Raw genomic sequence first — 57,671 nt, forward strand, 5'->3', positions numbered from 1 at the left:
CATCGCTCCCACATCAGAGCCTTCTGGGCGTCGCTGTAGTAGATCCTTGGCCTGCGCTCCATCTGCAACACTCCTGCTGCCGGTAAGCAGTCTTCAGTGTGTTGCGTCGACCGGTTGAATCCAAGGCACAGATCGGGCACAGATCGGGGGTTCATGCGTGGGTTTTCGACATCGCGGGGCCGCGCAGCGGCTCAGTGCGTAGCCATTTCTCACCGAATCCCTAGGTAGCTGAAGCGATCGCCAGGCCGCTGAGCCTGAGGGAGCTTTTAGCGGCAGCAAGTCCTTCAGCGCGTGCTGGCTCAGCTTTGCTCCGCCCTCAGCATGCTACCTTTAGCGCCAGTCCCTTATGGGACGCCTATCTAAAACAGGCGGTGACTATGCCTCTAATGTTGCTGGACCCAGAACGCGGTGTGATGCTCGAGCTTCCGCTGGAAGCTGGTCTGCTGGAGTCGCTTCAGGAGCGACGCCCCCCCTCAATTGAGTAGCAAGCTGCTTTGGAGTCCAATCCCCAACGAGAAGGAGATTGGACGTGAAAAAGCGTTTCAGCGAAGAGCAGATCATCGGCTTCTTGCGTGAGGCCGAGGCCGGGCTGCCGGTCAAGGAGCTGTGCCGTCGGCACGGCTTCAGCGAGGCGTCGTACTACCTGTGGCGCAGCAAGTTCGGCGGCATGAATGTGTCGGAGGCCAAGCGCCTGAAGGAACTGGAGACCGAGAACGCGCGGTTGAAGAAGCTGTTGGCCGAGCAGGTCCTCGAGAACGAGGTGATCAAGGACGTGCTGCGAAAAAAATGGTGAGCGCACCCGCCCGACGCGAGCAGGTGCGCTACATGGCAAGAAAAGGACTCAGCGAGCGGCGCGCTCTGCGCGTGGTCGGCATGAGTGCCAGCGCACTGCGCTACACGCCTCGTCCGGACCGCAATGTAGAACTGCGGGCGCAGATCCAGGCCTTGGCGCATCGGCACAAGCGCTACGGGGTGGGCATGATCTACCTCAAGCTGCGGCAAGGCGGCCAGGTCGTGAACTACAAGCGCGTCGAGCGGCTGTATCAGCAGGCGAAACTGCAGGTGCGGCGGCGCAAGCGCAAGAAGGTGCCCCTGGGCGAACGGCAACCACTGATTCGTCCGGTTGCGGCCAACGAGGTGTGGTCGATGGACTTTATCTTCGATCGCACAGCCGACGGCCGTGTCATCAAGTGTCTGGTGATTGTGGATGACGCCAGCCACGAGGCGGTGGCAATCGAGGTCGAGCGTGCGATTTCGGGCCACGGCGTCAGCCGCGTGCTGGACCGCCTGGCACTCAGCCGTGGCCTGCCGAAGGTGATCCGGACCGATAACGGCAAGGAATTCTGCGGCAAGGCAATGGTGGCCTGGGCGCACGAACGTGGCGTGTCGCTGCGTCTGATCCAGCCGGGCAAGCCGAATCAGAACGCTTACGTTGAATCGTTCAACGGACGCCTGCGCGACGAATGCCTCAACGAACACTGGTTCCCGACACTGCTGCACGCGCGCACCGAGATCGAGCGCTGGCGGCGGGAGTACAACGAAGAGCGGCCGAAGAAATCGCTCGGCGGGCTAACGCCTGCCGCCTATGCCCAACAGCTGGCGGTGAAACCGCTACGATAAAGCCGGGCTCCAAACAGCTCCGCTACTGAAAGCGGGGGGACGTCGGGAGCAGTGTTCGAGAGCGGATCCGGTCAAGCTTCAGCGACTCGCCAATCGGGTTGCGCAGGCTGTCGGTCCGGTCGTTGACATGTACTTGGACTATGACTTGAGGCCACCGTCCCAGGCGCAGATCCAGTACGCGGTTGCCATTGCGCGACGAGAGGGGCTCGAGATCCCGGCCGACGTGCTGAAGAAAAAGGTTGCGATGGGCAAGTTCCTTGACCAGCACGCCAAAGGTGGTGCCCGAAGCGGTAAGTAAGCGCTTGCCTCTGCGCGCTGCTAGGATTGCTACCTATGTAGAAAAAGGCGGTCGCTTTCGGCTCGAAATCCGTCTTTTACAACAAAAACCTCTCTCAATGTATAAATGCGAGTTTCAATGATCAAGAAAAAGCCTTTAGATACAGGAACTTGCGATGGTTTCGCGTTGAGAGCGCTGCGATCTGTGGGTTCACAACCGTTCTAGAGGATACCTTTTAGTATCTGTTAACAAGGGCTCTTGGCGCATTTGCCAAGGGCCTTTTTTTGTTGTTAACGTTTTCCATCGGCTGCCGATTTCTCGGCTTACCGACTACCTTTCGGAAACGTCAACATGGCAGCTGGCTACAGGGTGAAAGTAGTTCGGTTCGAGTCTGGAGAGCGACTTCCGATGCTTCTGTGCAAGGAGTCGGGATCCCCCCTCTGGCATCCAAACCTATTTCTGGTGACCGAGCTTCGGGCAGCTGGGCTTGCCAAGAACACGCTCGAGCACGCGGCCAGGGCTGTGATGATTGCCCATCAAGTGTTTCGTCATCTCGGTATAGACATTCACGATCGAATCAATGAAGGTCGGCTCCTTACCCTTGGCGAGGTGGAGTCGCTCACCAAGCTGGCTGGATTGCGGCAAGATGAACTCGACGCTATGAGCCAGATGGATGAGTCAGCGCGAGCGGTGGTGTCTAGGGTCGTAACACTGGAGCAGGCCCGAATACGCCCCACGGTGAAAGCGCCGGCACAGGTAGGGGCCGACACGAAGGCAACCCGTATGGCATTCATTCGCGACTACATCTCCTGGCTAACAGCGGGTCGGCGCCTGAAGCTGGATGTGGGACATCCTCACAACCACAGCTTGCTCGAGGCCACTCAAACATTCGTCAGCCTTATCAATGCCAGAATGCCCAGCCGCCACTCCGCGCAGGCTAGCCGTCAGGGGGTAGACGCGGAGGTCCGTGCACGAATTCTCGAGGTCATTGATCCCGACAGTGCGGACAACCCCTGGAAGAACAGGCACGTCCGGGTTCGTAACCAACTGATCTTCCTCTGGCTACTCCTTCTGGGCGTTCGCAACGGCGAGCTGCTTGCTACCTACGCTAGTGACGTCAACATTCGGACCGGGGAGGTCACGATCGTTCGGCGGCCCGGCAACCCCGAAGAACCGCGAAAAAGCCCGCCGCTTGTCAAAACGCGAGGTCGCCTACTTGCACTGGGTCCTGATCTGGCGGAGCTGATCAAGAGTTACATAATGGGGGAGCGAGCAAAGATCAAAGGTGCGCGCCGCCATCCCTATCTCTTCGTGGCGACGGGAACAGGCCAACCGCTGTCAAAGCCGGCGCTCAACAAACTATTCAGGGAGCTGCGTAGCAAGGTCCCCGGTCTTCCTGATGACCTCTCCCCGCATGTCTTGAGGCACACCTGGAACGACGACTTCTCTGATCTCATGGATAGCCAAGGTGTGGCTGCAGAAGACGAAGAAAGGATGCGGACCCAGACGATGGGCTGGTCACCCAGGTCGAAGATGGCTTCGCACTACACGAAAAGGCATGTGCAGCGAAAAAGCAATGAGGCGTCGCTGGAGATGCAAGCCAAGTCATTTAGCCGCCCTGTGAGGAGGAGAAGGTGAAACATGACCCCTTATATCAGGAGGAATCTAGCGAGGCGCGTGCACTCACTGTATGGGTAGGTAGTTGCACTAAGTCGGGCATCGAGTTCGATCCAGGCGACGATATCTGGGCATACCGCGATGGTGTCAATAGCATTTATTTGGACTTCAATCAGCTGCCAAACGCTTCGCCAGTGCTGCGCAGTGGGGCCAAGTCCGTATTGACGTGGTATGCAGAGAATCGCTCTCCCGACCATCTAAAGAATATGTTTCAAAGGCTGCAGCACTTCCTGCGTGCTACGCCAAAGGATATTTCCAGCATCACAGCCGCAGATCTGCTGAACTACCGTGCAGGCCTCCATCAGTCGACGGAATGGTACTTGGGAGCCTTCGCGGGGTTTCTCCGCAAATGGCTCCAGCTGGGCTACCCAGGGGTCGGTGAAGACGTCGAGCTGCTTCTCAAACAATTGCGGCTCAAGGGCAATGACAAGGGTGTGTCTGTACTTACATGGGATCCACATGATGGTCCATTCACCCATGTCGAAGAAGAGGCGCTGCAATTGGCGCTCAATCAAGCATATGCAAAAGGGGATGTGTCTACAGCAGATTTCACCTTGGCGTGGCTTTTCATCCTATTGGGTCAGCGTAGCAAGCAGTACGCGTCCTTAAAGGTCTGCGATGTTAGGGTGGAAACAGATGCTGATGGGATGCTGAAGTATTCCATCCAGATGCCTAGCGCTAAGAAGGGTGCCAAGTTTTCGCGTGCTCAGTTCGTAGAACGCCCGCTTGTCGAGCAGTTTGGTGAGCATGTCAGTTCGTACGCTGAGAGCGTTCGCGCACGCTTCTGTTCGATCTTAGACGATGCAGGGCAAGCTCCTCTCTTTCCCTCTGTGCGCTCGAAGGGGGGTGCCCAAGGATTTGAATTCCATCGGACTGCCGTCATGATTGGCCGGACGATTACGACCGTTCTCGAAAGCCTGTCAGTGGTCTCCGAGCGCACGGGTAAGGCGATGAGCATAAGCGGTGTCCGGTTCAGGAGAACGATCGGCACGCGAGCTGGAGAAGAGGGGTACAGTCCTTTGGTCATCGCCCGACTTCTCGATCACACAGACACCCAGAATGTTGGCGTTTACTCAGCCAGTTCGCCTGCAATCATCGAGCGCATTGATCGTGCCATTGCTATGGAAATGGCTCCCTTGGCCCAGGCGTTCGCGGGAACGCTTGTGCAGGGGTTGGGCGAGAATACGTCGAGGCGCGTAATCGATCTGCGTATTGATCGAAGCGGTTCCCCTATGGGCGATTGTGGAACACACGGATTTTGCGGATTCAATGCTCCGATCGCCTGTTACACCTGCTCCAGCTTCGAGGCTTGGATGGACGGGCCACATGAGGCGGTACTACAGCACCTGCTTGACCAGCGTGAAAAGCAACTCAGGGATTCTGATAAGCGCATCGCTTCCATCAATGACCGAACTATCTTCGCAGTTGCGGCCGTGATAGAGGAGTGCCGCCAGGTTAAGGCGCGTCATTGCTCACTCTGTGGAGCTAAAACCTGTGGCTAAAGTAGTTCTTTTTCAGCCGCTTAGTGAGCTAAATGCCGAGCAGAATGTCTCTGCGTTTATTGCTCTGTGCCGGAATGAGTTGACCATCTTTGGTGCCGAGCTTGCCTTCGATGATATGGCATGGGAGATCGCGGATTCTGTCAGGATCAAAGCTAGGCGAGGCGCGTTTCGCGCGATTTTTAGCTCATGGGACTCAGTTAACGAGCGCGCACCACGCCCGATGCCCGAGCCCTTTGGTTCTTTCGCCAAGTCCTACCTTCGATATCAGCATGGGATGCGGCCAACGAAGTGTATAGGGTTTCGGCTCGCCTCCCTGCGAGCGTTGGCGGCTGTACTGGAAGATCAGGGGTCTTGTAACGTCGCTTCAGTCACTGCGGCGACCTTCAATAGAGCGGCTCTACTCATCCGGGCTAAGTTCAGCCCATCTGCGGGCTATCGAGTCGGTTCGCAATTGGAGATGCTTGCGTCGTTCATTGATGACAATCGCTTAGCGGCAGTCCCATTGCGCTGGTCCAATTCCATACCTCGCCCGACGGAGGCGAACGGCAGGGTAGGAGACGAGTTTGAGGCTGCCCGGCAGGCTAAGCTTCCCAGCCCCCGCTCGTTGGAATGCCTAGCACTGGCCTTTCGCGCAGCGAGTGAGCCTGCTGATCTGTTTGTGACGTCGGCGGCGGGGATCATGTGCTCGGCCCCGGATCGGGTGAATGAAGTTTTGCTGCTTAGAGCGGAGCCTGAGGTCATAACAGCTCGTCCCGATGCGTCGCCGGCATATGGGCTGCGGTTCTGGCCTTCCAAGGGTGCAGACCCCATGGTCAAGTGGGTTGTGCCATCTATGAGTTCGGTCGTGCGCGAGGCCGTGAGAAGACTCAATGATCTATCAGCAGAGGCGCGTCGCGTGGCGCGCTGGTACGAACGCAATCCCAAATCGATGTTCCTCCCACCACATCTCGAGCATTTTCGCGGCGGTGACTTGTCAATTGCAGAGCTCGGCGAGATCCTATTTGCAGAATCGGTGTCGCCCGCGAGCACTAGGGCGTGGTGTTTGGGTAATGGCGTGCCTGTCGAGAAGCGTCGCGGCAGAATAGTAGTCAAGTTCTCGGATGTTGAGGCTTCTGTCATCAGCTTCCTGCCCCGAGGGTTCCCATGGTTGGACGTCGATTCTGGTCTGCGGTACAGCGAAGCGCTTTGCGTAGTTCGGCGTAATGAGTTGCATCGGACTAAGCGGACGTTTCGTTGCGTCATCGAGGCGTCAGATCAGAACTTTATCTCTACCGGTCTTGGTGGTCGTACAGAGCACGGGTTCAAGTCCGTCTTCGATCATCTGGGCTACTTCGATTCAGACGGATCTCCAATCGTCATTCGTACTCACCAATTCAGACACTATCTGAATACCTTGGCTCAGGCCGGTGGCATGAGTGAACTCGACATCGCAAAGTGGTCGGGTCGGAGTGACATTCGTCAGAATGACTCATACAACCATGTCTCTGATCGCGATGTCCAGGCTCGGCTGGTGGGCTTACGTCGGGAAAGGCAGCGGGAGTCGGTGACTGAACTGGCGGCCGAACCGCTGCCGCAGGTCCGCGTTAGTCTAATTCCTCGAGACAAGTTCAAGGGAATGGGTATCCAAGCCGCGCACACAACCGATTTCGGAGTCTGCGTGCACGACTTCGTCATGTCTCCTTGCGCCCTGCACCGTGACTGTACGAATTGTAACGAGCAGGTGTGTATCAAGGGCGACGAAATCGGTGATGCAAATACCCGTGCCAAGCTTTCCGAAACCACTAGTCTGCTAGCTGAGGCAGAAGCTGCGGAGGCTGAAGGGATATATGGTGCGTCGCGTTGGGTTGAACACCAAAGGCTGACGCTAACAAGACTGTCGGAGCTTGTGGCAATTATGGACGATCCGCAAGTTCCATTAGGTGCGCTAATCCGCTTGACTCACATTCGTCCGGCCTCTCGGGTTCGGCAGGCAGTGGATGCCCGCCGGTTGTTGGATCAACGTGACGAAGAGCAGGTGACAATGAAATGGGCGATCGAAGTGCGAGGCACGGCTTCATGAGAAGAGCAAAAAATCTTAGTGATGAAGATATCGCTAGAATTGTCGGAATTCTTGATGGCTGGTCAGGTCGTTTGACTTGGCAATCTCTGCTGGACGCGGTGGAGCGGCACCTCTTTACGCGGTATACGCGGCAAGCGTTGCATAAGCACGCTCGGATTCAGCAAGCCTTCGAACAGCGTAAGGCGGGGTTAGCCGCAAAAGGTGGGCATCTGCGAAAGGTCGAGGATGTCCCTGAAATGCAGATTGCTATGGACCGAATTCTACGGCTGGAGGCGGAACTAGAACGCGTCTATCGCGAGAACAACTGCCTACTGGAGCAGTTCGTAAGGTGGTCGTACAACGCGAGCCTACGAGGCCTAGATGCTGAGTGCCTGAACTCTCCCTTGCCATCGGTGAGAGGGGCCGATTCTGGCGGTCGGCTACCTGGCAGTGTTGGGTCCTTTTCCTCCAAGAAGAGCTAACCTAGCCTCAACGAGTACCAATTACCCGATCCCATGCGAGGTTCCAGGTTTGGACCAGCCGCGGATGAACTGTTCTTGCTCATGCGTCTCGATTGCTCCGGGTCTGACCTGACGAACCATGTGCATGGCATGTTCTGCAGATTTAGCGGCTCCAGTGTCCAGTAGCAACAGGCAGGCTACGGTTCCCGCTCGTCCCAGGCCGCCCTTGCAGTGCACAATAGCTCGACCCCCACACAGTATTCTCTCGCAGAGTGCAGGCCCCACCTTTCGCCATTCATCAAGAAAGGCATCCGCTGGGCCTGCACCATCTACGATCGGTAGGCCAAACCATCGGAGACCTAGGGCTGCTGCTCGTTTGGGTAGTGCAGCGATCCTGAGTTCATCGAATTCCCATGGCTCAAGTAGGGACACTAGGTAGGTCGCCCCCCACTCACGAATTGCGCGCAGATCCAATTCTAAGTCTCGATTCCACGCGCCGGTCATAGCGGACTCTTGATACTTGCCAGGAGCGAACGTTATGCCTATTGCCCCGCCGCTAGTCCCGACGTTGAGCGTGGCAATATGCAGAGGGTGGGTATGGCTGGTTCTAAACACTCTCTAAACCTCATTGCGAGGAGTGAACAAGCAACGACCTATGCGCTGGTCGACGCTTGTGCTGTGGATTTCGAGTTGGTGTAACGATCCTCCTACACTATTCAAGTGGGCCGCGCTAACGCTAAAGATGATCTTCTTTTCGACTGGATTCAAGAAGTACCAGTAGGCTCGCGAGGGGCCGATAGCCGCATACCAGTAGGCTCACGCCGAGCCAGAAGCTGCGTACCAGTAGGCTCACGGAATAGACAGCGACCGGTTGCGCGCGCAAAGTACAAGCGGGTACTAAGGGCAGAGGTAGCATATGAAGCCGACCGTGCTGGCGTTGGATCTAGAAGGAACACTCATTTCCAATGCGATCAGTCAGATTCCAAGGCCTGGTCTCCACAGGTTCCTTTTAGACGTCCAATCGCAGTTCAATCAGTTGGTGATGTTCACTACCGTGCCGGAGGATCGCTTTCGCGTCATCGCTGAACTACTAGGCCGCGAAGGAAGTGCTCCTATCTGGTTTGCGAGTCTCAACTACGTTCAATGGGCGGGGAAGACCAAGGACCTGCGGCTCGTCGCGCCGCGCCTTGGGGAAGCGTTGCTACTCGATGATCATGGACCGTATGTCCATCCGGGACAGGAGTACTTATGGGTTCAGATTCCGCTTTTTGCATCCCCATATCCTCCAAGCGATGATGGGCTCTTGATTGCGTCTCGACGTTTAATTGAACGAGTCAACGCAGCAACAGCTCCGCCAGGGTCGCCACTTGATAAGCGGCGACCGCTGATGCGCGAGCCTATGGCGATTCCTCTCGGGGGCGGCGCTCAGTCCCTGACGCCAGTTCCTCAGATCCTGCTATGCGCTGCTGTGGAGCGGGAGGCGCTAGCCGCTCAATGGCTTAGTGCGGGCGAAGTCGCCGCCGGACTCGGCTTGCCGGTGAGCACCGGTAGTTGTCGCGTAGGTCAGTTGCGGCGCACCGGCTGCTTGCTAGGTGTCTACATCGCGAAACCCGTGTCCAGCTATCGCTACCCGACTTGGCAGTTCGACGCCAATGGCCGACCACCTGATCATCTTGCCGAAATCTTGATGACGTTGCGCGGTGATAGGAGGTTCGCGTGCGAGCCGGACGGGCTGCGTCGAACCACCGGTTGGGGCGAGGTCGAGTGGCTGCTGTCTCCCCACGCGCTGCTCGATGGTGCCGCTCCCGCGGAGGTCCTAGTCAGCGACTCGGCCAGTGTGCTGAAGGCAGCGCGTGCCGAGTTCTTGGCCGACGGCTGATCGTTCAGGTGAATTCACCGGCTCTCGTCACGGGGCTCTGAGAAGAAGCGACGCTACCTGCACGCCTAAGCTCAGCTCTGCAATCACCGGTTGCTGCGTGCTGCTAGTCCCGACCATGCATATAGCCTCGCAATTTGCATTCACTTGAGGATGCTCTGAACAGTTCGCCCGGACCTCTATTTCCACGAGTCGCGGCACCGAGCACCGCGGCGGGCGAGGAAACTGATACCTGAAAAGTGGTTTTGAGGTTCCTTTTCGGAACCTCCAGGCAGATTTATCCCTGGGCCGGCATCAGCTGCCGGCGTGCCATCCACAGATCACACAGGGCAAACAGGGTCAGCACCTGAGCGGCGTTCTTCACCAAGCCGCGATAGCGAACCTTGGTGTATCCGAACTGGCGCTTGATGACTCTGAAGGCGTGCTCGACCTTCGCCCGCAGGCTGGCTTTCCAGGTTTCCCAGCGCTCCTGGTAGCGCCGCTCCCTCGCGTTCTTGATTGTCTTCACTTTGCCGCGCTTCTTTGCAATCAGGAACGCGGCTTTACAGTCCTTCAGTTCGGGTCGCGAGTCTGCGCCTGTGTAGCCGCTGTCGCCGAGGATGCACGCCTCCTTGCCGTGTAGCCGCGCGTGGGTGACCGTTACGTGGCCGACGTTGGCCGCCGTGCACTTCGCATGGCGAGCCAGTCCGGAGAACTCATCGACCCCGATATGCGCCTTCATGCCGAAGTACCACTGGTTGCCTTTCCGGGTCTGATGCATCTCCGGATTGCGCGACTTGTCCGCGTTATTTGTTGAACTTGGCGCGTGAATGATGGTGGCGTCCACGATCGTTCCCGCACCCAGGCTCATGCCTTTGCGCTGCAAATGGGCGTTCACTGCGCTAAGCAGTTCTGACGCCAGCCCATGTGTCTCAAGCAGTCTGCGGAAGTTGAGGGTCGTGGTCTCATCAGGAACACGGGCCAAGCCGTTGATCCCGGCGAAACGGCGCACCACCGCCGTGTCATACAGTGCCTCCTCCATGGACGGATCGCTGAGCGCGTACCACTGTTGCAGGAAATGTACACGCAGCATTGTCGCCAAAGGATACGGCTGGCGGCCGCGACGACCCGTCTTCGGGTAGTCCGGCTCGATCAGTGCCAGCAGGCGCTTCCACGGCACGACCTGGTCCATCTCAGCAAGGAACCGCTCACGCCGGGTTTGCTTGCGCTGGCCCGGCCCTCCGCGTCACCGAACGTCAGTTGCATGATCGACCGTCACTCTTCATCTCATGGCTAGCGGCCGGCACTACCATGAAATCTTCCTCATATTTGTTCAGAGCATCCCTTATGCTTTACCTTACTGATGGAAGGACTTCAACGCATCTTGCGAGCGGGTATTCAACCCCTCATTGCACGGGCGGCCGGTTGTTGCTTTGAGGCAAGTTGCTCTCTCACTCGATGACATGAAGGTGAGATATCTTCCCGGATCAAAAACACAGATCAATCTGCCAGGAAAACCGCATCCGCACGGGCCTTCAGCTCCTTTGTCTTCCTTCGGTCGCGGCTCTCCAGATACTCACAAAGACGTGATCGAACGAACGGAAGCATTCTCAGCTTCTGGGAAGATTGATCAAGGATTGAGCCTTCACTTTCGAACCAGTCACGAACGTCCCTTGCTTCTTGCTCACTACCAAAGACCTGCTCCAGCGCTTCTACCTGCAGATCATCCATGTAGAGAACCTGGTGTAGCCAAGAGACCTCGCGCGGACTCATCCACATGACGACGCGTTGGTGTAGCTCCTTCAAGCTGGTAGAACTACGCCCGCCACTATCGAGCTCATCGATCAAAAGCGAAAGATGGTATGGAAGACCAGAGGACTCCAGCCAAGCGCGCTCCTTCTCCGCTGTATCGACAATGCCAAACTCCGCCAGAAGCTCGTCCACTTCAGCCTTCTCAAGGGGCTTGAGCACAATTGCGCGTCTAAGCTGCGCCTCGTAGTCCTTCCAGAGAGGGTTTGTGGCCTTGAGCTTGAACCTCGTTAGCACGATCAAAGTTGCATCGATGTCGCTGCTCTTGAGCTTGTTTAGGAATTTGGGGATCAGAAGTCCGCCGAGCTGCTTATGAAGCGCCTCATAGTCTTCCACAACGAAGAGCAACCGTTCCAACCGCTTGATCTTACCGTGCCCCGGCTTGAGCTTGCCTTCGTGCTCACCCAGCAGGATCGCCTTTAGATCTGCTACCAATGCATTCGCAAGGACCTCTTCAGGATCTTGCTTAGCAGCCTCACGGAGGGATGAGGCGGAACCGATACCGAGCCTTTCCCAGATACGGATGGATTCTGAAGACAAGGCCTTGATTTCACTCGCGGCCCCGGGGAGCTCGTCGGCGGCCTCCTTCACTGCCTCAGGGTCCACAAATTCTTTGACCTTCGGCACGAACATGCCGACACGCTGAACGATGGATGCACCTGACTTTATCAGCTTAGCAATTCCCTCGAGGTCTTCAGTGTTTACTCCGCGCTCCAAGAGTTCCTTGGTGATCTCACCCCTGATCTTAGAGACAGCCTCAATTGCTTCACGGGTCTTCGGGAAGTAGTAGCCTGATGGCTTCAACCCGATTCCCGGCCCAACTGCAGAGCGCACAAGCGAGCCAACCAGCTGATCAATGGCTGCGGCAGTGAACTCGCCAGTTGAGCCATCTATCCCCCGGTTAGCTCCTACCAACTCTATCCTCAGGAAACCCAGGCTATCCAAGTCAATGGATCGCATGGCCTTGGCAAACACGCTACTTTTGCCAATTCCACTGGGACCTTCAATGCTCTGAATCTTCAAGCCCTTGCTTGGCGATCCTGAAAGCAGATCCTCGAGCACCTGCGCTTCACGCTGACGGCCAACAAATCCTTCCATGTGAATCTCCTGATCATGCGTAGTTCAAGACGGAGTTACTTCCCTGGGCGCCCACTCAGGCGCAGCCTTGCAACACGCTATCGGCCGAGTTGGGGCTAACTTTACAGTCCGCAATGTGTCGGCATGCACATTCTTGAAGAATGGTTGTGGATCGAGCAATCAACCGTTCTCTTGTCGCTTTCGGCCAGTATTATCAGACATGGGCGTGGATGTGCGGCGACCTGGCCGAGGCCCGCAACATCGCCTGAGCACTTTCGATCACGGAGGACCGAACGATGAACCCGTACTTTCTTGACGACACTCTTCCTACACCCACACCTCGAGTTCTACTGGGGCATCTGGCGTCAATGGAGACCATCGGCCGCCGTCAGCTCAGATTGTCCTTTGACGCGATCCCATACAGATGGGCACTTCGCTCCTGGCGGCAGTACGGGGACGTTGAGCCTGAACCTGAGTACGTATCGCGGTTCTTTGAGGAGGTTCCGCTGTTTCACCTCGATGTCATTGTGCGCGGTTTCAATGAACGCGAACTCGTTGAGGTTGTAACCGACCTCGCGCCGCCCGACAGGCGTGCGGAGGGCACCATAGTGGGGCGGTGGATAGGCCTCATGTTCCGTCCCACACCCGCTGGCGACGCGATCAGCTATTCCAGCATTACTGACGCCGGAACCACGGGGTTCTTGGGGCTTGCCCACCTCCCCGAACCACCTCTGATTGAGCACCTCAACAGGTTGAGGCCTGAAGTCGCCCATGTGAATGCCGATCACTGGGCTCTCCGCGCTGTGCTTGACAGCATTCCGCGCCCCCACGCGATGGCCGTACTGGACGTGGGTCAAGCTTCTTCCAACGTGATGCTCGGTGAAACCGGGCGGCCTCTTCTCTACTTTGATGTTGGCCGGGCCATCGGGGCGAACGCGTGGACCACCCCCGCTGCGCTCAAGTTCTGCACCTGCCCAAACAACAAATCACCGGCGCCCGTTCTCATTTCGCATTGGCACGCGGATCACTACACCGCCACGTCATTGGACCCGGACCTGTTGAAGTGCACCTGGATTGTCCCCCACACCGTCAATCCTGCTCACATGGCGTTCCAGAACGGAATTCTAGTTGCCGGCTCCCAGGTGCTCCAGTTGCCCCCGGTCTTTGCCGATCTTAAGTTCGGCACGTCTGGGAGCTATACCCTTACGCAGTGCACCGGAACCGGGAACAATCTCAACAATCGCGGCAATGCCCTGATGGTGGATTGGAGGGGTTTAAACTGGTTGCTTCCCGGCGACGCCAGCTACAAGTACATCAGCTTGGTTAAGGATCGAGAATTCACCGCCGTGGTTGCTACTCATCATGGTGGCTTCTTTGCAGGCAATACTGTGCCCACAAGGGCACCGGGCTATGCCCGACTGGTGTATTCGTTCGGACACAACAACGTCTTTGGCACGGCGATGCACCCGCTCCCCGCCTCGGTTGCCAAGCATAAGACGCAATGGAACCACGGTAACTGGATCCCAGCACTTCCGCCCGGTCTGGTGTCGCCCGGCGTCGCTGGAGACGTTCGCGCCACAGCGGTGCACGGCGTCATGCTTTTCCCAGGTATTGCGCCGCCGACGCATTCTGGCGCGGTGGCGATTGGGTGGCAGGGGCCACCGGCCCTTGCAGGGTTAGCGGCACCATGCCCGACCTGCGGGAAGTCGTTCAATATTCAGCAGACCTGAGGGGCGCGACCGTTGTGCGTGTAAGCACCTTTTCGTCCAATGGTCATGCTTTAAGGCGCGCTGCGGATTCAATGGCGGTCGTCTTGCGAGCGACCCTATCGGACCCCCGTCCATGCCTTGTGCGGCGCGGTGTCGGCTCCATTCGGGTTTCCGATTTTGCTTAGAGGTGCTCTGAGCAGTTAACCCGGAGAGCTGTTTCTACGAGCCGCGACGGCGGGCAACGTCACCGAGGAGGTATTTTCTATCTGAGAGGTGGCTTTGGACGTGCCTTTTCGGCACCTCCGGACGGATTTACCCTTGGGCGGGCATCAATTCCCTGCGGGCCATCCACAGATTGGACAGGGCAAACAGGGTCAGCACCTGAGCGGTGTTCTTCGCCAAGCCGCGATAGCGGACCTTGGTGTACCCGAACTGGCGCTTGATGAGTCTGAAGGGGTGCTCACCTTCGCGCGTAGGCTGGCCTTCCAGGTTTCCCACCGCTCCTGGTAACGCCGCTCCCTTGCGTTCCTAATCGCCTTCACCTTGCCGCGCTTCTGTGCAATCAGGAAGGCGGCTTTGCAGTTCTTCAGCTCTGCTCGGGAGTCCGCACCGGTGTATCCGCTGTCGCCAAGGATGCACGTCTCCTTGCCGTGCAGAAGCGCATGTGTGACCGTTACGTCGCTGACGTTGGCCGCCGTGCATCTGAGTGGTGAACCAGTCCGGAGAACTCATCGACCCCGATATGCGCCTTCATGCCGAAATACCACTGGTTGCCTTTACGGGTCTGGTGCGTTTCCGGATCGCGCGCCTTGTCTGCGTTCTTGGTTGAACTTGGCGCATGAATGATGGTGGCGATCCACGATCGTTCCCGCACGCAGGCTCATGGCGTTGCGCTGCAGATGGGCGTTCACGGCGTTAAGCATTTCTGCCGCAAGTCCGTGTGCCTCAAGCAGTTTGCGGAAGTTGAGGATCGTGGTCTCATCAGGAATGCGCGCCAGGCCGCCAATGCCGGCGAAACGACGCATCACCGCCGTGTCATACAGCGCTTCCTCCATGGACGGATCGCTGAGTGCGTACCACTGCTGTAGAAAATGCACACGCAGCATTGTCGACAATGGTTACGGCTGGCTTCCGCGACTGCCCATCTGCGGGTAGTGCGGTTCAATCAGTGCCAGCAGGCGCTTCCACGGCACGACCTGGTCCATCTCGGCAAGGAACCGCTCACGCCGGGTCTGCTTGCGCTGCCCCGGGCCGTCCGCATCACCAAATGTCAGCTGCATGGTCGACCACCACTGTACATTTCATGGTCGACTAGCGTGCCGGCCAGCTGCCGGCACTACCATGCAACTTCCCTCATATTTGTTCAGAGCATCCTTAACTACCATTTTGGCCGATGGATATGGGGAGCGGTAGGGAGCAGGTTCACGGCCACTGGCCGCGTGAGGATATGAATAGATGCATTGTGTAGCGCGACTGCATCGCTTCGTCGGGAAGCTCAATCTTCTCCTGATAGCAAATTGAGCGGGCATATGCGATCTGCGCCTTAGTAGGCCTTTTGATGTCCCAGTCGAGCATCTCGGGTACCAATCTGGAGAACTCGGCAGCTAGGCGCTTGGACAGCAAACCGGCATCCGCGCCCTCTTGGATCTCTGCAATCTGGCGCCGCAGATCTTGTTCCGACTCTTGGCTCAGGGAAAGCTCCAAGGTGAACTCGGACTCAGCATCCACTAAAAAGAAGCTCATAGTCTTCCCTCGCCCAAGTTACGAAGAATGCACTGGCCTCTAGGAGGCCCAGGTCATCAAGATGCTACCGTAAGTACTGTAGACCAAAAGTACTACGGAATTAAAGCTTAGGGGGTGAGTACTCCCAAGCACCAGCTAGCCCTTGGCGCCGCCGTGAAGGCGAGACGAACGGCACTGGGATTTTCCCAGGAGGACTTCGCAGACAAACTGGGCATGCACCGGACGCAGCTTGGTCACATTGAGCAAGGAAAGAAGGACTGCCGGTTATCCACCGTGATCAGACTCGCAGATGCGCTCGGTCTATCAGCGTCGAGCCTGCTTCGAGGGGCGGATCTTTAGCGACTGGCAGTTCTTAGGTTGCGCGGCGCCCACTTTGGGCCTGGCTAGGCTCAGACTGTGACGCTGACAACGGCAATGTGGCCCAAAGCCCGTGTCCTCGACCTTGCGCAAAATGCGGCTGGGACGGGGGATACGGAGCTCGTCCGCGAATGATTTATCCACGGCGCGGCCTCAACTGCTCAAGCCACGCTCGGTCGATTGCTGGTATGCAGGTTGTCCCTCATCCGGACCTCCTGAGGCTTCGTTCAGCAGGCGCGGGAGGCAAGGCATGAACATGGCGGAACTCATCTGGCGTGTAGATGCTCTCCATGCGATCTGAGGTGCAGCTTGGCGACGCTGGGCGGATGCCACTTCCCCTTTGCCACGCGCTTTTGCACGAAAACACGATAGGCCTCGGGGGTGGGAGGAGACTTCCGCTAGTGTCTGCGTTGGTTACATGACCAGCACGCGGCAGCGATGTTGCCGGCCACGTCCCTACCGCCATCTTGCTGAGCCAACAGATGCTCGGCTGTGCAGCGGAGCGGAGTGGCGGTTCTGGCGCTGAGGCCGAACGGCTTTAATTCGTCGGGTGAAGTGTTCCACATCGGCAGGCTGCAATAGCAGCAGCGGCCCTTCTGAGCGTGGAAAGCGTCGGTTCTCAAGCGTTGGAGTTTGGGCATGCTTAGATCTCAAAAGACAGGAAAAACTATCCCGTCGTCGCGTGTGCGATCGGATCGGGAACCTGTTGCCTTGAGCTAAGCAGGCAATGCGCCGGCGGGAATCCCCGCGCGGCAAGCGAGTTATCGCGCGCCAGGGTGTTGGCTGTCAAGATGGCGCCATGACTATCCTTGACCAAAACATCGATCTGTTCGATACCTCGGTAAACATACATCCGGCCCGGGCCAGCGGGGAGGTGGCCGATGCCTGAGGGCGGCGCAGCACATGACGAGTTGTCGGTTTGGATGGAGGAGCCGCGCGTGCAGCGGGCACTGGAGTGGGCCGACCACGTGCGGCGTTGGAACGAGGAGAAACTCTACGGGCTGGTTCTGCATGGGCCGGAGCCAGACCACATGGCGGTCGTAGCTTTCGCGGTGGTTCACGAACACCAATCGTCAGTTATGCTCCTCGTCAAGCACGGGCTGTCGGGCTCTGCCACAGCGCTGATGCGGCCATCTTTTGAAGCGTTTGTGCGCGGGCTGTGGCTGCAATGGGCCGATGATCAGGAGTTGGCGCGGTTCCAGAAGGGCCATGACACTGCAGCCCCAGAGAAGATGATCCGCAGGGTGGTCCAGCGTTCCGGTGAAAAGCGCTAAGCGGATTTGTTGGATACCTGGGAGAAGTCGCAGAAGTCAATGCACGGCTACGTCCACCATGGCTACCAGTCCTTGATCCGTCGCTCCGGCGTAATCGAAACTTCTCCTGACGAGGTGGTGGATTTGTTGGGATTCAGCACGTCGATGGCTCTTCATGCTTCTCTCGAAACCGTCGAACTGGCCGGAAAGCGGGTCCCAGAGGAGGAAGTGGCTACCCGACCTCAGTGGGTTGCAGAGAAGCAATTGGAGATCTTCGCTATGCTGCGGTCGATGGGGCTGGTTCAGGTGTTGGGTGAGGCGGCGCCCGCTCCCCCGACCAAACTTGCCAATTGAGACTTGCCAATCGAGCAGGCGTGTTCCCGTGGTTGTCCGCAAATGGACACTAGATGGGTAGAAAATTAGGGCTTTCTACGGGCAAGGTCCATGTCGTCCCGTGGCGGGAAATGGAGGGCTGGCTGCCCGGGAGTCGCCCAGCTTGCCAGCGAAGCTATGCCCACTTAGGATCTAGTTCTACTGGATTGAAAGCCTTAGATGCGACGCTTTGTGGGTAGGGGCGTGCCCCCCCCCAGGTCGACCAGGGGGTATTTGCGGCGGAGTTGCCGTTCCATATGGAAATTCGGGGAAAAAGATGGATCTGTTTACAAAGAACGGCAAGCCTCTGCAGGTGAATGGGGAATTTGTTTACAGCCGCTCGGGCGCAGTTATAGGTCGCATCAAAGGCGAGCGTGTTTTTGGCCCCGATGGAAAGTATGTGGGCTCTATTGTTAAAGATCGCCTGATTTACCGATCTACTCAAAGCGCAGCAATCAGTTCGCCGTTCTCCAAGGCGCGCTGTGCTGGCACTGCCAGGGTGAACAGGGTGGGTTCGGCCGCTTGGGGCGATGAGCCGACCATTCCCGACTAAGGGTGCTGTTCATGCGCTTGCCGTTCAACGGGAGGTTCTCGCGGACGACGCTCAGGAATGGGATGGGGTTTCAGAACGATGGGCATCCGCTCTAGTTCCGACGCAACAGCGATTAAGCGAGATTCGGGGGATCTATCGAGGGCGGGTCGATGCCGCTTTGGGTCGGAAGCAGGCGTCTTCCCGGTTGCCAATCTCTTGCAGGTTCCGGGTCTTCAGCCGAACAGAAATGTCGCTATCAACGACAGCCAACCAAATCATCTTCGCTGCTATTGGTGACATGAGAGCGTCTTCCCTGGCGTCTTAAACATCTGCCTAATAGCGGCACATCGCTAACTTCCAGTCAAAAGGTGCCTCAATGCCAGACCCAGCTCCAGTCATTCCGGTCTCCGGAGGCATCACACTTCGATTTCTAGAGTTGTGCCAGTTCCGCCGCCTCGGCAAGGTTCAACTGGACGTCAACAAGAAGACCACTATTCTGGTCGGAGCGAACAACAGCGGGAAGACCTCGGTACTCACCGCTCTCCGTCACTTCCTCGCGGAAAGTTCGTCCTTTGGCTCTTTTGACATCAGCCTCTCGCAATGGCCAACACTGCGAGCTCTTGGAAAAGCATGGGAAGCCCTAGCGGAAGACCCCTTAACCGTGCAAGGTGAAGAGGAGCAGTGGAAGCAGCAGCTTCAGGCTCTTCTCTCGACCATGCCAACGCTGGACCTTTGGTTCGATGCCGAGGCGGGCATGTACCACTACGTCGCACCGTTCCTTTCCAAGTTCAGCTGGAAGGGCGGTGCAGTCGGTATCCGGCTTCGCTTGGAACCGGCGTCAACCGTTGAAGAGCTAAAGCAACTCGCCTGGATATACCGCACGGCGCGCGGGCCCGTGAAGGAAATGGGCGCTGACTCGTTGGCTTGGCCCATAGACCTTTTGGACTTTTGGCTCCGTGAACCTTCGAAACTCGGCCAGGTTCGTGCATACAAACTCGATGCAGAGAACAACCCGATAACCGGCTTCAAGACCTACGCCAGCCAGGCGCTTGCTGAAAATGCCAGCCGCATTGATCGGAAGCATCTGTCCAAGGTCATCCGAGTCGACTTTGTTGCCGCTCAGCGTGGGCTGGGCAGTGAAGAGGCTGAGTCGCGATCCGCATCCGGACCGCATCGAGTTGGCATGTTCTCCAACCAACTCCTCAAATTTGCCCGTCAGCACTTGAACGTCGCCAGTACAGGGCATGGTCACCGCGCAGACCTCGTCAAAGCGGTGGCAGAGGCGCAAAGAGACCTTGACAAAAAGATTCACGAAGCCATCGCCGATTCGGTTGAGGAAGTGAAGCAGCTTGGTTATCCGGGTCTGCATGATCCCCAGGAAATTCGTTTTCGCACGCGTATCCAGACGGCTGACCTACTAGACCATGGAACTGCGGTGCAGTACAGCATGCAGAAGGAGTCGCTTGAAGAACTCCTCCCTGAACACTCCATCGGACTCGGCTACCAGAACCTCCAGTCCCTCAGTTATCAGTTGGTGTCATTCAAAGCCGCCAGGCTAAAGCCCGATAAAGGATCTCCTGCGCCTGTTCACCTTGTGATGATTGAAGAGCCTGAGGCGCACCTTCATGTCCAAGTGCAGCGTATCTTTCCCGACAAGGCACACAAGCTCATAAGCCCGACGGGAGCAGACGCCTCAGCGCTCAAGAGCCAGTTGCTGATCAGCACCCACTCGAGCCATCTCGCGCACGCTGAGGACTTTGACCGCCTCCGGTATGTACGCCGCGTTGCAAAGAGCGCGGCAAGCCCAATGCCAACCACCGAAGTAGTCAATCTCGGGCAGGTCTTTGGTGATGACAAGAAGACACGTCAGTTCGCAGAGCGATACTTCCGTGTCCAACACACCGACCTGCTATTCGCCAATGCGGCCATCTTCGTGGAAGGCGTTGCTGAGCGTATGCTCATCCCTCTTTTCATGGAGCGAGATTTCAAGGAGCTGAACGGTCGATATGTATCCTATCTTGATATAGGAGGGAGTCATGCCCACCGACTCAAGCCACTCGTCGAGAAGCTGCGGATTCCTACTGTCATCATCACCGACGTCGACCCCTGCGAGGAACAGGATGGCAAACCCAAGAAGAACGGCGAGCCAACCAAGAGGCTGGTCGCGGTCGCAAACACCGGTCAAGCCGGTCTCCACTGCGGCAATCCGACGCTTCGTGGGTGGCACCCAAGGCTTCAGATGCTCGATGATTTGAAGAATCCGACCGACGCTCAGTTGGTATGGGGTGAGGCCGCAGCGGGTCTCGTGCGATTCGCTTGGCAGCTGCCAGTTGCTGAAGCGAACGGTAGCTGGCCCAGCTCCTTTGAAGATTCCCTCGTTCTTACAAACATGCCTTGGTTCAAGGGGCTCATGGAAGGCAAAGCCGGTGATGATGGCGTTGAGGTTGAGCCACCGACTGGCGCGCTTGGATCTGTGGCAAGAGCCGCGGCCGAAGCTGGAAGCGTTGCAGAGATGATCAAGGCACTCCATACGGTAATGCATGGCTCGCTAAACAAGGGCGAGTTTGCTGCAAGCATCTTCGAGCAGCTTTCTTCTGATGAACCGGTTGTCTGCCCGAAGTACATCGCCGATGCCCTGGCCTGGTTACAGGCGCAGCTTGAGCCCAGCAAGGAACCGGTGACATGAGCGCGCTCGCCGCCCCTGGTAACAACGAGCGCGATGATGGGGTTGTCGAGGAGATCTGCGGCTATCTCACTGAGGAGCCGCCTCGCAGCTACTTCCTCTTTGCCGGCGCGGGGTCCGGAAAGACGCGCACATTGGTCGAGGTACTGCGTCGAATGACCGGCGTTGTGGAGCACGAAAAAGGGGGGCGACTCGCTAGACGACTGCAGATCTATGGCCGCTCGATACGCGTGGTCACATACACAAAGAACGCGGTCGCCGTCATCAAAGGGCGCCTTGGAGACAACGACCTGGTGGATGTCTCCACAATCCACGCGTTCTGTTGGGAACTCATTAGCGGATTCAACGACGACATCCGAGAAGCCCTAGTCGCCATCAAGCAAGCTCAGCTCGAAAGGGAAACTGCAGAGGCAGTTGCCAAGCCTAGGGGGATCACTGCAGCGAAGCAGCGGGACTTGGATGAGATAGAAGCAGACATCGAGGCATTTCGGCTGACAGATGTGTTCATCTACAACCCGGACCGCGAGACGCATGGTGCCGGCGCGCTCGCCCACAAACACGTGCTGGACGCGACGGCGTGGCTGCTGCAGCACAAATCTACGCTGCAGACCATTTTGAAGGACCGCCACCCCATCATTCTTATCGATGAGTCTCAAGACACCATGAAGGGTATCTTGGACGCCTTGATGAGCTTCGCGGAGCCAAGGAGTTTCGGCCTCACCCTAGGACTGCTTGGCGACCATCGGCAGCGCATATACACGGATGGTCACTCGGACCTTCCGAGCCTAGTTCCAGCGAGCTGGGCGACGCCCGAGCTGCAAATGAATCATCGCAGTCAACGTCGAATCGTCACGCTCATCAACAGAATATGGGAGGCAGAGATTGATGGCAGAACGCAGCCTACCAACGGCGTCGAGCAGCATCCGCGAACTGAGAAGGCCGGCGGAGTGGTCCGACTCTTTGTCGGCGACACATCGCTCTCACCGGAGGAAAAGGTTGCAAGCGAACGGTGGTGCGCAGATCAGATGCGGCAAGCCAGCGGTTCCGATGCCTGGAGCCAAGGTCACTATCAGCTGCTCGCTCTAGAGCACAAGCTCGTTGCAACTCGCGGCGCGTTCCTCGACGCGTACAGTGCAATGGTTCTGATCGACCCAAATTCGGCCGCGCCTACGGGCAGCGGCGAGAACAAGGGGCCCACTGCTGTGCAGGTGCTTTTGAATGAGCTCGCGCAGTTGGAGGCCTGTGTTGGCCCCGATGGTGCCATAGACGAGCTCAAGGCCACCGAAGTCCTTCGCTGCTTCGGTCGTCTCGAGAACATGCCAGAACAAGCGGCCGAGCGCGCTAGGCGTTCCGACGAGATGCTTCGAGGCATTTCCGCCTTTGCTACTGCCTGTCAGAGTCCTGGCGCCACTGTTGAACAAGTTCTCACCCCGATACTGGGCGCGAACCTGTTCGAGGTCGATCATCGACTTCTAGATGCCTTTTCCGACAAGTCTCCTGCTCCACCTGCTCCGGCCAGGGGGGAGGAGGAGTCCAAGAAGGACCGCATACGTCGGGGGTGGTGTGCGCTGTTCGGCACTCCTTGGAGTCAGTTGCAGAAGTATCGCACCTACCTCGCCGGAAATTCGGTGCTTGCCACCCACCAGGTGGTCAAAGGCTCAGAGTTTCCTCACGTTATGGTTGTGATGGACGATAAGCTGGCTGGCGGCAATCAAATTTCATACGACAAGATTTTTGGAGGCGTCCAGCTCAGTAAATCGGACTGGGATAATGTTGGGAAAGGAAAGGAAACGACCATCGATCGCACCTTGCGCCTCCTATATGTCACCTGCAGTCGGGCTAAGGAGTCGTTGGCCCTCGTGCTATGGTCCTCTGCCCCTTCAGTCGCGCTGAACAGAGTAACGGCAAGCGATTGGTTCTCGGAAGGTGAATTTTTAGCGATTCCGTGGCCCATCACAAAGTCGCATTAGTGAAATAAGAACTGCAAACTACTTTTAAGATTAAGTTATAGGGAAGCGCGTTCGGTGATCAAGGGCTCAAAAGTTCCATCAATCTCAGAACTCTACCTCGCATTTCGTCAGGCGAAGTCTGCGCTCTTCTTTGAGAAGCGCGGGGTTGGCCTTGTCGAGCTCGCGGCCTACGAACAGAGTCTGCCTGACAACCTAAAATCGCTTCAGGCAAAGCTATCCAATGGTAAGTGGTTCGATGAACTTGAGGTTGGCGAAGTGTGGATAGTGCCGAAGCGCTTTCATGCCAGTCCAGACGGATCTGATGGGCTCATACGCATCGGGGCAAGTCGTGAGGATGGCGCGGCTAAACCGATTGAGGTTCAGCTGCGAATAACGCCACATCCGGACTTTGCAATCGCCGAAGTTCTCTATTTGTGGCGGTTTGGTGGCCTTCTGGATTCTCTCCTCTCAAGTGATGTATTGGGCTACAGGCTAGATCTTCGTCAGGGGGTGGTTGTTCCCCATCGCCGCTGGCTGTTTGAATACTGGCCGAAACGTTATCAGCAATTCCGTTCAGCTCCGCTCAGTGCGGCAAAATTCAATCTTGAGCTTGGTGATCAGACGCTAATAGTTAGCGGTGATCTTGCGAATTTCTATGAGACCATCGATCCCTCTTTCATGTTGGATAGCTCGCTAATTGCGGAGCTGGTGAGTGCTGGGGCAGACGAATCTCTCATAGATGACTATCGACATGCTACGGCGTCGCTACTTGGTGCGTACGCTAAGTTCTATAAGGTGGCGTCAGCGCGTGCAGCGACGCCCATACGCATAGGGGTTCCGATAGGGGCGTTGACGAGCAGGCTGATAGCTAACCTCGCTCTTGCACCACTCGATAGTTATGTCGCATCTCGCCCTGGTGTAATTTGCTACAAGAGATATGTGGATGATTTGGTAATCGTTGCCGATGCGGATGGTGAGCGAGATTTGGCCGATACGATTCGGCGGTTTCTTCCGCTCAATTCGAACGTCGAGCCGAGCGGTACCGGTTTTTTTAGACTGGATTCGGAAGCGCTTAATCGTCGGGGTTCGGAGTTCGAGCTTCAGGAAAGAAAGGTTCGTGCGCACCACTTGGCGGGTGTTCCTGGTGCGGACTTCGTAGACGCTGTCGCGTCAGATTTTGCTAAGGCATTGAGCGAGCGGCGCGCCTTTGTAGATTCATCTACGTTGGTGGGGGACGGTGTTAGCCACCTCATTCGTGCGGGCAACGTGGAAGGCTCCCCCTTGCGAGTTCTCCGGGAGGCTGACCGCGCTCGGCTCGAACGTTTTGCGTTATCCACGAGTCTCCGTTCGCTTGAGCGTGTATCAAGTCTTATCGATCACAAAGAAGCTCGGGATCTCGTAAGAACAAGCCTAGAGCGAGTAGGGCGGGTGCTTGATGCTGAGGATAACTGGGTAAACGACCTAGACGTGACCTTGCGACTTCTGAAGCTCGCAATCTGTACCGGTGACTGGAAGTCTGCTACGGAACTTCGTAAGCGCACCGATCGCGTATGGGGAAGTGTGGATGCTCTGAAAGCGACGACGAGCAAGCTCTACTACCGAGGTAACGAAATCGATTCCAGTCGCCATGCCCCGTGGACGTGGCTTCGCAACTACCTTCATGAGCGTCGACTGGAGGCGATCTGCTCCTGTCTACCAATTGGCATGGATGCCAAAGCTATTGCTACTCGCTTCCCTGGCGGCCTAAGGGTTAGGACAGTGGAAGTGAAGGCGACAGTACTTCGTCGGCGTGCTGAGCAGCTTGCTTCAGCTGACCTCCGTTCGCGGGACCGAGAAGACGATGCGCTTCCAAGTCGACGTTCTACTAATGTCGACCGCCAATGGCTTCGCTCGGGGCTGTCAAGGAACAAGGAGTTGGCAACTCGACTGCAGGCCATAGATGAATACATTGCCCAGTGCGAAGGCCTTGGTGATCCATCCTGGATAATGCCCGCCGCTCGCTTGTTCCTTTGTACACGTCCACCATCGTATTTCGACATTGCACGGCGCTGGCTTTTTCGTGTCGAAGATCAAGGGTTTGATGCCTCTACTTTCGATGATCTTATTCGAATAGTTAACGCAGTTCGCGGTACGGAGTATAAAGATGCTGTCGGTACGGTCCTTGACCGCAGTACGATCTCGATTGAGCGACCCTTAGCTGTAAGTCCACTGGCGGCTGGCGCCGTGCCAATGGAGCCCCGGGTAATATTGGGGAATCTCGTTGTTGATGACGCCGCATGGATCGGGGCAGCTACCCGCACCCCTGGCAGCTCGTACGGCGCCCCTAGGCTAACAAAGAGCAGACTTCAGGGGCTGACCGATGTCTTGGAGAAGGCAGCGGCAGCATCTAGAAGCAAGGCTGTTGAGTTGCTCGTTCTGCCTGAACTCTCCTTGCCTCGGAAATGGTTCCGTACTGTCGCGAATCATGTCGTAAAGGCCGGTCATTATGGATTGGTCGTCGGTCTCGAATACATCCATCATGGGACGCAGACGCAGCCCTATGTCGCAAATCAAGTTTTCGCGGTCCTTCCGGGGCCCTTCTTCTCTGTCGCGGCGTGGCCATGGACAAAGCGGCTTCCAGCAAGAGAAGAGGCGGCCATGCTCTTGAAGCAGAAAACGCCGGTTTCATTTGCTCCTCCGCATGTGAGTTCGCTGCCAAGGACCGTAATACACTCCGCTTGGGGTGCGTTCTCTGTGCTTATTTGCAGTGAACTTATCGAGGCGCGCCGAGTTGCTGATCTGCTCGGTCGTGCACAGATGGTGCTCTGCCCAGCTTGGAACCCCGATACGTCCTCATATGATCATCTTATTCAATCTGTTGGCTTCCAGCTTCACAATGTCATTGCGATTGCGAATAATGGACATTACTCAGATTGTCGCGCTTGGGCCCCAAGAACAGTTCGCTGGGAGCGGGACCTTTGTCGGCTTATCGAGCGGGATGTAAACGATGTCGTCTGTTTTGATGTGCCGCTGGCGAGCCTGCTCGCGTTCCAGGCTGGCGATAAGCAAGCCGTGGATCGGTTCGCGCGCCTGCGTTCCGCGCTGGCTAAGCGAGACTTCGTCGGAGCGCGTCGGGCTCTTGAAAAGCTTTCAGAGGAAGCTGCGGGAGCGTGGCGTCCATTGCCGCCGGACTGGAGCTAATTCATGTTCTAGCAGAAAGTGAATTGACCCTGGCTTTGTGGGTAGTCGTCCGCTGTTCAATGTGCGCTTCCTTTCCGCCCTTAAGTCCATAACCACGTCCGTCAATGCCTTGGTTCCTGTCTGCGAGATGACAATTTGACCGTGGTCGACTCACTCTGCGCTGCCTACTGTTCTGCTGAGCGTGCCGCGAGGGGCAGCATGGGGGAAGGGCTCGTCGGGACCGTGCCATCGGTTTGATGGGCGATGGCACAGCTTGGCTTCAGTCCAGCGGAAGAGGTTTGGCTGCTTGCAGTATCTCAAGCCGGAAGCCGGAAGCCGGAAGCCGGGAGCCGGGAGCCGGGAGCCGGGACCGCGTCGATGCTCTGTGCTGGCAAGTGCAGATGTTTACGTTCGACCGGGCTCAGTCGAAGAGTGTAGCTGCATTGCTTGGCCGGAGAGTAGTTGTTGACACTTTTGGTAATCACAACCGTTCTGATCGAGCGGACCTGACGCGTCTACTCACGAAGCCCCGGGAGGCCCTGCGCCATCCGGGGCTTCGTGCATTCCGGGCCGCCGAATTGATCAGTACCTGACAGGGGAAAGGGACGTGGTCGTGCAGCCGACGAATGCCTGTTTGTTGAACCTGTTCTCCTCCGAACAGCGCTCTACCGAGTAGCGCGAGTCCTGCTTGAGAATCCTTATCTTCGTAATGTAGTCACTGGAGAAACACTGTCTGTTGAACTCGATCAGCTCGGTGCCCTTGCGCCCACCGGCAGGTGTGATGTCGGTGATGGCGACCCGTCCATCAGCTCCGCATTCTCCTGTTGCCTGCGGTGGCAACACCACGACTGAAACGCTTGGCCCTCCCTTGCATCGGAACGTCTGTCTGCCTGTTCGCGCGCGCTGATAGCCGTCTTTGTCAGGTCTGGATGCGGACGTGGAGAAATCGGCGGTCGCTGCGATGATGGTCATGTCCCCTTCGCTCCCGCACCTGTAGGCGGCACTTACCGCTGACTTTGTCTGCCAGGCCTCCGAAGCGTGGGCAAAGGCGCCCGTTATCAGAAGAGCCAGCGCCAGCAGATAGGTTCGTAGGGTCATGCGTCTACTTTCCCACAGTCCTTCGGGCTCGAGGATGGCGCGAGAATGGCCCCCCACTTGCGATGTGTTGCCGAATGAGCAACAGTTGTCGCCTGATGAGCAACACCTTGCCGCCGATGGACATCCTGTTCCCAGCCACCCGCCAACGGGTGCTGGCAGCGCTGCTCTTGCAGCCCGATGCCACTTTCCACCTGCGCGAGCTGGCCAGGATCACCGGCACCCACGCCGGCACCCTTGCCCGCGAACTGGACAAGCTCACGGGGTCTGGACTGCTGCTGCGGAGCGAACAAGGTAATCAGGTCCACTACCGGGCAAATCGCGCATGCGTGCTGTTCGATGACTTGGCTGCGATGTTCCGCAAGACCCACGGCGTGGTGCCTGTCCTGCGCGATGCATTGGCGCCGTTGGCCGATCACGTCTCCTTGGCGTGGGTGTTCGGTTCTGATCTGCTGGTTCTGGGTGACCTGGGGTTCGCTGACCTGGTGCGTGCCATCCACCCCGCGCAGGAAGTGTTGCGTCGGGAGATCAATCCTGTGCTGTACTCAATGGAAGAGTTCATGCGGCGCGTGCAGACCGGTGATGCGTTTGCCACCGAACTGTTGGCAACGCCCAAGCTGCTGGTAACAGGAGACAAGGATGACCTTGGAAAACTTGCTGGCGATCCGCCAGCTTCAAGCGCACAACGCTGAGCCCATCTCGCTGCGCAAGCCATAGAGATCAATTGCGGCGATTACCGGATCCGGACATGCTCATGCAGTAGCCTGCGGCTGCAGGATCCCCTTGGCGGCAGACGCGGACCAGTCCGTTACCGGTACGACAACGGCAGAGTGCCGGTAGTTACGGGCACTGCGTTTCATTGTGCCCTGCAGCATCCATTTTCGTGCACTGCGTCTTGCAAAAAAACGATTTCCTCCCCTATGGTGCAATCGATTGCATCTCCGTAAATCGTTGCGTTTGATACCGGTTGGGAGGCCGGCAAGCGGATGTCCATCCACCCGATTGGATCGATCCAAGGCGCGCGCCTTACGCGGCGTGACGCGCTGCGCATGGCAGTCGCCGGAAGCATTGGCCTGGGCGCCGCAGGCGTGCTGCCGGCGATGGCCGCCACCGCGCCGCTCAAGGGCAACCTGAAGCATTCGGTCGCCCGCTGGACCTTCCCCCAGTTATCGGTGGCCCAGCTCTGCCAGACGGTAAAGGGCATCGGCTTCGCCGCCATCGACCTGGTAGGGCCGGAGGACTGGTCCACGCTGAAGGCCCAAGGCGTGTACAGCTCGATGTGCAACGGCGCGGAGCTGGGCCTGACCAAGGGCTTTGCCGGCCGCGAGTTCCACGACCAGCTGGTGGAGCGCTACACCCGGCACATCGACCTGGTCGCCGATGCCGGCTACCGCAATCTCATCTGTTTCTCCGGCAACCGCAACGGCATGGACCCGCAGCAGGGCATGACCAATGCCGAAGCCGGGCTCAAGCGCATCCTGGGGCATGACGAGAAGCGCGGCGTGGTGCTGGTGATGGAGCTGCTCAACTCCCGGGTCGATCATCCGGACTACCTGTGCGACCACTCGGCGTGGGGCGTGGAGCTGTGCCAACGGCTCGGCTCGGATCACTTCGGCCTGCTCTACGACATCTACCACATGCAGATCATGGAGGGCGACATCATCGCCACCATCGGCCGGAATCACGCGCATTTCAAGCATTACCACACCGCGGGCGTGCCGGGCCGGCACGAGATCGGAGACCAGCAGGAACTCCAGTATCCCGCCATCTGTCGCGCGATCCGCGACACCGGTTTCGATGGGTATCTGGCGCAGGAATTCATGCCTGCGGCACCCGATCCCATCGGTTCGCTGCGCGAGGCGATCCGCCTCTGCGACGTCTGAAATTGATATCCACCCAGGTGAAGTAGAACCCATGGCAGACAATCATTACGACGCAATCGTCGTCGGCTCCGGCATCAGTGGCGGCTGGGCGGCGAAGGAACTGACCGAGAAAGGCCTCAAGGTCCTCATGCTCGAACGCGGACGCAACATCGAACACGTGAAGGACTACGTCAATGCGATGAAGGAACCGTGGGACTTCCCACACCGCAACCGGCCCACCCAGGCGATGAAGGCCGCCTTTCCGGTACTGATGCGCGACTACGCGCTGGCCGAGAATCTCGAGGGAATGTGGGCCGACGAACAGGAATCGCCCTACATCGAGACCAAGCGCTTCGACTGGTTCCGTGGGTATCACGTCGGCGGCCGCTCGTTGATGTGGGGGCGGCAGAGCTATCGCCTGTCGGACCTGGATTTCCAGGCCAACCTCAAGGATGGCATCGCCACCGATTGGCCGATCCGTTACGCCGACATCGCGCCCTGGTACGACCACGTGGAAAAGTTCGCCGGCATCGCGGGTACGCGCGAGGGGCTGGACGTGCTGCCCGATGGCGAGTTCCTGCCGCCGATCCCGCTGAACATCGTTGAAAAGGACGTGGCCGCGCGGATCAAGCAGGCCTTCGGTGGCACCCGGCACATGATCCATTCGCGCACCGCCAACATCACCCAGCCGAAGCCCGAGCAGGGCCGCGTCAACTGCCAGTACCGCAACAAGTGCATCCTGGGCTGTCCGTTCGGCGCCTACTTCTCGACCCAGTCGGCGACGCTGCCTGCGGCCATGAAGACCGGCAACCTCACCCTGCGGCCGTTCTCGATCGTCAAGGAAGTGCTCTACGACAAGGACCGCAAGCGCGCACGCGGCGTGGAGGTGATCGATGCCGAGACCGGGCAGACCTACACGTACACGGCCAAGGTGATCTTCCTCAACGCATCCTCCTTCAACTCCACCTGGCTGCTGATGAACTCGGCCACCGACGTGTGGGAAGGCGGGCTGGGGTCGTCGTCCGGCGAGCTGGGGCACAACGTGATGGACCATCACTTCGGCGCCGGTGCCTCCGGCCGGGTAGAGGGCTACGACGACAAGTACTACTTCGGCCGGCGTCCCTGTGGCTTCTACATTCCGCGTTTCCGCAACGTGGCCGCCGATAAACGCGGCTATCTGCGTGGATTCGGCTACCAGGGCGGCGCCAGCCGCAACGGCTGGTCGCGCGAGATCGCGGAGCTGAACATCGGCGCCGACCTGAAGGAGGCGTTGACCGTGCCGGGCGACTGGCGCATCGGCATGACCGGCTTCGGCGAAATGCTGCCGCACCACGACAACACGATCCGCCTGGACCCGGACCGCAAGGACAAATGGGGGCTGCCGGTGTTGGCGATGGACGTCTCCATGCGCGCGAACGAGAAGGCCATGCGCAAGGACATGGCCGCCGATGCCGCCGAAATGCTGGAGGCCGCCGGGGTCAAGGACGTGGAGATGCACGACAACGACTACGCGCCCGGCAAGGGCATCCACGAAATGGGCACCGCACGCATGGGCCGTGACCGGAAGAATTCGGTGCTGAACCAGCACAACCAGGTCTGGGATGCGCCCAACGTGTACGTGACCGACGGTGCCTGCATGACCTCCAGTGCCTGCGTGAATCCCTCGCTGACCTACATGGCGCTGACCGCACGCGCGGCCGACCATGCGGTGCGCGAGCTGAAAGCGGGGAACCTGTAATGGAACGTCGCGACCTGTTGAAGATGATCGTCGCCGCCACGGGTGCGGCCCTGGTCGGCCTGCCTGCACTCGCCAGTGGCCCGGTGCCGGCGGCGGAGGCGAAGACCGCCTTCTCCGCCGCCGATATCGGCACGCTGGACGAGATCGCAGAAACCATCCTGCCGCGCACGAAAACGCCGGGTGCAAAGGACGCCGGTGCTGGTGCGTTCATGGCGCGGTTCGTCACCGACTGCTACACCGCCCAGCAGCAGGCGGCCTTCCACGCCGGCCTGGCCGACATCGACAAACGTGCCGGCGGCCGCTTCGTGGCGCTCGCGCCGCAGGCGCGCACCGAGCTGCTGCGTACGCTGGATGCGCAGGGCCGGAAACGCGCCACCGAGGTGAGCGAGACCGGTACCGCCGAAGGCGGCGAAGCGACGCCGCACTACTTCACGATGATCAAGCAGCTGGCCATCTTCGGTTTCTTCACCTCGAAGGTGGGGGCAACCGAAACGCTGCAGTACGTTGCCGTGCCGGGTCGCTACGACGGCGACCTGGCCTATGTCCCCGGTACCCCTGCGTGGGGCACCAGCTGATGAGGAACCCGATGAGCAAACCCTTGCTGATGGCCGCCTGCGTGCTGGCTGCGATGCCCGCGTTCGCGCAGGCCGATGACCCCGCGCGCGATCCGACCAAGACCGAGGTGTGGAAGCCGGTGCCCGCGACCGTGGCCACGCCGTTGAACGCCGCGCCGTCCGATGCGCTCGTGCTGTTCAATGGCAAGGATGTCTCCGCGTGGGAGTCGGAGCAGGGCGGACCCGTGCCCTGGAGCGTTGCCAACGGCGCGCTGACCGTGGTGCCGGGCAGCAAGGGCATCCGCACCAAGCAGGATTTCTGCGACATCCAGCTGCATGTCGAGTGGCGCGCACCCACTGCAACCAAAGGCTTCGACGGCCAGCATCGCGGCAACAGCGGCATCTTCCTGCAGGAGCTGTATGAGCTGCAGGTGCTCGACAGTTACAACAACCCCACCTATGCCAACGGCCAGGCCGGCTCGCTCTACAAGCAGGCCATGCCGCTGGTGAACGCCTCGCGCAAGCCGGGCGAATGGCAGGCCTACGACATCATCTGGAAGGCGCCGCGCTTCTCAGCGGGCGGTGGGCTCACGTCACCGGCCCGCATCACCGTGCTGCACAACGGCGTGCTGGTACAGGACGACACGGTGCTGTCGGGCAAGACCGAGTACATCGGCGCGCCCTCGTATGCACCGCATGGGTGCGCGCCGCTGTACCTGCAGGAGCACGATTCCAAGGTCAGCTACCGCAACATCTGGGTGCGGAAGCTGTAGTGGGATCCTATTTCGCCAGGTAGCTGGCGAGGTTGCCGATGTCCTGTTCGGAGAGTTGGGAGAAGGGCGGCATCAAGCCGCCGCCCTTCTTGATCTTTTCCTTGATCTGAGCCGAGTCCAGCCGCTTGGCGACATCGGTGAGCGCGGGGAACGTCGGCGGAACGCCGGCCCGGTTCGCGCCATGGCAGGCGACGCAGTGGGTTGCGTACAGCTGCGCGCCGGCGGCGGGGTCGTCCTTGGACCACGCCGCACTCGCAAACGTGGTCCCACACAGAACCACGGCCATTGTCAGGATCGTTTTCAAGCAGGGCTCCTTGGCTGGCTAGCGCTGTGCGCTGGCGGGCAGGCGGGCGGTGAGGTGGTGGCGCAGGTAGTCCGCGCCGGTCTTGATGACGGTGGCCGGATCGCGCGGCTGGTCGTGTTCGACGATGTACCACTGCACCCCGGCAGCGGCCGCAGCAGGCAGGATCGCGTTCCAGTCCAGCACGCCCTGGCCGACGGCGGCGAAGCCGCCCTCGTCTTCGGCCTGGCCCTTGGGGGCATTGTCCTTGGCGTGCACCGCGAACACGTGGCCGCGGAACTTGCCCAGCATCACCACCGGGTCATGGCCGGCACGCGCCACCCAGGCCAGGTCCAGCTCGGTCTGCAGGTCGGGGCCGGCCGCGGCGAACAGCAGTTCCAGGCCGGTCTTGCCGTTGAAGTCGACCAGCTCGAAGTCATGGTTGTGGTAGGCCAGGTGCATGCCCTGGGCCTTCGCCTGCGCCGCGATCCGGCCCAGTTCCTCGCCCAGTGCGGTCCAGCCGGCGGCATCGGTCGGCCGATCCTTCTTGTCCAGGTACGGCACCACCAGCGTGGTGTTGCCGATCGCGCGGTTGAACGCCACCACGCCCACCAGGTCATTGCGCAGATCCGCCAGCTGCACGTGCGACGAAATGGCCCTGATCGAATAGCGGTCCAGCAGCTGCTTGAGTTCGGCGGCGCTGACGTTCTGGGTGCCGACCGTTTCCACCGCGCCCACGCCCGCGTCATGCACGATCTTCAACTGCTGGTCGAGCGTGCCGGCGTTGCGCAGCGTGTACATCTGCACCGCGATGGGCGGCTGCGGGCCGGCCGCGTCGCCGGCGAAGGCGGGCAGGGCGGCGAGCAGCAGCAATGCGAGGGTGGTGGTCCTGCGTGCAGCAGTCTTCATCAAGAAATCCTCCCGAAGTTCAACCGATGGTGGTCCAGGCGCGCGACCTGGCCGATGCAATGACGCGGTCGACGATCAGCGCCGAACGCAGGCCGTCCTCGAAGGTGGGCAGGCCCTGTGGCCGCTCGCCGTCGATGGCGTGATAGGTGTCGGCGACGAACGCCTCGAAGCACTGGGCGTAGCCCTGGGCGTGGCCAGGCGGCAGCACCGCCAGCCGGCGTTGCTCGGGACTGCCGGCGCCCGGCCCGCGTACGAAGGTCTCCTCGCGCTGGTCGGGCCGGCCGATCCACAGCCGCTCCGGGTCTTCCTGGTTGAACGAAACGCTGGCCTGGGCGCCGTCGATCTCGAACCAGAGGCGGTTGTGTCGGCCTGCCGAGACCTGGCTGACCGTCAATGAGGCCAGCGTACCTGCCCCGGTCTTGAACATCGCCGCGGCGACGTCCTCGCTGGTTACCGCCTGCATCGCGCCGCCCGCCGCCGGCGTGGTGAAGCTCTGCGCGCCCACGGCACCGCGCTCGGCCACTACGGTGGCAAACGCCGCGCTGACATCGACGAAGCGCTCGCCGGTGACCCATTCCACCAGGTCGCACCAGTGCGAGCCGATGTCGGCGAACACGCGCGAGGCACCGCCCAGTGCCGGGTCCACCCGCCAGTTGTTGCTGGCCGGGTCCAGCAGCCAGTCCTGCAGGTAGCTGCCGTGGATCAGGTGCAGTGGCCCCAGCTCGCCCTGCGCGATGCGGGCGCGGGCCTCGCGCACCACCGGGTGGTAGCGGTAGACGAACGGCACCGTGGCGACCAGCCCGGTCGAGGCGGCCAATGCGGCCAGGGCCTGGGCGTCTTCCAGCGTGGTGGCCAGCGGCTTCTCGCAGATCACATGCTTGCCCGCTTCCAGCGCCGCCTGCGCCATCGGGCGGTGCAGATGGTTGGGCGTGCACACGTGCACCACCTGTACCTGCGGATCGGCGAGTACTTCTTCGATATCACGATAGCCGCGCGGAACATTCCATGAGCGCGCCACATCCTCTGCGCGTTGCGGCGACGAGGCGACCACGCCGCGGACCTCCGCGCCGGCCAGCAGCGCCGCGCGACGATGCACGGCGCCGATCATGCCCGTGCCCACAATGGCGATTCCAAGCTTGCGCATCGGGTCGAGTCCTCAGTGCGTGGTGGGCGCGGCGGCAAGCGCCGGCCGGTCGCGGAACAACAACAGGAAGGCGACCAGCACCACCAGCGCCACGCCGGCCGGGAACAGCCAGATCCGCTGCCAGTCCGGGCCCGCCGCCGTGGTGTAGTGCTCCACCACCGCGCCGGACAGGAACGTACCGATCAGCATGCCCACGCCATACGTGGCCAAGGTGATGAAGCCCTGCGCGCTGCTGCGTGCGGCGGGGCCGGCATGTGCATCGGTGTAGATCTGGCCGGTGACGAAGAAGAAGTCGTAGCAGATGCCGTGCAGCACGATGCCGATCACCAGCAGGGAGAAGCCGCCGCCCGCATCGCCGAAGGCGAACATGACATAGCGCACCACCCACGCCGCCATGCCCACCGCCAGCATGGTCTTGACCCCCAGCCGCACGAACAGGAACGGCATGGCCAGCATCAGCAGCACTTCGGAGACCTGGCCCAGCGATTGAAGGCCGGCCGCGCCGCGCACGCCCAGGTCGTTGAGGTAGGGGTTGGTGAAGTTGTAGTAGAACGCCAGCGGAATGCAGATGGCGATGGAGGCCAGGAAGAACACGAGGTAGGAGCGCGACTTCAGCAGCCGCAGCGAATCCAGCCCCAGCACCTGGCCCAGCCCGGCGTCGCGCTGCTGCGCCAGCGGCGGCGTGTGCGGCAGGGTGAACGCATAGAGGCCCAAGGCCAGCGATGCCATCGCCGCCATCGGGAAGGTCAGTTCAAGCGTATGCGCCTGTTCCCAGCCCAGCCAGCCGATCAGCACGCCGGCCACGATCCAGCCGACGCTGCCGGCCACGCGCACGGGCGGGAACTGCTTCTCCGGCGACTGCATGTGCCGCATCGCCACGCTGTTGGCCAGCGCCAGCGTCGGCATGAACAGCAGCATGTAGCCCATCACGCAGGCGAAGAACGTGTTGAAGTCCGTCGCCGTGGATGCCAGCCACATCAGTACCGCACCGGCCAGGTGCAGGACCCCGAGAATGCGCTGCGCCGCGAAGTAGCGGTCCGCGATCAGCCCGACCAGGAACGGCGCCACGATGGCGCCGATGGACTGGCTGAGGAAAGCCGTGGCCACCTGGCTGGCACTGGCCTGGAGCGGGCCCTGCACCAGGTACGTGCCCAGGGTCACGAACCATGCGCCCCAGATGAAGAACTGCAGAAACATCATCGCGCCCAAGCGCGACATGGCGTGCCTCATGGCTTGCCCTCCCAGGCGGTAATGGCTCAGATACCCAGCATGCGGCGCAGCGATGCAGGATCCGCACCGCTGTCGGCAAAGTCGTCGAAGGAACGTTCGGTCACGCGGATGATGTGGTCGCGGATGATGGCGGCGCCCTCGCGCGCGCCGTCTTCCGGGTGCTTCAGGCAGCACTCCCACTCCAGCACCGCCCAGCCCGGGAAATCGTACTGCGCGAACTTCGAGAAGATCGCCTTGAAGTCGATCTGGCCGTCGCCGAGCGAACGGAAGCGCCCGGGTCGATCGATCCAGTCCTGGTAGCCGCCGTACACGCCACTGATCGCACTGGGGCGGAATTCCGCGTCCTTGACGTGGAAGATGCCGATGCGCGGGTGGTAGCGGTCGATGAAGCCCAGGTAGTCGATCTGCTGCAGCAGCAGGTGGCTCGGGTCGTACAGCATCTTTGCGCGGGGATGGTGGTCCACCACGTCGAGGAAGCGCTCGAAGGTCGCGCCGTCGTGCAGGTCTTCACCCGGGTGGATCTCGAAGCACAGGTCCACGCCGCAGGCGTCGAAGGCATCCAGGATCGGGCGCCAGCGGCGGCCAAGTTCGGCGAAGGCTTCTTCCACCAGGCCCGGCGGGCGCTGCGGCCAAGGGTAGAAGTAGGGCCAGGCCAGCGCGCCGGAGAACGTGGCATGCGCGGCCAGCCCCAGGCGCTGGCTGGCCTTGGCGGCCAGCAGCAGCTGCTCCACGGCCCAGGCCTGGCGCGCGGCCGGATCGCCGCGCTTGTCCGCAGGCGCGAAGCCGTCGAACAGGCTGTCGTAGGCGGGGTGGACGGCCACCAGCTGCCCCTGCAGGTGGGTGGACAGCTCGGTGATCTGCACGCCATGCCCGGCCAGCATGCCGGCGATGTCATCGCAGTACGCCTGGCTGCGCGCGGCCTCGGCCAGGTCGAACAGGTGCGGCGCGCTGGTGGGCACCTGTACGCCAGAATAGCCCAGGCCCGCGGCCCATCCGGCCAGCGTGTCCAGCCGCTTGAAGGGCGGTGTGTCGCCGATGAACTGTGCCAGGAACAGCGCCGGACCCTTGAGCGTCTTCAACGTGATTCACCCCGATGCAATCGATTGCATTACCCTATCAGCACGTTCCGCAAAACCTGTTGTGCACTGCACAGCGAAAAGAAGAACCCAACCACCATGGCAACCATCTACGACATCGCAAAGCACGTCGGCGTTTCCGCAGGCACGGTGTCGCGGGCGCTTTCGCGGCCGGACAAAGTCCTGCCGGCCACCCGTACGCGCATCGAGCAGGCCGCCGCCGCGCTGGGCTATGTGCCCAACACGGTGGCCAGGACGCTCAAGACCCAGCGCAGCGGCAAGATCCTGGTGACCGTGCCGGACATCGCCAATCCGTTCTTCGCCCAGATCCTGCAGGGTGCGGAAGAAGCAGCGCAGGCGGTGGGCTACGCGGTGCTGCTGGGCGATACCCAGCATCGCCCCGAGCGCGAGGAGCGCTACGCGCAGATGCTCCGCCGCAACGAAGCCGACGGCATGATCGTGCTCGGCCACCGCCTGCCGCCGACCGCGCGCGAGATCGTGCAGCAGCAGGGCGCCACCGCGCCGGTGGTCAATGGCTGCGAATTCGACCCCGCGCTGGGCATCCCCAGCGTGCACATCGACAACGCCGCCGCCGCGCACGCGGTGATGGAGCACCTGTATGGCCTGGGCCACGAGCGGATCGCCGTGGTCGGCGGACCGCCCGACAATCCCCTGCATGAGCAGCGGCTGGAAGGGGTGCGGGCCGCCGGCAAGGCGCGCGGCCGCCTGCGCAGCCTGAGCGTGGTACCGGGGGATTTCTCCGTGGAATCCGGTCATGCGGCGGCAATGGCGCTGTTGGCAGGCGCGACCGTGCCTACCGCCATCTTCTGCTTCAGCGACCAGATGGCGCTGGGCGTGCTGGCGGCGTGCCGGGATCTGGGCATCCGCGTGCCCGATGCGCTGTCCGTGGTCGGCTTCGACGATCTGGCATCGTCCCGCTACCTCACGCCCGCATTGACCACCGTCCAGCAGCCCATGCGCGAGATCGGCGAGCGCGCGGTCAACCTGCTGCTCGCCATCATCGAAGGCGGGGATGTGCCGCTGCAGCAGACGCTGGAGTTCAGCCTGATGGTGCGGGGTTCCACCGGGGCACCCAGGTAGAGCCACGCCGCGCCCCATGACAAGCGTGCACCATTACGATGAACGCGTCGCCACGCGCCCGGGTATATCCGCATCAACGGGGTATGGTTCTGTTGCGTGGCTTCGCGGTGCCCGATCGAAATGCAGCCACGCAGGGCGTGGCTCTACCGCCTCCCCGCGCGGTTTCTGAACCAACCTTTTACCGGAACGATTCCCTTGCGCCTACATGACCCAGGTCAAGAGGCGGGCCGTGGCAGTGCCTAGTCTCTGCCCACCCCCTCTGGAGTTGGCTCATGAATTCGTCCCCGCTGTCACGCGCCACTGCGGCGCGCCTGTTCCCGCCCAACCGCCGCGCGTTGTCGCTGGCGTTGATGAATGCGATCACGGCCGCTGGCCTGGCCACCTTTGGCGCACCCGGCGCGGCCCTGGCCGACGGCTGCCAGCTGTACAGCGTGAACGGGCACATCTCGTGCTACCTCAACACCTACGGCAGCGCAGGATCGCCGGCCGGCAGCTCGGGTTCGGATCCGATCTTCGACGACAAGAACGGCTACACCGGTGGTCCGGGCGGTCCCGCCGCAGACATCAACCTGCTGGTGGCCGGCAGCCCCACGCTGTACGACTATTCGCAGTACGACAGCAAGGGCAACCTGCTGGTCGCCTCGTCGCCGGTCAACGCAGTCAGCGTCGGCGGTGCCGGTGCGCAGGGCTCGGATGCCACCGCCGGTGGCTTCGACAAGGTGGGCGGCAATGGCGGGCTGGGCAACAGCGGTGGCGATCTCACGGTCACTGTCGGGCCGCAGGTCACCAACCAGTCGCAGGACACGGTGAACGGCATCAGCGGCATCACGCTGATCTCGCTGGGTGGCGAAGGTGGCGCGGCCGGCAAGGGCAACATGAGCGGCGAAGACGGCACCTCCGGCGTCGGCGGCGTCGGCGGCACCATCAACGCCACGCTGGATGGCTTCACCCACTCGAACTTCCGCAGCGTGCTGGTGTCCAGCCAGGGGGGTGCGGGCGGGCGTGGCCGTGACTACGGCACCGGCCTCAACTCGCAGGGTGCCGACGCGACCGATGGCATCGGCGGCAACGGCGGCACGGTCACCACCACCTTCGCCAATGCCAGCAACAATGCCAACAACGGCTTCGTAGGCACCACCGGCGTGCTGGTGCAGAGCGTCGGCGGTGACGGTGGCAACGGCGGTTCGGCCGAAGACGTGGATGGTTCGCAGGGCGGCAGTGGCGGCCTGGGCGGCAACGGCGGCAACGTCGGCGTTACCGTCGGCTCGAACGTGATCATGGTGGAAGCCGGCAACAACGATTCCGCGTTGCACCTGCTGTCGCAGGGCGGCGCCGGCGGGCAGGGCAACAGCTCCGGCGGCTCGGGTGGCAATGCCGGTGCGGGCGGCAATGGCGGCAATGTCAGCCTGACCATTGATGGCACCGCAGGTGCTGGTGGCGCCATCGCGGCCAACGGTACGTATGCGCCCGCCGTGCTGGTGCAGTCGCTGGGTGGCAATGGTGGCGATGGCGGTGTGCCGTCGCAGTATGTGATCGGTCCGAACGGAGGCTCAGGCTCCAATGGCGGCACTGCCGGTACGGTGTCGGTGACCGGCAGTGGCCTGGTCGCCAGGACTGGTATCTATGTGGACCCGACCGACTTCGAAGGCTCGCCCGGCGTGCTCGCGCAGTCGATCGGCGGCGGCGGTGGTTCCGGTGGCGTGTCGAAAGGTGTGTTCGCCGTCGGTGGTGAAGGCGCCAACGGCGTCAACGGCAACACGGCAACGGTTGCCGTGCAGTCGCAGACGGAAACCTTCGGCTTCGGCTCCGACGGCCTGGCCGTGCAGTCCATCGGCGGCGGTGGCGGCAAGGGCGGTGATGCCAGCGGCGACAGCGTCGGCCTGCAGTACGTGGTCGGCGGTTCGGCCGGTGGCGGTGGCGATGGCTTCACTGCCTCGCTGACCAGCCAGAAGGGCAGTACCGTGCTCACCCATGGCGTGCATTCGCCCGGCCTGCTGGCGCAATCCATCGGGGGGGGCGGTGGCCAGGGTGGTTCGGCCTACAGCAAGTCCAAGTCGGCTGGCTTTGGTGCCTCGATGGCGGTGGGTGGCAGCGGTGGTGCAGGCGGCAATGCCTGCGGTACCAACTGCACCGGCACCACGGCCGAAAACGATGGGCGCATCGGCACCGATGGCTCGGACAGCTACGGCATCCTGGCCCAGTCGATTGGCGGCGGCGGCGGCGCCGGTGGTGCATCCACGGCCAAGTCGCAGGTGTATGCGGCCGAGGACGTGAGCATTTCGCTGAGCGCATCGCTCGGCGGATCGGGCGGGCAGGCGGGCAGCGGCGGGCTGCTGTCGGCGACCAACACCGGCTTGATCACCACCGGGGGCGAAGGCGCGGTGGGCATGCTGGCGCAGTCCATCGGCGGCGGCGGCGGCGCGGGCGGCGATTCGTCGTCGGCTTCGACCGCCACCGGCGGTGAGTTCGACATCAGTGCCACGATGTCGCTGGGTGGCAAGGGCGGCACCGCAGGCGACGGCGGCGGGGCCACCGGCACCAACAACGGCCTGGTGCTGACCACCGGCGAATCGGCCGCGGGCATGCTGGTGCAATCGGTCGGTGGCGGCGGCGGTGCCGGCGGCACCGGCGATGGCCAAGCCAAGTCCACCGGTGGCGACACGACGATTTCGACCACGCTGACCATGGGCGGCACCGGCGGCTCGGGTGGCGATGGCTATGGCGCCACCGCCAACAACATCGGCGGTTCGATCATCACCCTGGGCGACGGCGCCTTCGGCATCGGCGCACAGTCGATCGGCGGCGGTGGTGGTGCCGGCGGTGGCGCGGCGGGCTCATCCAAGGGTTCGTACGTGGCCACCGTGACCATGGGCGCGAACGGAGGCAAGGGCGGCAGCACGTATCACATCGACGGCAACGGCAACGAGACCGACGGCGTGTCGGTGCACAACGATGCGACCTCGACGGTGGTCACGTTTGGCGCCGACGCCAACGGTATCGTCGCGCAGTCCATCGGCGGCGGTGGCGGCATTGGCGGCAAGGCCGGCTCCAACATCGGCACGAAAAAGTCCGACACCGCCGGCGGCAACAGTGGCGGCAACGCCGCCGCGGCGACCAGTACGCTGACGAAGGCGTACGACGCCAACGGCAGTGCCGCGCTCAACGATTACATGGGCCTGAACAACGCGGTGACCTTCACCAGCAGCCTGCTCGCCGACGCCACCTCACAGGTGGCGGCGAAAGCGGCCACCGCCGCACTCGGCGACGATGACCTGGACACCGACCTCAACGACGCGGCCGAATCCAAGGGTGAGACCGACGACGACAACGAATCCAGCAGCATCCAGCTCTCGGTGGCGCTGGGCGCTTCCGGTGGCAGCGGTGGCTCGGCCGGCCTGGTGAACGTGCAGAACGACGGCGGGATCGCCACGCTCGGCAACCACTCCGACGCGATCCTGGCCCAGGCCATCGGCGGCGGCGGTGGCAAGGGCGGCGCGGCCAGCACTGCGTCCACCAACGACTACAGCGGCAACCTGTCGGTGGGTGGCTCGGGCGGCGGCGGTGGCTATGGCGGGCAGGTGATCGTCGGCAACACCGGCGCGATCTACACCAAGGGCTCGCTCGCTGCGGGCATCGTGGCCGAGTCGATCGCCGGTGGCGGTGGCGTGGGGGGTGTGTCGGCGTCTTCGGTGAAGTCGAGCAGCAAGGATTCGGGCGACGACGATGCCAACGATGGCGCGTTCAAGTCGATCGCACTGTCGGTCGGCGGCAACGGCGGCAGCAGCTTCGATTCGGGGCAGGTGCAGGTGAGCAGCAGCGGCGCGATCTCCACTGCCGCGCACGATTCCAGCGGCATCATCGCCCAGTCGATCACCGGTGGCGGCGGCATCGCCAAGACCCTGGCCAGCGACCTGGAAGGCGCCGGCGGAAGCGCCAGCGCCAAGGGCGGCAAGTACGACGTGTCATTCAAGTTCGGTGGCAGCAGCGGCGAAGCCTCCGGCGGCAGTGGCCTGGTCAACGTGACCACGACGACGGGCGGTGCCATCACCACTGCCGGCGACAACAGCTACGGCATCCTGGCCCAGTCGATCAGCGGCGGTGGCGGCGTGCAGCTGGGTGGCACGGTCACCGGCAGCACCGTGGCTGACTTCTTTGGTTCCGGCAAGACCAGCGGCAGCGTCAACAATGATGGGGTCAACAGCCCGACCTCGGGCAACAGCGGCCTGTCGGTGACGGTGGGTGATGCGGTCACCACGTCCGGTGCGAATGCGGTAGGCGTGCTGGCGCAGTCCATCGGTGGCGGCGGCGGCGTGGCCGGCGGGATCGCCGGGCAGGCCAGCCTGGCGGCGGCACCGCAGTACTTCAGCGGAAGCCGCAATGCCACCGGCAACGGCGGGGTGATCAACGCTACGGTCAATGCAGGTGCCACTGTGTCCACCACCGGCAACAACGCGCCGGCCATGGTGCTGCAGTCGCTGGGCGGCGGCGGTGGTCGGGTGATCACCGACAACGCGCTGTACATGGGCACGGCGGGTGGCAGTGGTACCGGTGGTGCCATCACGGCGACCATCGATGGCACCGTCAACGCCACCGGCGCCGGCTCGGCGGGCATCGTCGCGCAGAGCATGGGCGACAGCGCCTCCAACGCACCGATCAGCATCACCATCGCCTCCACGGGCAAGGTCACCGCAGGCCAGGACGCGGTGCCGACCTCGCCCAACGGCGGCTCGGCCGGCATCTACATCGACCATGGCGGCACCGGCAAGAACGACAGCAACGGCAACCCCGTGGTCAACACCGTGACCAACAACGGCATGCTCTATACGTACGGTTCGCAGACCAATGCGGTGGCGGTGTACAGCACCGCTGGCGACACCCGGGTCATCAACAACGGCACCATGGGCGGCGATGTACTGCTCACCAATGGTGGCGGCACCGGCTGCTTCACCAACAACGGCACGTTCAACGCCGGCAACGCCGTTACGGTGGGCGCGTGCGGGGTGACCAACAACGGGGTGATGGACATCCGCAGCGCGCCGCTGGCGGTCCAGGGCAACCTGCTCAACACCGCAGGCGGCCGGATCGTGGTGGCCACCGACTTTTCCGGCAGGGCGGCCACGCCGCTGACCGTGGACGGCAACGCCACCATCGCCGGCCAGGTCGAGGTGCGGCCGACGCTGATGCGGCGGAACACGGTAACGCTGGCCACGGCCACCGGCAGCCTGCAGCTGGATCCCTCGCTGTCGGCTGCACCGAATGCCCACCTGTTCAACTACACCTTCGATACCGACGGCCAGAACCTGCATGTGACCCCGAATGCACTGTTCACCGCGCAGGCGGCAGGCATGGGCGCCAACAAGCGCGCGGTCGGCAGCAACCTGCAGTCGATCTTCGACAGCGGCGCGGCGATGGATACAGGCTTCACCCGGCTCAGCACCGTGGCCGATGGTGCCGAGTACGAACGCAGCCTGGCGGCGATGTCGGGCAAGGCGCTGGGTGCGTTCGGTGCGTACCGCTTCAACAGCAGCCGCGATTTTGCGATGAACCTGTATGGCGGGTGCTCCAGTGCGCCGATGGCCAGCAAGAGCACCGACACCTGCGGCTGGGGCCGGGTGGTGGCCAATGGCTCCGAGCAGAAGGAAACCAACGACGCGTTGGGCTATCGCGTGGATGCGTCCGCGTTCCAAGCCGGCGGCCAGCTGCAGCTGTCGCCGGGCCTGGCGCTGACCGGGTCGGTGGCCGATGAGAACAGCCGCCTGCGCGATGATGACGGCAGCGCCCGCGTCAACGGTGATGCGGTGCTCGGCGGCGTGGGCCTGCTGTACGACGCCGGGCGCCTGGAACTGTCGGGCGGTCTGGATGCGGCCTCCGGCAAGTACCGCTCGACCCGTGACGTCGCCGTGGCCGGTTTCGATGATGAAGCCAAGGCCAGCCCGAAACAGTGGCAGGTGGGCGCGCACCTGCGCGCGGCCTACAGCGTGCCGGTGGGCAGGGATGGCTTCGTGCGCCCGTTCGTCGAAGGGCACGCCATCCGCGTGGAAGACAAGGCATTCACCGAAGACGGCACCTCACCGTTCCGCCTGGCCGTGGAAGGCAATGCGGATACCGCGCTGATCGGCGTGGCCGGCGTCGAGCTGGGCGACACCTTCCAGCTGCGCAACGGCGTGACGCTGCGGCCGTTCGCCAGCGCCGCCGCCGAGTTCGGCAACAACCGCGACTGGACCACCACCGCGCGTTTCGCCGACCAGCCGCAGAGTGACAGCTTCGCTGTCACCACCGCCGGGCCGGGCACGGTGGGTCGATTCGCGATCGGGGCCGACCTGCTGGGTTCCAACCACCTGAGCCTGTCGGTGCAGTACGTCAAGGAAGTGGGCCAGGGCTTCGATTCCAACACGGGGCTGGCGCGGTTGACCTACAGCTTCTGATGCAGCAAGCCCATCGGCCGATTGCCGGTGGGCTCTCGCGGAGGCAGCGGGAACGCGCGATGATACCGCGCCCCTGTGCTGGGGTATCTCGTTCGCAGTTTCTCCTGCCTACCTCTGGAATCCACCATGATGCGATTCGTCTTGTGCGTGCTTTCGCTGTTTGCGTTCGTTGCCCCCGTCGGGGCCCGGGATTTCGTCAAGAAAAGTGCCACGCAGTCGGTTTCCCTCCCGGAGCCCGACAAGGCGCAGCTGATCTTCCTGCGCCCGTCCTCGCTGTTCGGCGGCATGTACACGATGTTGAGTGAGGTAACCCCCGACGGCGACCGTTTCATCTCGGCCATCGGTGGGAAGGACAAGGTGGTGTATTCCACGGCGCCCGGCAGGAAGATGTTCGTCTCCAACGATGGCATGCGCGTGCATTTCATGGACGCCGACCTGGAGGCAGGCCGGCGCTACTACGTGCTGGTCCGTCCGATGTATGGCAATGGCTACCAGCTACGGCCGATCCGCCGTGATGGGGTGAGCGACTACAGCATGGACAACCCGGATTTCATCAACTGGGTCCGGCAGAGCCGACGCGTGGAAGCATTGGGCAGCGAGCCGCCGATGCCGGCGCGGGCCTTGCCGCAGCTGGCAAAGGCCCGTGAGCTGGGCTGGGCCAGCTGGCTGGCCAAGACGCCGGCCGAGCATGCCGAGCTGACCCTGGAGCGCGCCGACGCTGTTGATCGGTAATGCCGCGGCGGGTCATCGCCAGCCTGCCCGTTAACGGGTAGGCTGGCGCGAAACTCCACTCAGCGCGTGCTGCCCGCCACCACGCCGCTGCCTTCGCTTTCCGTTGCAGCCAATGCACGCCACCACGGCGTGCCCGCATGCGGCGCGGAAAGATCCAGGCGTTCGCCCATTTCCGGCGTGGACAGCGCGATGCCGCGCTGCGCGGCCAGCGCGCTGACTCGCTCGAAGGGTTCTTCCCAGCGGTGCATGGCCAGGTCGAAGGTGCCGTTGTGGATGGGCACCAGCCACTTGCCGCGCAGGTCCTCGTGCGCCTGCACGGTCTGTTCCGGCTGCATGTGCACATACGGCCACTTGGCGTCATACGCACCGGTTTCAACGAAGGCGATATCGAACGGCCCATAGCGTTCGCCGATGCGCTTGAAGCCGTTGAAGTAGCCGGTATCGCCACTGAAGAACACGCGCAGGTCCTCGTCCAGGATCACCCACGAGGCCCACAGCGTGCGGTTGCCATCGCGCAGCCCGCGGCCGGAGAAATGCTGGGCCGGGGTGGCTGCGAAGCGCACGCCATCGACCTGGGTTTCTTCCCACCAGTCCAGCTGCACCACGCGGTCCTGCGGCACGCCCCAGTCGATCAGGCGGTCGCCCACGCCCAGCGGGGCCAGGAACACCTGCGCACGCGTGGCCAGGTACTTGATGGTCGCGCGGTCCAGGTGGTCGTAATGGTCATGCGAGAGCAGCACGCCACGGATCGGCGGCAGGTCCTGCAGCGCGATCGGCGGGGCGTGGAAACGCTTCGGGCCCATCCACTGCACGGGCGAGGCGCGCTCGGAAAACACCGGGTCGGTCAGCCACCAGCCACCGCGCAGCTTGATCAGCAGGGTGGAATGGCCCAGCCGGTACATGCTGCGGTCTGGCGCTTCGACCAGCGCCTGCGCGGTGAGCGCGCGCACCGGCGGCGCCTTGGGCGGGGTGGTGCCCGGCGGGCGGTTGAACATGAACTCCCAGAACAGCTTGAGCGTGGCGCCGAAGGATTCCTTCGGCTTGGCGGCCACGTTGGTGAACTGGTCGTCGGCGCGTTGCGGCGAGGTCTCGTAAGAGGCGATAGGCACGGTGAAGGTCATCCCGATCAGAACGGTGAGGGCGAAGGCGGCAGCGAGTACAGGCAGGATGCGCATGCGTCTCCTTGAAGGTGAGTGCGTACGCACTCATTTAATGGGTGCGAAAAATCAACGTTGAATGCCCTTCCAGAACAGGTCGAAACCGGCCTGCTGCAGGGTGTCGCGTTGGTCGGGCTGGGCGGCCATGGCCTCCAGGGTGGTTTCCAGCAGGCTGATCAGCACCCGGCCCAGGTAGAACGGAATGCGCTCCGGGTCGATATGGCGGGCCAGGCTGGCTTCCAGCGTCTGCAGCGTGGTGCCGAACAGCCCGGCGCAATGGGTGCGGGTGCAGTCGGTGATGCGCTCGGACACCTTCAGCTGGCGCAGTGCCATGCGGTCGATCGGGTGCGCCGCGCCCCAGACCAGCAGCGCGTTCCAGACATGCTGCAGCTGTTCGCGGACCTCGGCATGGGCCGGGAAGGTGCCACCCACCGCGAGCGCCAGGCGCTCTTCAAGGCGCACGAACAGCGCATTGAGCAGCGCGTCCTTGGTCTCGAAGTAGGTGAACACCGTGCCCTCGGCGACCTTGGCCGCCTTGGCGATCTGCGCGGTGGACGCGCCCACGCCCTGTGCCGCCACCAGTTGGGCGGCAGCAGCCAGGATCGCATCGCGTTTCGCTTCGCTGAGGGGGCGGGCCATGACAGACTATAAGTGAGTGACCACTCATTTATAGGGCGCGGAACGTTTGGATGCAAGGGGGTGCAGGCGAGGATGGGGCGGCCGTTCAGCTCGCCCCATCGCTGGCCTGCGGTCCTCAGTTGGTCCGCAGGGTCTCTAGTTCCTTCAACCGCTTCATCGCATCCTGCGCCTGTAGCAGGCTGTAGTTGATGCCGCTGGGGTTGAGCGTGCTGCCGGGCTGGTACGGGTAGCTGGCGAAGTCGGAGAAGAACGACTTGATCAGCCCCTGGATGGGCACCAGCAGCCACATCTGCTGGCCGATGAAGCCCATCGCGCCGCCACCTTCCTCCAGGCCGCGCTCGTAGGGATCCATGCGCAGGTTGGTGATGGTCGCCCACGCGGTGACCTCACGCTTGGCGGTGGCGATGTTGCCGTGGCTGGCCACCGCGAAGCTCACCTTCCAGTCGGCATAGCGCACCGCGTTGAGGTTGCCGCCCTGGTCGAAGTAGTACAGCGCCTGCCGTGGGCCGGCATCCACCTTGCCGTGGAAGTACGGGCCGAAATCATACCCATCCAGGTGCACCTTGAAGGTCTTCTTCTTGGTCTTGAAACCCTTCTTCATCTTGCCCACCACATCCTCCACGCCGGCGGCGGCGCACAGGGTGGGGAACCAGTCGATCAGCGAAATGATGTCGTTGTAGGCGGTACCCGGTTCGATCACGCCCGGCCAGCGCACCATCATCGGGATGCGCATGCCGCCTTCCCAGGTAGTGCCTTTCTCGCCGCGGAGCGGCGTCATCGCACCGTCCGGCCACAACGCGATTTCCGCGCCGTTGTCGGTGGTGTACAGCACGATGGTGTTGTCGGCGACGCCAAGCTCGTCCAGGTGGTCAAGCAACTGGCCGACGTGACCGTCGTGCTCCACCATGCCATCGGCATGCAGGCCCTTGCCGCTGAGCCCTTCGGATTCCGGCTTGAGGTGGGTAAAGATATGCATGCGGGTGGTATTGAACCAGACGAAGAACGGCTCATCGTTCTCCACCGCATCGCCAATGAAGCTCTGCGCGGCGTCCAGGAATTCTTCATCCACGGTGGGCATGCGCGCCTTGTTGAGCGGGCCGGTGTCCTGGATCTTGCCGCCGGCATGCGAGTGGATCACCCCGCGCGGGCCGTACTTCTTCTTGAACGCCGGGTCCTTGGGGTAGAAGTAGCCCTCCGGTTCTTCTTCCGCATTGAGGTGGTACAGGTTGCCGAAGAACTCATCGAAGCCATGGTTGGTGGGCAGGTGCTGGTCCTGGTCGCCCAGGTGGTTCTTGCCGAACTGGCCAGTGGCATAGCCTTCGGTCTTCAGCACATCGGCAATGGTCGGCATCCACTCGGCAATGCCGTGCGGGTCGCCCGGCATGCCGATGGTGAGCAGGCCGGTGCGGAACGGCTCCTGTCCGAGGATGAAGGACGCGCGCCCGGCGGTGCAGCTCTGCTGGCCATACGAATCGGTGAACAGGGCACCTTCGTTGGCGATGCGGTCGATGTTGGGCGTCTGGTAGCCCATCAGCCCGCGCGTGTAGGCGCTGATCTGCGGAATGCCGATGTCGTCACCAAAGATGACCAGGATGTTGGGTTTCTTCGCCTGGGTCGCCTTGGTCGCCTTGAGTGCCTTGGACGCCTTCTTGGGTGCCTTGGATGCCTTCGTAGCCATGGTGTCTGCGCCTGCGGGGAGTGTGCGGGAGGAGCGCTGATCGTGGCCCGGGTGGCATGCCCGCTGCATCGGTAATCTCCCGCAAACGGCTCAGTACTTTTGCGGTGCCCGCCACTGCCATCACGTTGCTGACTCTGCGGCGAACCCGCTATAACGCGCCCAGGCACCTGTATGGGCATCGATGTGGCAACCACCCGACGCAAGGCCGTCCCCGCCCCACCCACCGGCACCCCGCGCCTGCTGGCCGGCGGCAACCCGCAGATTCCGAAGGGCGAGGGCGATGCCCCGGTGCAGGCGTGGATCGCGGCAATACCCGACTGGAAGCGCGAAGCGGCCCGGCAGCTCGATGCGCTGGTCGTGGCGGCGGTGCCGGGCGTGCGCAAGGCGGTCAAATGGAACTCGCCCCTCTATGCAGCGGGCGATGACGGCTGGTTCCTCAGCATGCATTGCTACGCGCGCTACATCAAAGTGGCGTTCTTTCGTGGCAAGGCGCTGGATCCGGTGCCGCCGGAGGCTTCCAAAAGCCAGGACACGCGCTACCTGCACGTGGTCGAGGACGAGCCGCTGGATGTGAAACAGTTCACCCGCTGGGTGAAGCAGGCCAGCCGGCTTCCCGGCGAACGGATGTAACCAATCCCTTTCTTTCAACGTTGATCAGGACCCGGTCATGCCCCGTGCCAGCACCCGCAGCAAGCCGATCGCCACCGCCACCGCCGCACCGGAAGACGCCGCGCAGCAGATCGATGCAAAGATCGCCGCGCTCGACGACTGGCGCGGCAAAACGCTGGCGCAGCTGCGCAGCATCATCCACAAGGCCGATCCCGACGTGGTGGAGACCGTGAAGTGGCGCGGGGTGCCGGTCTGGGAGCACGACGGCATCCTCTGTACCGGCGAAACCTACAAGTCTGCCGTGAAGATGACCTTCGCCCACGGGGCCAAGCTCGACGATCCGAAAGGGCTGTTCAATTCCAGCCTGGAGGGCAACACCCGGCGTGCCATCGACGTGCATGAAGGCGAGAAGATCAACGAGGCGGCGCTGAAGGCCCTGGTCCGGGCGGCGGTGGCCTTCAATACGGCCAAGGCCAAAGCGAAGAAATCCGCTTCTCGCTGAACCGCGCAACCCAGAATTCCATCACCTCGCGGTGGCACCTGTCGTCAACTTCGGCAAAGATGGTGCGCTGCACGATCGCCGCGCGCGCCCGTGCAACCCCCATGGAACCTGGAATTGCCTGTGCTGAGTGTTGTTGGAGTAGTGCTTGCGTTGTACGTGGTGTGGCGCCTGATCTGGCCGCTGCGGGTGCCGGTCTCGGTACGTGGCCCCTTGGGCCTGCTGGTGTTGGCGCTCGCGCTGCACCACCGGATCGTGGCGCGGTTCGCCGGCACCATGGCCTCGCCGGAGATTCCCAAGGCGGCCCTGGTGGTGCTGGCCAGCGGCTTCACCGCGCTGTTGCTGGTGGCGGTATTCCTGCTGGTGCTGGATGTGCTGCTGCTGGGCGCGCGCCTGCTGAAGCTGCCGCGCGCTGCCGCTGCCCTGCGTCGCAGCTGGCTGCGGCCAGTGGCGGGCGGACTGGCGCTGGTGCTCGGCATCTGGGGCGTGCAGCAGGGCATTGCCGTGCCGCAGACCCGCCAGATCGACGTGACCATTGCCGGCCTTCCGCAAGCGTTCGATGGCTACCGCATGCTGCAGCTCACCGACATCCACGCCAGCCGCCTGCTCACCGGGGACTGGGTGGCCAAGGTGGTGGCCGAAAGCAATGCGCTGAAGCCGGACCTGGTGGTCATCACCGGTGACCTGGTCGATGGCAGCGTGAGCGCCCGTGCCAACGATGTGCGCAGCCTGGGCCAGCTGCAGGCGCCGGATGGGGTGATCGCCATCACCGGCAACCACGAGTATTACGGCCAGTACGCGCATTGGATGCAGGCGTTCCGCGCGCTGGGGATGCAGGTGCTGGAGAACAGCCACACGCAGGTAACGCGCGATGGCGCGGTGCTGACCATCGCCGGCGTCACCGACCCGGTGGCGGCGCGCTATGGCCTGCCAATGCCCGATCTGAACGCCGCACTGGCAGGTGCGGATCCCGCCGCCCCGGTGATCCTGCTCGACCACCGTCCGCGCGAGGCCCAGGCCAATGCGGCCAAGGGTGTGAAGCTGCAGCTGTCCGGGCATACCCATGGCGGCCACATCGTTGGCATGGACCAGCTGGTCAAGCGTGCCAACGGCGGTTATGTATCCGGGCGTTATGAGGTGAACGGCATGACGCTGTACGTGAGCAACGGCGCCGGGTTGTGGCCGGGGTTTGCCGCCCGCATCGGCGTGCCCTCGGAGATCACGCTGGTGACGCTGCGGCGCGCACCGTAAGCACCAGTTCCGGTGCCAGCGCGTGGGCCACGGCCATGCGCAGCATGGCCGGGCTGATATGCCGGCGGTGCACGTGGTCGATGGCGGCCATGTACAGGCGACCGAAACGGTTATGTGTGCGCACCCGCGTGCCCAGCGAGATCACCGCCGCGCCATCGTCCAGCAGCTGCACCCGCACGCAGGAGCGGAACCGCAGGTGGCGGTCGTCGGCGCCCAGCAGCACTTCGGCGCTGCGGTCGCCGGCGTCCACGCGCTGCGCATGCACCGGGAAGCGCCCGGCGAACAGCATGCTGCGATCAGTGGACAGCAGCGAGGAGACCGGGCAGCCCAGCGGTGAGGTACGCAGCTGCAGCGGGGCCACCAGCACGTTGCGCAGCGCCATCAGGCGCCCCACGCTTGGCGGCGGGTTGAGCAGGAAACCGTCCAGCACCGCTTCCAGCACCGCGCTGGCCGAGCGGCTGGCCACGCTGTGCGCGGGCAGGGTAAGCGTGTTGTAGTCCTGGTGGTCGTTGCCTTCCACCAGTGCCTGCTGCAACAGCGAGTCGGCCGGGGGAGCGGGCAGCGCCTGCACCGGATGGCGCGCCGCGCGGCGCCCGATGTAGCCGTGCGCCGGGCGCAGCCGGCCCAGCAGCACGCGCAGCGGGCCGACCAGGTCTCGGGTGCGCGCGCACAGCCCGGCCAGCATGGACCGCGAGGGCGCCCGCAATGACAGGCTCACCACCGGCACGCGGGACAGGTCCGCCTGCGCCAGCAGCTGCTGCAGCGCGGGCGGCAGCGTATCGGTGAGGCTGGGGATGTCGGCGTTGTCGGCATCGATCTGCGCGCGCTGCGCTTCGGTCAACGCACCGCTGCGCTCGTTGGCATGGCATGAGAGCGCGAACAGCGCCGGGTGGCGCGGGTGGCGCGAGACGAACTGGTGCCAGGTGCCGCTGCCGAAGCGCACGGTGAACAGGCAATCGGGCGGGATGTCCACGCAGCGCAGCGCATGTAGGAACGCGGCCGGGTCGCGCTGCAGCTGCGCATCGGACGCGGTGGAAAAGCGCAGCTGCGCACCGCCGCTGCCGGCGATGGCGGTGAACATGCGCGGCCCGGCATGGCGGTGGAACGGATGCCCCTGGCGCCCGACCGAGAACGAATACAGCGACGAGGCATCGTCATGGGCCAGGTGCATGCCGCCCAGCCGTGCGGACGGCTCGTCCAATGCGTCCACGAAGGCCGGGTGCGCGGCCTGGCGCAGCCCGGCATCGCGCAGCAGCTGGTCGCCGGCACCGATTCCGAGCTGGGTGATCAGGGCCACTTCAACCGGGCTGCCATCGCCGTAAGAAGGCAGGCTGATGCTGGGGAACGAACGACTCACGCGGTGGGTGTCCAGCATGCCGGTCTCCTGGTGGCAGGGCTCAGGTCGAAGGGGTGGGTTTGCGTTTGGCGCGCGCGCGGCTTTCGCGCTGCAGCGGGCCGCCGACCGGGCAGACTTCGGCGGCCCAGGCGAACAACGTGTTGGTCAGGCGGTCGGGCACCTGGCGGAAATACACGAACTGACCGCGCTTCTCGCGTTCGATCAGCCCGGCATCCTCGAGGATGCGCAGGTGGCTGGACAGCGCCGGCTTGCTGAAATCGAAGCGTTCCCCCAGTTCGCCCGCAGTCAACTCGCCACCGTTGAGGTAGGCCAGGATCTGCCGGCGGGCGGTGGAGGCCAGGGCCTCGAAGATGCGGTCCATTCGGATAGTTAATTAATTCGTTAACTAATCCTGCGCCGTCGCGCGAGGGCCTGTCAAGTGCCTTGGCCTGCGCCGCACCGTCACCAGCGCGTAATACGCAGCGCTTACCTTGCGCCGCACTTCAGGGGTTGGGGCGGCACAGTGGCCGAGCAGGCAAGAGGGCGGCTGGCGCGGATGTTCGTGGAACACGCGCCGGTGCTTCGGGGGTTCTTCGTGCGCCGGGGGGCGCGACAGGACGCCGAAGACCTGGTGCAGGAGACGTACCTGCGTCTGCTGCGTGCGCACGCGGGGCCGGGCGAGTCCATCGCCAATCCCGAGGCGTATCTGTTCACCGTAGCGCTGAACCTGGCGCGTGAGCAGGCCAGCCGCAGGCGCTGGTCGACCCTGCCGATCGAGGACATCGAACAGCTGGGCCAGGGCCTGGCCAGCGGGGAATGCGTGGAAGATGCCGCCGAACGCGAACAACGCAGCCAGCGCCTGCAGGCGCTGCTGGCCACGCTGCCCGAACACACCCGCGCCGTGCTGGTGATGCAGTACCGCGATGGGCTGAGCTACAAGCAGATCGCCGAGCGGCTGGGCGTTTCCTCGCACATGGTGAAGAAGCACGTCGTGCGCGGGCTTGCCGTGTGCCGGCGTGCGATGGCCGACCGCGAGGTGGCGCGATGAGTGAACCGTCGTTGCATCCCTCTGCCTTGACCCAGGCCGCCGCGCACTGGCATGCGCTGCAACGCCAGGGCGATGTGTCGCCGGCGCAGCAGCGTGCCTTCATGGACTGGCTGCTGGTTTCGCCCGAGCACCTGCGCGAATACCTGGTGATCAGCGAAACCGCAGGCGCGCTGGGGGAGGCGCTGCGCGCGATGCCGATCGACCTGGACGCGCTGCTGGCGGCACCGGCACCACAGGGTACGGGCGACAACGTCGTGCAGCTGCCGGCGCGCCCGCCGCGTGCGGCAGCGCCTGCGCCGGCCCGACGTCGGCGGCTTCCGGGTATCGCTGCCGCGGCAGCGCTGCTGCTGGCGGTGGGTGTCGGCACGCCGCTGGCATGGCCGCATACCACCCGCTATGTGGCCGCCCATGGCGCGCCGCGCCAGATCGAGCTGTCCGACCACAGCATGCTTCATCTCAATGCCGAGAGCGAAGTCTCGGTGCGGATGAGCCTGTTCGGTCGCCGCGTTGAACTGGAACGCGGCCAAGCCAGCTTCGTCGTCGCGCCGGACCGGCGACCGTTTGCCGTGCATGCCGGCGGCCTGCAGGTGACCGACATCGGCACTACCTTCGATGTCTCGCTGCTGCGTGAACAGGCGCGCATCGCGGTGAGCGAGGGCCGCGTGCAGGTGCATGGCGATGGCGGGCGCGGCCGCCTGCTGGCCGATCTGCCGGCCGGCAAGGTGGCCCAGGTCGACTACCGCGACCAGCGCGTGCAGCTGCGCGATGAGGACGCCGCCAGCATGACCGCATGGTGGCAGGGGCACATCGTGTTCCGCGACGAGCCCCTGCGCGAAGTGGCCGATCGCTTCAACCGCAGCAACGCCCTGCGCCTGCGCGTCAGCGATGACGCCGGCGCGCTGCGCCTCACCGGCAACCTGCGCGCCGATGACCTGGGTTCGCTGCGCGCGTTCCTGGACCAGCAGCCGGCGCTGGTCATCCAGCAACGTGCCGATGGCATCCACGTACGCATGCGCGAGGTGGCCGAGGGCGTTGTCAAAAAAAATTCATCGAATTAGCGGTGCCCGATCCACGCCTTGCCGCGTCGTAGTTGGGGAACGCCACCGCCATTCCCTCACTGGATCCCACGATGCGCTGCACTCTGTTCCTTTCGATCGCCCTTGCCCTGCAGGTCACCGCGACGGCCACCGCTGCAGAACCGACCCGCCTTGCCGCCGATGCCATCGCCTCGCAGCCGCTGGACATGGCACTCAACGCACTGTCGCGCCAGACCGGCCTGCAGTTCGTCTACAACGCGCAGGTGGCCGGCAACCCGCGCACTCCGGCGGTGCCGGCGGGCCTGACCGCCGAGGCGGCGCTTGACCGCCTGCTGGCCGGCACCGGGCTGCGCTACCGCTACCTCAATGCCGGTACGGTCACCATTGAAGCCGCCACGGCGGGTAACGAGCCCACCTCCGGGGTGGTCGCGCCCATGGCGGTGGCCGATGCCGGGGCGGCGCCGCTGCAGGCCTCGGCAAGTGACGTCGCCGCGCCGGGCGCGCAGAACCTGGAAACCATCCAGGTGACCGGCAGCTACAGCCGCAGCCTGGAACAGGCGGTGGACCTGAAGCGTAACAACATCGGCTTTTCCGATTCGATCGTGGCCACCGACGTGGCCGACTTTCCGGAACAGAACCTGGCCGAAGCGCTGCAGCGCGTTCCCGGCGTGACCATCGAGCGCAGCAAGGGCCTGGGCACCAAGGTCAGCGTGCGTGGCCTGCCGTCGGAATACACGTACGTGTCGATCAACGACCTGGCCACCGCCTCCGGCAGTGGTGGGCGCGACGTGGAGTTCGACATGTTCGCCTCGGAGATCATCCAGCAGGTCACGGTGCAGAAGTCGCCCACCGCCGCCGATGAAGAGGGTGGCATCGCCGGCTCGGTGAAGATCACCACCGCGCGCCCGTTCGACTACAAGGAGCGCAAGCTGGTGCTGTCGGCCGAAGGCGCGCACAACAGCATTTCCGAAGAAGTGGACCCGCGCTTCGCGTTCCTGGCCGCCGATACCTGGGGCGACTGGGGCGGCCTGGTGTCGTACTCGCAGTCCAAGCGCACCAACCGTACCGATTCCACCTCGGGCATCAACTTCCGCCCTATGTCGCGCTTCCTGGGGGCGTCCGGCACCCGCGGTACCCAGGCCCAGGCCGTGCTGGCCCGCGATGCCGGGGTGAACATCGTCAACCGTACCGACACCGATGAAACGAACCTGGTGGTGTTCCAGGACAAGGTCGGCGACCGCGTCTACCTCAACGAGCAGGACAAGTGGGGCGCCACCGCGTCGCTGCAGTACAAGCCGAGCAGCAGCTTCAGCCTGACCTTCGATGCGATGCTGGGCGGCTACGATTCGACCGAAGACGAGTACGACGCGGCCGCCTATTCGGCGTCCAGCCGCAGCACCCTCGACACCATCCATGAGTACGATGCCAGCACCCTGTCCGAGTACGGCATGGTGGTGCTGCGCGATGTGTCCTACACCGCCACCCAGCACGAGATGCTGAGCAAGGAGCGGATCAACAAGACCGATTACAGCCAGTACAGCGTGGCCCTCGACTGGAAGGGGCAGGACTGGTACATCGACGCCATGGCCGGCTACTCCGGCGCGGAGAAGACCTCGGACTTCTCCAACCTCAAGCACGTCGCCTACGCACCTTCGCGCACCCGCTGGACCGGCCGCAGCGGCGAAACCATTCCCAGCACCCCGGGCGGTTTCGACATGTACAACGCCTCGGACAAGTACCTGTTCGAAGCCTATGAAACCACGCTGGAGAAGGTGGACGACGACAAGTACGCCGCCCAGGTCAACGTGACCCGCATGCTGGACCTGGCCTTCCTGCCGGCACTGCGTGACGTGAAGTTCGGTGCGCGCTACACCGACCGATCCAAGCAGCGCCAGTACGGCGAACTCAAGATCACCGGGCCGACCGCCGGCAGCAGCGCCTGGGTGAACACCCGTACCCTGGCCGACAGCCCCCTGCAGTGGATCGGCGACATCGTTCCCGGTGGCGACTACACCATCAAGGACCTGGACTGGCAGCAGGTGTCCAACGATTACGCACGCCGCGCCTTCCGCTACGACGGCTTCTACACCCCGTTCGACGCCGGCCAGTTCTACCAGGTCGATGAGAAGGTGACGAGCGTGTACGCCATGGCGGACTTCGCCTTCGATATCGGCCACGTACCGGTCAACATCAACGCCGGTGCGCGTTACGTCGATACCAGCGTCACCTCGTTCGGCTACCACCCCATCCAGCGGCCCGATGGCAGCACCGGCTACACCGATACCCCGGTGTCCAAGGATGGCAGCTACGACGACCTGCTGCCCAGCTTCAACATGACCGCCGAACTGGCCCAGGGCCTGCTGCTGCGCGCGGCCGCGTCCAAGACCATGATGCGCCCGGCGCTGACCGACATCGCCTACAAGCGCACCGCCAGCTGGAGCTCGTACCGCTTCACCGATGGCAACCCGGAGCTCAAGCCCACCTATGCCAAGCAGTGGGAAGTGGGCCTGGAGAAGTACCTGGACAACGGCGCGCTGTTTGCCGCCTCCTACTTCCGCAAGAACATCGACGGCGTGGTGATCAACTCGCTCACCGGCGTGGTCGAGGATGTGGCGGTGTACAACGCCAACGGCACCCTCAACGGCATCTTCGATTTCGACGTGTACCAGCCGGTGAACGCCAAGGGCTCCTACCAGGTGGACGGCGTGGAGCTGGTGGCGCAGCTGCCGCTGGGCATGTTCCACCCGGTGCTGGAAGGCTTCGGCGTGAACGCCAACTACACCGTGCTGGACAGCTCGCTGGCCGGTGAATCCGACCTGGGCATCCGTACCCCGATGCCCGGCCTGGCGGAGAAGACCTGGAACCTCACCGCGTACTATGAGAATGACCGGTTCGATGCCCGCGTGTCCTACAACCACAAGGACGAGTACGTGGAATCGATCGGCTATGACATGTACCCGATCTGGCGCGATGCATACGGCCAGATGGATGTGTCGATCGGCTACCGGATCACCGACAACATCAAGGTCAGCCTGAAGGGCATCAACCTGACCAACGAGATCACCAGCGGCTACACCATGGATCCGTCGTTCCCGACCATGTACGAAGCCTCGGGACGTCGCATCAGCCTGGGCCTGCGGGCCGACTTCTGATCCTCCCGGTGCCTGTCGCCGCTGGCGGCAGGCACCGGCCAGCAAGGAACCCACATGCAAACCCTTCTTCTGCTGGCGCTGCTTGCGGCGCCGGCCACGGCATCGCCTGCCGATCCTGGTGCCGGCCGCGATTGGCAGCCCGGCGACCACCACGTGCACAGCGAATGGAGCGTGGACTGGGACCGCAGCACCACGCCTCCCACGCCCATCCGTGGCGGCGACTCGACCTACACCCGCAGCCACAACGCCGGGCGCGCGCGCCATTTCGGGCTG

General features: G+C 62.4%; 44 protein-coding genes and 1 pseudogene (1 of these 45 running past the window's edge). 28 read left to right on the forward strand and 17 right to left on the reverse strand.

Annotation, left to right across the window (positions count from 1 at the left end; genetic code table 11):
* The first annotated feature begins 529 nt into the window (after positions 1 to 529).
* The 5 genes from QMX79_RS03520 to QMX79_RS03540 all read left to right on the forward strand — a co-directional run bounded on the left by QMX79_RS03520 (position 530) and on the right by QMX79_RS03540 (position 7,135).
* Positions 530 to 1,620, forward strand: a protein-coding gene (locus QMX79_RS03520) for an IS3 family transposase (RefSeq protein ID WP_149500787.1) whose coding sequence is annotated in 2 segments (ribosomal slippage) — positions 530 to 788 and positions 788 to 1,620 — 1,092 coding nt in all. Because the reading frame shifts where the segments join, the coding sequence is not laid out codon by codon here.
* Positions 1,621 to 1,747: 127 nt separating this feature from the next.
* Positions 1,748 to 1,918, forward strand: coding sequence for a hypothetical protein (locus QMX79_RS03525; protein WP_180882534.1), 171 nt, complete (start codon positions 1,748 to 1,750; stop codon positions 1,916 to 1,918).
* A 330-nt stretch (positions 1,919 to 2,248) separates the two neighbouring features.
* Entirely contained in the window at positions 2,249 to 3,535 is a 1,287-nt protein-coding gene (locus QMX79_RS03530) for a tyrosine-type recombinase/integrase (RefSeq protein ID WP_282244454.1), read from the forward strand.
* On the forward strand, positions 3,532 to 5,076 hold the full coding sequence (locus tag QMX79_RS03535; protein WP_282244455.1) for a site-specific integrase: 1,545 nt from the start codon (positions 3,532 to 3,534) through the stop codon (positions 5,074 to 5,076). Before QMX79_RS03530 ends, QMX79_RS03535 begins: the two co-directional genes overlap by 4 nt.
* Positions 5,069 to 7,135, forward strand: coding sequence for an integrase (locus QMX79_RS03540; RefSeq protein WP_282244456.1), 2,067 nt, complete (start codon positions 5,069 to 5,071; stop codon positions 7,133 to 7,135). The genes QMX79_RS03535 and QMX79_RS03540 overlap by 8 nt, the downstream gene beginning before the upstream one ends.
* Positions 7,136 to 7,617: 482 nt before the next feature.
* Here the strand turns inward: QMX79_RS03540 and QMX79_RS03545 are convergent, their stop codons facing one another.
* Positions 7,618 to 8,079 (reverse strand): protein-tyrosine phosphatase family protein, encoded by a 462-nt coding sequence (locus QMX79_RS03545; RefSeq protein WP_282244457.1) that lies wholly within the window; start codon positions 8,077 to 8,079, stop codon positions 7,618 to 7,620.
* Between the two features lie 412 nt (positions 8,080 to 8,491).
* Between QMX79_RS03545 and QMX79_RS03550 the strand changes: the two genes are divergently transcribed.
* Entirely contained in the window at positions 8,492 to 9,454 is a 963-nt protein-coding gene (locus tag QMX79_RS03550) for an NIF family HAD-type phosphatase (RefSeq protein WP_282244458.1), read from the forward strand.
* Between the two features lie 274 nt (positions 9,455 to 9,728).
* On the opposite strand, the gene QMX79_RS03555 is transcribed toward QMX79_RS03550, so the two are convergent.
* Positions 9,729 to 10,696, reverse strand: a protein-coding gene (locus QMX79_RS03555; RefSeq protein WP_282244459.1) for an IS5 family transposase whose coding sequence is annotated in 2 segments (ribosomal slippage) — positions 9,729 to 10,666 and positions 10,666 to 10,696 — 969 coding nt in all. Because the reading frame shifts where the segments join, the coding sequence is not laid out codon by codon here.
* 234 nt (positions 10,697 to 10,930) lie between these two features.
* Positions 10,931 to 12,337 carry an ATP-binding protein gene (locus QMX79_RS03560; protein WP_282244460.1) on the reverse strand — a complete coding sequence of 469 codons (1,407 nt, stop codon included), beginning with the start codon at positions 12,335 to 12,337 and terminating at the stop codon, positions 10,931 to 10,933.
* Positions 12,338 to 12,684: 347 nt separating this feature from the next.
* On the opposite strand from QMX79_RS03560, the gene QMX79_RS03565 reads away from it, so the two are divergent.
* Positions 12,685 to 14,046: a hypothetical protein gene (locus QMX79_RS03565; protein WP_282244461.1), complete on the forward strand. Its 1,362-nt coding sequence runs from the start codon at positions 12,685 to 12,687 to the stop codon at positions 14,044 to 14,046.
* Positions 14,047 to 14,374: 328 nt separating this feature from the next.
* Here the strand turns inward: QMX79_RS03565 and QMX79_RS03570 are convergent.
* The 3 genes and pseudogenes from QMX79_RS03570 to QMX79_RS03580 all read right to left on the reverse strand — a co-directional run.
* Positions 14,375 to 15,305: pseudogene (locus QMX79_RS03570) on the reverse strand (IS5 family transposase); the annotation flags it as partial.
* A gap of 142 nt (positions 15,306 to 15,447) precedes the next feature.
* Entirely contained in the window at positions 15,448 to 15,768 is a 321-nt protein-coding gene (locus QMX79_RS03575; protein ID WP_282244462.1) for a hypothetical protein, read from the reverse strand.
* Between the two features lie 755 nt (positions 15,769 to 16,523).
* Positions 16,524 to 16,766 carry an HNH endonuclease gene (locus QMX79_RS03580; protein ID WP_336618850.1) on the reverse strand — a complete coding sequence of 81 codons (243 nt, stop codon included), beginning with the start codon at positions 16,764 to 16,766 and terminating at the stop codon, positions 16,524 to 16,526.
* Positions 16,767 to 17,006: 240 nt separating this feature from the next.
* On the opposite strand from QMX79_RS03580, the gene QMX79_RS03585 reads away from it, so the two are divergent.
* From QMX79_RS03585 to QMX79_RS03610, 6 genes are all read left to right on the forward strand, one after another.
* On the forward strand, positions 17,007 to 17,399 hold the full coding sequence (locus QMX79_RS03585; RefSeq protein ID WP_282244463.1) for a hypothetical protein: 393 nt from the start codon (positions 17,007 to 17,009) through the stop codon (positions 17,397 to 17,399).
* A 9-nt stretch (positions 17,400 to 17,408) separates the two neighbouring features.
* A complete protein-coding gene (locus QMX79_RS03590) occupies positions 17,409 to 17,732 on the forward strand; it encodes a hypothetical protein (protein WP_282244464.1) in 324 nt (107 codons plus the stop codon).
* 295 nt (positions 17,733 to 18,027) lie between these two features.
* Positions 18,028 to 18,303 carry a hypothetical protein gene (locus tag QMX79_RS03595; protein WP_282244465.1) on the forward strand — a complete coding sequence of 92 codons (276 nt, stop codon included), beginning with the start codon at positions 18,028 to 18,030 and terminating at the stop codon, positions 18,301 to 18,303.
* Between the two features lie 355 nt (positions 18,304 to 18,658).
* Entirely contained in the window at positions 18,659 to 20,968 is a 2,310-nt protein-coding gene (locus QMX79_RS03600) for an AAA family ATPase (protein ID WP_282244466.1), read from the forward strand.
* Positions 20,965 to 22,935, forward strand: coding sequence for a UvrD-helicase domain-containing protein (locus QMX79_RS03605; RefSeq protein ID WP_282244467.1), 1,971 nt, complete (start codon positions 20,965 to 20,967; stop codon positions 22,933 to 22,935). Before QMX79_RS03600 ends, QMX79_RS03605 begins: the two co-directional genes overlap by 4 nt.
* A gap of 54 nt (positions 22,936 to 22,989) precedes the next feature.
* A complete protein-coding gene (locus tag QMX79_RS03610) occupies positions 22,990 to 26,094 on the forward strand; it encodes an RNA-directed DNA polymerase (protein WP_282244468.1) in 3,105 nt (1,034 codons plus the stop codon).
* A 561-nt stretch (positions 26,095 to 26,655) separates the two neighbouring features.
* Here QMX79_RS03610 and QMX79_RS03615 read toward each other — a convergent pair.
* The gene (locus tag QMX79_RS03615; RefSeq protein ID WP_282244469.1) at positions 26,656 to 27,171 is read right to left on the reverse strand and encodes a hypothetical protein; all 516 of its coding nucleotides are present in this window, start codon (positions 27,169 to 27,171) and stop codon (positions 26,656 to 26,658) included.
* Between the two features lie 95 nt (positions 27,172 to 27,266).
* Between QMX79_RS03615 and QMX79_RS03620 the strand changes: the two genes are divergently transcribed.
* From QMX79_RS03620 to QMX79_RS03640, 5 genes are all read left to right on the forward strand, one after another.
* Positions 27,267 to 27,860: a nucleotidyltransferase domain-containing protein gene (locus QMX79_RS03620; RefSeq protein ID WP_282244470.1), complete on the forward strand. Its 594-nt coding sequence runs from the start codon at positions 27,267 to 27,269 to the stop codon at positions 27,858 to 27,860.
* A 357-nt stretch (positions 27,861 to 28,217) separates the two neighbouring features.
* Positions 28,218 to 29,051: a TIM barrel protein gene (locus QMX79_RS03625; RefSeq protein WP_282244471.1), complete on the forward strand. Its 834-nt coding sequence runs from the start codon at positions 28,218 to 28,220 to the stop codon at positions 29,049 to 29,051.
* Positions 29,052 to 29,082: 31 nt separating this feature from the next.
* On the forward strand, positions 29,083 to 30,768 hold the full coding sequence (locus tag QMX79_RS03630; protein WP_282244472.1) for a GMC family oxidoreductase: 1,686 nt from the start codon (positions 29,083 to 29,085) through the stop codon (positions 30,766 to 30,768).
* Positions 30,768 to 31,343, forward strand: coding sequence for a gluconate 2-dehydrogenase subunit 3 family protein (locus QMX79_RS03635; protein ID WP_282244473.1), 576 nt, complete (start codon positions 30,768 to 30,770; stop codon positions 31,341 to 31,343). The genes QMX79_RS03630 and QMX79_RS03635 overlap by 1 nt, the downstream gene beginning before the upstream one ends.
* A gap of 11 nt (positions 31,344 to 31,354) precedes the next feature.
* Entirely contained in the window at positions 31,355 to 32,095 is a 741-nt protein-coding gene (locus QMX79_RS03640; RefSeq protein WP_282244474.1) for a DUF1080 domain-containing protein, read from the forward strand.
* A gap of 7 nt (positions 32,096 to 32,102) precedes the next feature.
* Here the strand turns inward: QMX79_RS03640 and QMX79_RS03645 are convergent, their stop codons facing one another.
* Genes QMX79_RS03645 through QMX79_RS03665 form a run of 5 tightly spaced genes read right to left on the reverse strand, consistent with a single transcriptional unit; the run spans position 32,103 to position 36,737 of the window.
* Positions 32,103 to 32,399, reverse strand: a complete 297-nt coding sequence (locus QMX79_RS03645; protein ID WP_282244475.1) for a cytochrome c — start codon at positions 32,397 to 32,399, stop codon at positions 32,103 to 32,105.
* A gap of 18 nt (positions 32,400 to 32,417) precedes the next feature.
* Positions 32,418 to 33,284: a sugar phosphate isomerase/epimerase gene (locus QMX79_RS03650; protein ID WP_282244476.1), complete on the reverse strand. Its 867-nt coding sequence runs from the start codon at positions 33,282 to 33,284 to the stop codon at positions 32,418 to 32,420.
* A gap of 19 nt (positions 33,285 to 33,303) precedes the next feature.
* Positions 33,304 to 34,428 (reverse strand): Gfo/Idh/MocA family oxidoreductase, encoded by a 1,125-nt coding sequence (locus QMX79_RS03655; protein WP_282244477.1) that lies wholly within the window; start codon positions 34,426 to 34,428, stop codon positions 33,304 to 33,306.
* A gap of 12 nt (positions 34,429 to 34,440) precedes the next feature.
* Positions 34,441 to 35,658, reverse strand: coding sequence for a nucleoside permease (locus QMX79_RS03660; RefSeq protein ID WP_282244478.1), 1,218 nt, complete (start codon positions 35,656 to 35,658; stop codon positions 34,441 to 34,443).
* 26 nt (positions 35,659 to 35,684) lie between these two features.
* On the reverse strand, positions 35,685 to 36,737 hold the full coding sequence (locus QMX79_RS03665; RefSeq protein ID WP_282244479.1) for a sugar phosphate isomerase/epimerase family protein: 1,053 nt from the start codon (positions 36,735 to 36,737) through the stop codon (positions 35,685 to 35,687).
* A gap of 96 nt (positions 36,738 to 36,833) precedes the next feature.
* On the opposite strand from QMX79_RS03665, the gene QMX79_RS03670 reads away from it, so the two are divergent.
* From QMX79_RS03670 to QMX79_RS03680, 3 genes are all read left to right on the forward strand, one after another.
* Complete coding sequence (locus QMX79_RS03670) at positions 36,834 to 37,835, forward strand: LacI family DNA-binding transcriptional regulator (protein WP_282244480.1); 1,002 nt, start codon at positions 36,834 to 36,836, stop codon at positions 37,833 to 37,835.
* A 272-nt stretch (positions 37,836 to 38,107) separates the two neighbouring features.
* Positions 38,108 to 44,260, forward strand: coding sequence for an autotransporter outer membrane beta-barrel domain-containing protein (locus QMX79_RS03675; protein ID WP_282244482.1), 6,153 nt, complete (start codon positions 38,108 to 38,110; stop codon positions 44,258 to 44,260).
* A gap of 126 nt (positions 44,261 to 44,386) precedes the next feature.
* Positions 44,387 to 44,992 (forward strand): hypothetical protein, encoded by a 606-nt coding sequence (locus QMX79_RS03680; protein ID WP_282244484.1) that lies wholly within the window; start codon positions 44,387 to 44,389, stop codon positions 44,990 to 44,992.
* Between the two features lie 59 nt (positions 44,993 to 45,051).
* Here the strand turns inward: QMX79_RS03680 and QMX79_RS03685 are convergent, their stop codons facing one another.
* The 3 genes from QMX79_RS03685 to QMX79_RS03695 all read right to left on the reverse strand — a co-directional run bounded on the left by QMX79_RS03685 (position 45,052) and on the right by QMX79_RS03695 (position 48,466).
* Positions 45,052 to 46,167: an MBL fold metallo-hydrolase gene (locus QMX79_RS03685; protein WP_282244485.1), complete on the reverse strand. Its 1,116-nt coding sequence runs from the start codon at positions 46,165 to 46,167 to the stop codon at positions 45,052 to 45,054.
* A 51-nt stretch (positions 46,168 to 46,218) separates the two neighbouring features.
* Positions 46,219 to 46,788, reverse strand: a complete 570-nt coding sequence (locus QMX79_RS03690; RefSeq protein ID WP_282244487.1) for a TetR/AcrR family transcriptional regulator — start codon at positions 46,786 to 46,788, stop codon at positions 46,219 to 46,221.
* Between the two features lie 115 nt (positions 46,789 to 46,903).
* Positions 46,904 to 48,466 (reverse strand): arylsulfatase, encoded by a 1,563-nt coding sequence (locus QMX79_RS03695; RefSeq protein ID WP_282244489.1) that lies wholly within the window; start codon positions 48,464 to 48,466, stop codon positions 46,904 to 46,906.
* Positions 48,467 to 48,637: 171 nt separating this feature from the next.
* Here QMX79_RS03695 and QMX79_RS03700 point away from each other — a divergent pair, with 171 nt between their 5' ends.
* The 3 genes from QMX79_RS03700 (at position 48,638) to QMX79_RS03710 (ending at position 50,825) form a co-directional block, all read left to right on the forward strand.
* Positions 48,638 to 49,096 carry a DUF1801 domain-containing protein gene (locus QMX79_RS03700; RefSeq protein ID WP_282244491.1) on the forward strand — a complete coding sequence of 153 codons (459 nt, stop codon included), beginning with the start codon at positions 48,638 to 48,640 and terminating at the stop codon, positions 49,094 to 49,096.
* 37 nt (positions 49,097 to 49,133) lie between these two features.
* A complete protein-coding gene (locus tag QMX79_RS03705; protein WP_282244493.1) occupies positions 49,134 to 49,577 on the forward strand; it encodes a DUF1801 domain-containing protein in 444 nt (147 codons plus the stop codon).
* 120 nt (positions 49,578 to 49,697) lie between these two features.
* On the forward strand, positions 49,698 to 50,825 hold the full coding sequence (locus QMX79_RS03710; RefSeq protein ID WP_282244495.1) for a metallophosphoesterase: 1,128 nt from the start codon (positions 49,698 to 49,700) through the stop codon (positions 50,823 to 50,825).
* Here QMX79_RS03710 and QMX79_RS03715 read toward each other — a convergent pair.
* Entirely contained in the window at positions 50,794 to 52,200 is a 1,407-nt protein-coding gene (locus tag QMX79_RS03715; RefSeq protein ID WP_282244497.1) for a DUF2867 domain-containing protein, read from the reverse strand. The genes QMX79_RS03710 and QMX79_RS03715 overlap by 32 nt on opposite strands.
* A 22-nt stretch (positions 52,201 to 52,222) precedes the next feature.
* A complete protein-coding gene (locus QMX79_RS03720; protein WP_282244517.1) occupies positions 52,223 to 52,549 on the reverse strand; it encodes a metalloregulator ArsR/SmtB family transcription factor in 327 nt (108 codons plus the stop codon).
* Positions 52,550 to 52,717: 168 nt separating this feature from the next.
* On the opposite strand from QMX79_RS03720, the gene QMX79_RS03725 reads away from it, so the two are divergent.
* From QMX79_RS03725 to QMX79_RS03740, 4 genes are all read left to right on the forward strand, one after another.
* The gene (locus QMX79_RS03725; RefSeq protein ID WP_282244499.1) at positions 52,718 to 53,209 is read left to right on the forward strand and encodes a sigma-70 family RNA polymerase sigma factor; all 492 of its coding nucleotides are present in this window, start codon (positions 52,718 to 52,720) and stop codon (positions 53,207 to 53,209) included.
* Positions 53,206 to 54,267, forward strand: coding sequence for a FecR domain-containing protein (locus tag QMX79_RS03730; RefSeq protein WP_282244501.1), 1,062 nt, complete (start codon positions 53,206 to 53,208; stop codon positions 54,265 to 54,267). The genes QMX79_RS03725 and QMX79_RS03730 overlap by 4 nt, the downstream gene beginning before the upstream one ends.
* A gap of 71 nt (positions 54,268 to 54,338) precedes the next feature.
* A complete protein-coding gene (locus tag QMX79_RS03735; protein WP_282244503.1) occupies positions 54,339 to 57,398 on the forward strand; it encodes a TonB-dependent receptor in 3,060 nt (1,019 codons plus the stop codon).
* Positions 57,399 to 57,452: 54 nt separating this feature from the next.
* Positions 57,453 to 57,671: the start of a hypothetical protein gene (locus tag QMX79_RS03740; RefSeq protein WP_282244504.1), read on the forward strand. Its footprint extends 1,161 nt past the window's final position; the window shows 219 of its 1,380 coding nt (coding positions 1-219); its start codon is at positions 57,453 to 57,455; its stop codon lies off the right edge, out of view.

Origin of the sequence: Stenotrophomonas sp. PS02300 (genome assembly GCF_029959395.1) — a bacterium.
Taxonomy (GTDB): domain Bacteria; phylum Pseudomonadota; class Gammaproteobacteria; order Xanthomonadales; family Xanthomonadaceae; genus Stenotrophomonas; species Stenotrophomonas maltophilia_AD.

Excerpts from the sequence above, each read along its gene's own strand:
- QMX79_RS03525 (WP_180882534.1), top strand. The coding sequence starts at position 1,748 with ATGTACTTGGACTATGACTTGAGGCCACCGTCCCAGGCGCAGATCCAG.
- QMX79_RS03705 (WP_282244493.1), top strand. The coding sequence starts at position 49,134 with ATGCCCCGTGCCAGCACCCGCAGCAAGCCGATCGCCACCGCCACCGCC.
- QMX79_RS03575 (WP_282244462.1), bottom strand. The coding sequence starts at position 15,768 with ATGAGCTTCTTTTTAGTGGATGCTGAGTCCGAGTTCACCTTGGAGCTT.
- QMX79_RS03600 (WP_282244466.1), top strand. The coding sequence starts at position 18,659 with ATGCCAGACCCAGCTCCAGTCATTCCGGTCTCCGGAGGCATCACACTT.
- QMX79_RS03650 (WP_282244476.1), bottom strand. The coding sequence starts at position 33,284 with ATGAAGACTGCTGCACGCAGGACCACCACCCTCGCATTGCTGCTGCTC.
- QMX79_RS03635 (WP_282244473.1), top strand. The coding sequence starts at position 30,768 with ATGGAACGTCGCGACCTGTTGAAGATGATCGTCGCCGCCACGGGTGCG.
- QMX79_RS03725 (WP_282244499.1), top strand. The coding sequence starts at position 52,718 with ATGTTCGTGGAACACGCGCCGGTGCTTCGGGGGTTCTTCGTGCGCCGG.
- QMX79_RS03615 (WP_282244469.1), bottom strand. The coding sequence starts at position 27,171 with ATGACCCTACGAACCTATCTGCTGGCGCTGGCTCTTCTGATAACGGGC.
- QMX79_RS03605 (WP_282244467.1), top strand. The coding sequence starts at position 20,965 with ATGAGCGCGCTCGCCGCCCCTGGTAACAACGAGCGCGATGATGGGGTT.
- QMX79_RS03670 (WP_282244480.1), top strand. The coding sequence starts at position 36,834 with ATGGCAACCATCTACGACATCGCAAAGCACGTCGGCGTTTCCGCAGGC.
- QMX79_RS03640 (WP_282244474.1), top strand. The coding sequence starts at position 31,355 with ATGAGCAAACCCTTGCTGATGGCCGCCTGCGTGCTGGCTGCGATGCCC.
- QMX79_RS03530 (WP_282244454.1), top strand. The coding sequence starts at position 2,249 with ATGGCAGCTGGCTACAGGGTGAAAGTAGTTCGGTTCGAGTCTGGAGAG.
- QMX79_RS03625 (WP_282244471.1), top strand. The coding sequence starts at position 28,218 with ATGGCAGTCGCCGGAAGCATTGGCCTGGGCGCCGCAGGCGTGCTGCCG.
- QMX79_RS03550 (WP_282244458.1), top strand. The coding sequence starts at position 8,492 with ATGAAGCCGACCGTGCTGGCGTTGGATCTAGAAGGAACACTCATTTCC.
- QMX79_RS03715 (WP_282244497.1), bottom strand. The coding sequence starts at position 52,200 with ATGCTGGACACCCACCGCGTGAGTCGTTCGTTCCCCAGCATCAGCCTG.
- QMX79_RS03655 (WP_282244477.1), bottom strand. The coding sequence starts at position 34,428 with ATGCGCAAGCTTGGAATCGCCATTGTGGGCACGGGCATGATCGGCGCC.
- QMX79_RS03730 (WP_282244501.1), top strand. The coding sequence starts at position 53,206 with ATGAGTGAACCGTCGTTGCATCCCTCTGCCTTGACCCAGGCCGCCGCG.
- QMX79_RS03620 (WP_282244470.1), top strand. The coding sequence starts at position 27,267 with ATGAGCAACACCTTGCCGCCGATGGACATCCTGTTCCCAGCCACCCGC.
- QMX79_RS03695 (WP_282244489.1), bottom strand. The coding sequence starts at position 48,466 with ATGGCTACGAAGGCATCCAAGGCACCCAAGAAGGCGTCCAAGGCACTC.
- QMX79_RS03580 (WP_336618850.1), bottom strand. The coding sequence starts at position 16,766 with ATGCCCAAACTCCAACGCTTGAGAACCGACGCTTTCCACGCTCAGAAG.
- QMX79_RS03675 (WP_282244482.1), top strand. The coding sequence starts at position 38,108 with ATGAATTCGTCCCCGCTGTCACGCGCCACTGCGGCGCGCCTGTTCCCG.
- QMX79_RS03690 (WP_282244487.1), bottom strand. The coding sequence starts at position 46,788 with ATGGCCCGCCCCCTCAGCGAAGCGAAACGCGATGCGATCCTGGCTGCT.
- QMX79_RS03560 (WP_282244460.1), bottom strand. The coding sequence starts at position 12,337 with ATGGAAGGATTTGTTGGCCGTCAGCGTGAAGCGCAGGTGCTCGAGGAT.
- QMX79_RS03700 (WP_282244491.1), top strand. The coding sequence starts at position 48,638 with ATGGGCATCGATGTGGCAACCACCCGACGCAAGGCCGTCCCCGCCCCA.
- QMX79_RS03680 (WP_282244484.1), top strand. The coding sequence starts at position 44,387 with ATGATGCGATTCGTCTTGTGCGTGCTTTCGCTGTTTGCGTTCGTTGCC.
- QMX79_RS03685 (WP_282244485.1), bottom strand. The coding sequence starts at position 46,167 with ATGCGCATCCTGCCTGTACTCGCTGCCGCCTTCGCCCTCACCGTTCTG.
- QMX79_RS03735 (WP_282244503.1), top strand. The coding sequence starts at position 54,339 with ATGCGCTGCACTCTGTTCCTTTCGATCGCCCTTGCCCTGCAGGTCACC.
- QMX79_RS03660 (WP_282244478.1), bottom strand. The coding sequence starts at position 35,658 with ATGAGGCACGCCATGTCGCGCTTGGGCGCGATGATGTTTCTGCAGTTC.
- QMX79_RS03545 (WP_282244457.1), bottom strand. The coding sequence starts at position 8,079 with ATGACCGGCGCGTGGAATCGAGACTTAGAATTGGATCTGCGCGCAATT.
- QMX79_RS03565 (WP_282244461.1), top strand. The coding sequence starts at position 12,685 with ATGGAGACCATCGGCCGCCGTCAGCTCAGATTGTCCTTTGACGCGATC.
- QMX79_RS03595 (WP_282244465.1), top strand. The coding sequence starts at position 18,028 with ATGGATCTGTTTACAAAGAACGGCAAGCCTCTGCAGGTGAATGGGGAA.
- QMX79_RS03630 (WP_282244472.1), top strand. The coding sequence starts at position 29,083 with ATGGCAGACAATCATTACGACGCAATCGTCGTCGGCTCCGGCATCAGT.
- QMX79_RS03585 (WP_282244463.1), top strand. The coding sequence starts at position 17,007 with ATGCCTGAGGGCGGCGCAGCACATGACGAGTTGTCGGTTTGGATGGAG.